Origin of the sequence: Paenarthrobacter sp. UW852 (genome assembly GCF_024608385.1) — a bacterium.
Classification (GTDB): Bacteria; Actinomycetota; Actinomycetes; order Actinomycetales; family Micrococcaceae; genus Arthrobacter.
Genome location: NZ_JAMSGY010000006.1, coordinates 166,113 through 223,586, shown reverse-complemented (window position 1 = coordinate 223,586; position 57,474 = coordinate 166,113). Strand labels below are relative to the sequence as shown.

The window sequence follows — 57,474 nt, the reverse complement described above, 5'->3', positions numbered from 1 at the left end:
GAGGGCTTCGAGCCAGTCGGCCCTGCCGGAGGATGCGCCGTCGTCCTTGTAGGTGCAGGCGAGGTTTACCAGGATGTCCAGGCCTCCGTGCTCCCTGGCAGTGTTCTCTACGAGTTCCGTGACGGCGGCGTCGTCCGTGATGTCCGTGTGGGAGTAGTGGATACTTTCGCCGAGCTCCTTGGTGACCATTCCGCCGTCGGACGCTATGTCCGCAACCACCACGGTGGCGCCGGCATCCCGCAACGCGGTAACCACTCCCTGGCCTACCTTGGTGACGCCCCCGGTGACGATTGCCGTCCTGCCCTTCAGTGCTGACATGGCTTGAGCCTTTCCTTGGTGGATTGTTGCGGAATTATGACGTGCGTCATATTTGTTCTGGTTGCGACTCTAGGTAGCGCGTGGCCGCGTGAATATCCGTTAGGCGCAGGCATCATCCGGATTACGCAGGCTCGTCCTCTTCCTCGTGCCAGCCCACCCACGCCGCTGATGTCAGCCGCGCTTCCCTTGCCAGGAGTTCCGCGGCCCACAAGTCAAAGTGGTTCACGTCCCGCTCTTCGCGACGATCGTGTACGAGCTTGATGTTCTTCACTTTCCCCACCTGCCTTTCGAGCGTTGTTTCGGTGCTGTGAGCTGGGTCATACTTGTCCTAAAAGCGACTCTAGACAGCCGCTGCACTCCGGAATATCCACATGGCGCGGGGATCATCCGAAAGGCGAAAGCTGCAAAAAACCCTGTGAAGTAGGTGGCGGATGGTGAGGATTCTTCCCCGGGACGTTCTGCGGGGACGACCGACAATGGCCACCAAGGACGTGGACGAAGCCCACGCGAAGATTGCCGAACTGTTCTGCAGCCACGAGCTGGCGCCGCGGACCAGGACATCCGCCGTGGACATGAAGTTGCGGTCCCTTCATCGGGCCGATGTTGGAATCGAGTTCCTGGACTACGGCGCGGACGTCCGAATCGACCCCGAGGGCTTGCAGGATTTCCACCTTGTGCAGATTCCGTTGGCGGGCCATGCGACCATGCAGGTGGGGTCCACCATTGTGGAGTCCAGTCCCACTATGGCCAGCGTCCCTCCGATCGATAAGCCGTTTTCCATGAGCTGGGACGGTGGCAGCCCGCACCTGATCGTCTATGTGCGCCGCCCGGCCTTGGAGCGCGTCGCCGGGCAGTTGTACGGCGATGGGGCCGTGGACCTGGGGTACGGTATGGACCTCAGCGGTGGGGCAGGTCGAGCCTTCCTGAGGGCTGTCGTCGAACTTCACGACGATATGATCAGCCGACCGGCTAGTGCCGCTCCTGTGTTTGTCCAGGGGCTCCTGGCGGACAGCATGGTGTCGCGTCTGCTGATGGCCATGGAACGCCCAGGTGACGACGTCCGCGATCCCGAAGCCGAGAGCAGGCTGGTGCGTGAGTGCCGTGAGCTACTGGAGCGCCACGCCTTCGAAGAACTCACCGTCCCGGACATTGCGGAGTGCCTGGGCGTGTCCGTCCGGACCCTGCAGACCGCGCTCAGGGCGGAGACCGGCGCCACGCCGTCGGAGTTGCTGCGGAGCATCCGGCTGGACCGGGCCCGGGAGATGCTGCTCGAGGCCGACCCGCGGGAGCAGAGCGTCACGGCGGTGGCGGAGCTCTGCGGATTCACGCACCAAGGGCGGTTCTCGGCGCTGTATCTCAAGACTTTCGGCGAGCTGCCGTCGGAGAGCCTGCGCCGCTGAGTTGCGGACGCGGAGGCTACGCCTCCAGTACGTACGTCTTCAGGTCATCCAGGGGTTGCCTTGTTCCACTCAGTTCGGGGTCGTGAAGACGTCTACGGACCAGAACAGGCCAACTGACGTGTTGCCGCCAGCACGGTTGTCCCACCCTACTGTTCAGAGTCGGCCAGTAGGGTGACCATGGTCTTTAGGTCATCGCAGACTTCCGTTGGTGTCAGATGTCCGGCAACAGCAGCAGCTGTCAGATGAAGTCCCTGCAGGATTGACTTTCCCCGGATTTCCAAGAGCGTATCGGGACAGTGATGCTTGAAATAGGAGTCGTTGATAGCCAGGGCGTGTTCCTCTTCGAGATGTTCACGAATATGTGACTCTGACTTGCCAGATGCCGCTGACATTGCTTTCGGCGCGACAAGGTAGGACTCTATGTGTCTCCGGCGCCATTTACGCATGTCGAAACCGGGACTTGCGGTTTGCCCCCTGTCTTGCAGCTCGGGACCCACCGTGTTGACTTCTTCCTCGTCGCGGTCTCGAAGACTGATGGCCGTAAGCCCAGGGATCTCCTCTTTCAGGGCCATCCAGAGCATCTTTCTTTCCTTGTGGCTACGTTCGGTTCTCCAAGGTATCCAGTCTTCAGAAAGCTGTGTGCCCACGACTTTTGCAGCTGCGCGAAGGACGGCCAAATCCGAGGTCCCCTCGTGAAAGAAGACCTTCCTGGTACGCCGCATTTGGTCCATTCGGGGTGCGTAATGCGAACCGAGCCCTTCCAAGAGCCCGACTTTGTGATGGTCTGCAGTCAGGTACCTTGGCGAGTCTTCTCTGCGAAATTCTAAAATTCGTTCTGGATACGCACTCCTGAGAATTTCGCTTGAATGGGTTGCTACGAATACTTGCTTGTTTGAGGCTTTGGTCAGCTTCTCGAGTCGATTGACCAGCTCTTTCTGCAGTTGGGGATGGAGGTGGGCATCCGGTTCGTCGAGCAGCAACACATCCACATCGGGGCTCGTGGCCAGAGCAAAGACGCTGAGCCATTGCAGAAAGCCGCTCCCCTCCACCATCAGGTCGCGTTTAGTAAAACCCTTGTGCGGAGTCAATTTATGTCCGCTCAGTGTCCCCTTGACCACAAGAACTTGTATGTAGGAGTGGTACTCCTCCTGAAATTCGGAGACCGCAAGTTCGGCTCCGAAGACCTCACGCAGCGTCTGCTGCAATATCTCCCACGGATCCGACTGACGTAGATCATCGAGGTCTTTGTCCTTGATCTTTGATTGGCCACCACGAGTCCCGGAGTTTCGAAGGACTGACCGTTTTCTGGCATTTTCTTGCTGCATGTCCAAGAGGAGATTTCTGAGAACAGCTCCAGCCAAGCCCTCACCTATTCGCCGCCGTCGAACTGCTCCACTCACTCTCTGTTCGTGCGCGGAGATTCCAGCAAAGGGCGGCAGGAAAGCAATGCGGGGGATTGCGTCGCCCGCAGCGAGATTGGACGCATCGACCCGAATGAACAAACGATCGTTGGCCAGAGATAGGCCAAATGTGAGGTGCTTGAGCCCGATAGCTGTCGTCCATTGAACGCCGATATTCAACGTATATCCATCTTGCCCGGGGTTTGTGCGTCCAGGCTTCAAGTTAGTCCATAGGTGTTTGAGGGAAGGAATATTGATCGGAGAGAACTCATCATCGCCGATGCCGAATCCCTGTACGCCCACGCGATTCGGGTGGAGTCCGGCGACTCCACCGCGCTCCATAGTTGTTGCGAGGCGACAAAACTCCCATACGGCCAGGGCATGCAGGATGGACGACTTTCCAGAATTGTTGCTTCCTGCCATCAGGGTCAGGTTGGGGTTTAGAGCCAGATCAAGGGCCTGATATTGCTTGAAGCGAGTCAGTTTGATGCTGTTGATTGGCTGGACAAGCGTCGCTCTTTCGGCCGCTTCACGTCTAGCTTCTTCAAGGAGTTCCTCAATAATTGAGTCGCCGTCGCCTTCATCATCGCGCTGAAGGGCGAGTCCGGGGGGTGATGCCACAACCTGGGTTGCGGGGTGGAAGTCGGGCGTGGTCATGATCCCCTAAGCTATTGCGCTGAACCGTCGAATTCGTTGCTGTTATCGTACCGGGCGTCACAGGTGAAAGACCTCAGTACTGCGAGGGAGCGCGAGCCTCTTTTCCTAGGGGGTGTTGAACGGCGGCCCACGAAAAGTTCCTGCCATCTTCGCCGTTCCACTTCCAAGGAGCTGGTGGCGGAGTGATACACGAATGCATAAGTATTTGGCAGGCGACGGCATTGGTGCATGCGGCACTCTACAATGGACACCGAACTGGGCAGCGGGGTGGATGGGGTACGTCATGGGTAGTCTTGGGCTCTCGGCCACTGAGATTGGGGCTGAGGTTGGAGCCACTCCGGAAGAAATCAATCGCCTACTGTTGGATCAGGGCTTCTACTATGGACGCCCTGGGGCTTACGGCCTCACATCAAAGGGCAAGACCTTCGGAGTTCAGCGCCATCATGACAATGGGTATGGTGGTGTCGCGTACCGCTCATGGGAGACTACACGTTTTGACCCCACCATCTTGGAAGCTCTTGATGTCTCGGCAGAAAAGCTCACGAAGGTGCGTACGGATATCGCCGATGATAGGCGAACCCGGCGTGACGCAAGGAATGCCGCGCGAGTCGAAGCGGATGCAAATTACCGCGCAGGCCATGCTGAAGATGCAGAAGACGAAGCCAGACCCGAAATTGACTGGGGAAAAATACTGCTTGGTGCCGCACTCTTTGGTGGTGTTATCGCCGCTTCTATCAGTGTGAAAAAGGGGATTGATCTATACAAGAGAAACAAGGCGGAGCAGGCAGCAACAGCATCCCGTGACATGAAGACTGTTTGCGGAGGTTGCCGAGCTGGGATGGCCAATGGGGTGATGACATGTCCTCATTGCGGAGCCACATCAGCGGCCGGAGATCTTGAGCTCACCGGCTCGGGGACTTTGGAAGCCGTCGTAGTGGAAGTCGGCTATTCGGAGGCTGAGCCCTGGCTCAGCAAGTGGGATGATGTGATCCGCGATTATGAGGCCGTCGAAGAGGCTTTCCTCGCTGAAGGCACTGATAATCGCGTCATCAGGCACCGGCTCTTAAGGTTTTTTGAAGACTGCTGGCACCTTGTTGAATGGATAAAGCGCGATACGCAGCTTCCGGCCGAGGTTGCAGAAAAGGTTGTGAAGGCGGCCTGGAACGCCGATCCGATGGTGCTCTGTGAGGCCATAGCGAGCACATCGAAGCACCACACGCGAGAAGGTCGCAAGGGGCAGCCGGAAAAAGTAACTGCGCGAGTGATGTCAGTAACGATGCCGCAGGGCATCGGCAAATGGTCGCCGACGGTGACGGTCACCGCCTGGAATCCGGAGGCACCTGAACCACAGGATCATGACGCGCGCACTCTTGCCTCCGACTGTATCTCTTGGTGGCGAAGCTTTATCAAGCAGAACAGGCTACCCGTTCCATGGGAGGAGAACGCCGACCCTGCTTAGGCAACTTACTTGCTGATTCGCTACGGCCTCAGCTTTGACGGTTGTGTGTCCTGAATCGGCCCATATGCGGTAGAAAACGTAATATCCGAAGCCGGACCAATTTCTGGAGAAGACTGTTCCACATTTAGAACGGGAAACTGCAGGCGCTGGACTAACTCTGCCTGGGACTGGATTCGTTTCACGCACTCCAGTGTGGTCAGTTCATCGGAACTGACCGTTTCAGTCCATCCGTTAGTCTGCATCATGTCTTCGGGACCAAGCCAAGGCGGGAGCTTGAGTTCGGCACGCCACCAATGTTTGATGGCTCCCTCGACTGCGAGAGCGTGGCTGCCGTCGGCGAAAGAATGTAGGTGGAGGACAGTCCACCCCTCCGCCTTGAATTGTTCGAGGCGGTGTGTTCCGATGTTGGTCACTCCGATCTTGAAAGAACGAAGTTCCTTGTGCTCGAGGAAATAAACGTATCCAGGTTTTCCGCGTTTGAACCCACCACCTTCAGAACAGAATGGGCACCCTTGACCATGAGAACGATTGTTTACCGTTGATTTCCATTCGTGGCCCTTGCCGCAGAGCCACCATCGCTGGCTGTTCGAGTACTGATTGACTTGCGACGGCGTAATTTCGCCATTTCTTAAAGGGTGCCACGAATGTGCCACGTCCGGACGGAGTGTCGCCAAGTCGTTGTACCCCTCGAGGGTCTTGCGTCCGGAGCAAACTGGGCACCCGACGCCTTGTCCTGTGCGGCTGGCAATGACCGCCTGCCATTCGTGGCCACAAGGGGCAAGCCACCATGCTTTCTTGCCGTTGCTGACGGTGACATCAAAGGGGGGCTCGGCATTCTTCGTTGGATGCCACTCCGCGGCAATGTCAGGCCGCACTGTGGCGAGATCGTTATATCCCTGGAGGATGCGCTGGCCAGCGCATGTCGGGCAGCCTGTGCCGCTTGAAGCGCGCGAGTTGCCGGTCGTCTCCCACTCGTGCCCGTTGTGGCACCGCCACCATATCCTTTTAGCCGTGCCGGCAACGACTGTTTCTGGGGTGAAGGGTAGGTTTCTGACCGGATGAAACTCTGCAGCCAGTAGAGGGTGCGTGGTTGCCATGTCGTTGTGGCCCTGTACAAGAGCCTGTGATACCCGGTGTGGGTCGTGGGTTCGACGGCGTACAGGTTTTCCCGCAGCTCGTCGGCGGCGTTTCTCTGCCGCAAACTCTTCACCGCGGGGGAGCTTGCAGACTGGACACCCATTGCCGTACGCCCGGTTTAGTATCTTCGCGTACCATTCGTGGCCGAGAGGACAGATCCACCAGGCCTTTGAATTGGACTTAGGGGCGACCTCGGTGGCTTTGAGGTCATTTCGGGATGGGTGCCATTGTTCTGCTAACTGGGGGAGTTTCGTGGCCAAATCGTTGAACCCTGGCAGGAGTCTCGCTCCGCTGCAGTAGGGGCAGCCGTTGCCTTTGGCTCTATCGCTTACCTTCGTTTCCCATTCATGCCCGAGCGCGTCAATCCACCAGACCTTCTTGCCCGAACTCCGTGTAACAGTGGTCGGAAGTATGTCGCCGTTGCGCGTAGGGTGCCATTCTGCCGCCAGGGCCGGGATAACAGTTGCTAGGTCGTTGAATCCGCGGAGTACGCGATTCCCAGCGCAAAAAGGGCATCCCTGGCCCAAACGCCTGTTGTAGGGGGATGCCTCCCATTCATGACCACAAGGCCCTTTCCACCACACTTTCTTAGGAGACCCGGCGCTGAGCTCGCTGAATATGGTCCCGGGATTCCGTTCCACAGCAAACTGCGAGGCCAGTTCTGGCGTCACACTGGAGAGGAGTCGACCCCTTTTTGGTGCCGTCGGTGTTGTCATATGTTTAGAGTACGGAGCGCTGGACGGCGCACACGTGCACACCAAGTTTGACACTCCAGAGCATCGTGAACTTTCAAGTGCTGCCTACCCCGCAAAAGCAAATGAGAACAAGCGCCTAGGGCATCAGCTCACCCGGGTGGGGCGCCGACATCTTAGCGGGCCGGAGACGAATGAAGACCGTTTCCCTGTAACCAGCACTGCGCTGGTCCAGCACGACAGTGTGCCGGTGCAGTGCTTCTTCGTGGGGTCTCTAAGATGCCCAGGGGTTTCTGGTTGCCGGTGGGAGCAGGTCGGTGACCAGAATCCTGGCCCTGACATATTTCACGCCGTCATAGACCTGAGGGAGGAGGGCTTGGGCGGCTTTGGTGAGCGGGACCGAGTCCGCCGTGGGTGCAGGGAGGACCCGGCAGGTCCCGGGGAGGTATTTCTCGTTCGGGTTGAAGGGCGACGTCGCCGCGAACGCTGTCAACGCTTGGGCCTGCGGTCCGTTTTTGGCCAGACGCGCGGAGGCCATCTGGGGTAGACACTCATGACCTACCGCAGCCCTGCCGCTGTGGTGATCGGGGTGGAGGGGGTGGACTCGACCATGGCAGAGCTAAGCCGAAACTCTTCGGAATAGGCGTCTGGCAAAAGCCCTGATCGCTCTCGATGTGCCTTGGTCCCGTGGCGCACGTCCCGGACGAGAGGGGTGACAGTGCGCAGGGCCTGCGGATCGTCCTGCCCCGTCCCCCGCTGGGTCCGCACACATGGAGATGCTCTGGACCCGCCTCACCAACGACCTGCAGGAACTTGAGCTGGGCTCCTTCCAGATAGGCCGCTATTCGTCCGTCGGCAGCGCCCGGGCGAACAGCTTAGCCAGCGGGGCGGTCGCGGACGGGGAAGGACCGCGTATTCACGCGGTCCTCACGCCTCCAGTACGTACGTCTTCAGGTCGTCCAGGGTCTGCTGCATGTGGGCGTCCATGGCGAGCCGGGCTTCATGCGGATCCCGGGAGGACAGGGCGGCGGCTATCTTCCGGTGGTGCCCGATTGCGTGTTCCTGGATTTCGGGGAATGCCGAGGTTTCCGTGCGTCGGGCTTCAAGGACACGGTGCAGCGGTTCGAACAGGACGGCCACAAACACGTTGCCGGAAGCATGGAGGATCACGTCATGGAAGGCGAGGTCGGCTTCCACAAATCCGGCGAGGTCGTTGACTTCGTGTGCGGATTGCATCTTTTCCACGTGCTCCCTGAGGGCCGCGAGTTCATCGTCCGAAATCCGTTCGGCGGCCAGCTCGCAAGCGCCGGTCTCGAGCATCCGACGAAGCTCGATCAGCTGGATGGCAGCCGCGGCGTCCTTGGTTCCTTCGGAAGCTGCGCGCAAGACAGCTTCGAGGGAGGCCCACTGATTCAAGGGATTCACGAACGTGCCACGGCCTCGCTCCACGCTGAGGATCCGCTGCGCTTCGAGGGTTTTCATGGCTTCGCGCACGGTCATGCGGCTCACCTCATGCTTGGCGCTGAGTTCAAGCTCGCCCGGGACCACCGTTCCGGGCGGGAATTCGCCCGCCACAATGCGGTCCAGCAACTCATCAGCTACGACGCCGACCAGCGACTTGCGTGCCATATTTCCCCGTTTCCTGTCCTTCGCTCCGCCCGGCGCCCTGTGGATTTTCCCGCGGGACCGGATGGATGTCAGACATCTTACGCTGGCGGCTGCCAGCTCGTTCTCCAAAACCCGTGCACCGCTTGGGCACATTCATCCGGCCGTTCCCAGTGCACGTTGTGACCCGCATCGGGAATGGTCTTCAGTTTTCGGTTGCGTTCTGCAGCCACGAATTCACGCATCTGGTCGATGGAACGCACCCGGTCCCCGGTTCCGGCGATGACCAGCAAGGGCGCCTGGACGCGCCCGGGTACTGACGGTTCGACGCCGGATATCGCCGCCAGCGCGCTGGCGGACAGCACCGGGAAGGGTACGTCGAAGCCTTTGCCCAGCCTTGCCATCTCTTGGTCGGTCAGTGGCCCGTACCAGGCTTTCATGAGCTTCGCCTTGGTGGCCGCGTCGAAGAATCCTTGTTCCAACTGGGACACCAACATGGCCCTGAATCCCTCATTTGGCGGGGCTGGCACCATTCCCACCAACGCAACCGTCGCCACCAGCTCCGGATAGTTGGCCGCAACCGTCAGGGCGACGCTTCCGCCCATGGAGTGCCCTACCAAATGCACCGGCTTGCCGCCGCGTTTCTTGATGGCCGCCGCAACGGATTTCGCGGCCGAGTCCAGTGTCCAGTCGAAGCCGGACAACTCCTCACCCGGGTGGTACCCGGGGAGATCCAGAATCCACGCCGACCGGCCGCCGTCGAGCAGTTTCTCCACCAGCGGTTCCCAGTACGACGAACTGGATGCCCAGCCGTGGATCAGTACTGCCGGCACGTGATCGCCGGCGTCGGCAGGCGTGCGAACGTCCACGAAGGGGAGCGGAACCGCACTGTCAGCCATGGCCCCAGCCTAGTGACGCAGGGCATCTTGCGCAGGGAAGAGCTGTGTGTCACACTGGCATTCAAATGTTAGATGTCTGACATCTTACATTCACTAAACAGCAACAGAGATTTCCCACGATGGAGTGCAAAGTGACTTTTGAAGCCGACGTTCTGGCCGCTTTCCCGGCGGAAGTTCAGATCCCCGCGCAGCTCGTGGCCGACGCCGTTGCAGCGTCCTCCGCCGTTGCCCCGAAGATCCTGGTGGTCCTCGACGACGACCCCACCGGCACGCAGTCCGTCGCAGGCCTCGCGGTCCTCACCCGCTGGGATGTCCAGGACTTCACGTGGGCCTTCACCCACATCAGTGAAAACAACACCAAGCCTGCCGTCTACGTCCTCACCAACACCCGCAGCCTGGACCCCGCCGAAGCCGCATCCCGTAACGAAGAGGTCGTGCGCAATGCATTGGCCGCGGCCGGACCGGCCGGTGTGAAGCTCGGCTTCGTCAGCCGCAGCGACTCCACCCTCCGCGGCCATTACCCGTTGGAGCCCGACGTCATCGCCGCTACCGTCGCCGCTGAAACCGGTGAAGCAACCGACGGCGTAGTCATCGTTCCTGCCTTCCCCGACGCCGGCCGGGTCACCATCGGCGGTGTGCACTACATGCGCGGCGATGCCGGATCGCTCACCCCGGTGGCGGAGACGGAATTCGCCAAGGACGCAAGCTTCGGCTTCGCCAACTCGGAGATGGCCAAGTATGTGGAGGAGAAGTCGCAGGGCCGCTTCGCTGCAGAAAGCGTGATCGTCCTGGACCTGAACATCATCCGCGCCGGTGCCTCTGCCCAGGACCCCGCCATTTCCGCGAAGGCCATCGCCGACGCCTTGGAGTCTGCCACCAACTCCACCCCGATCGTGGCCGACATCGTCACCGAGAACGACTTCCGTGCCTTGGCCTTGGGCCTGGAAGAAGCTGAACGACACGGCAAGAAGCTCCTCTACCGCGTTGGTCCGCCGTTCGTCCGTGGCCGGATTGGCCAGGAGATCCGCGCGGCCCTCACCGCCGAGGAAGCCTACGCCGGCAACACTCCCTCTACTGCAGGCGGCTTGATCGTTGTGGGCTCCCATGTGGGCGTCACCACCCGCCAACTGAACAACCTCACCGCAGAGCACAGCTCGGCGCGGACCATCGAGATCGATGTAGAGCGGCTGCTCGGTGCGGAGGCCGATGCCTACATCGGAACCGTCGTGTCCGACGTCGTCAGCGCTCTTCGCGAAGGCGATGTGATCGTCCACACCAGCCGCCTCCTCATCAAGACCGACGACGCCGCGGCGAGCCTGAAGATCGCCCGCACCGTCTCCGCCGCCGTCGTGGCCGTGGTGAACCGCACGCTCAAAACGTTCCCGCCTCGATTCGTTATTGCCAAGGGCGGCATCACGTCCTCGGACGTCGCGGCGCACGGCCTGGAAATCCGCCACGCGATTGTCCGCGGACCGATGCTGCCGGGCATCGTCTCGCTCTGGGAGCCGGTGGATGGTCCCGCGAAGGGCATCCCGTACATCGTCTTTGCCGGCAACGTCGGCGACGACCAATCCCTGACCCAGGTCACCCGCAAGCTCAGCGCCACCTTCTAAAAGCATCCGAAATTCAATGGAGAACACCATGACCAGCAGCAACTACACCGTCACCGTCCTGGGCCTTGGCGCCATGGGCCTGCCCATGGCAACCCGGCTCGCATCCGAGCTGACCGTTCACGGCTTCGACATCGCTGAGCCCCGCCTTGAACTCGCAGCGGCAGCCGGAATCAAGACCTTCGCCTCGGCCCGTGAAGCTTTCCAGGACGCCGACGCGTTGTTGTTGGCGGTCCGTAACGGCGAACAGCTCAACGATGTCCTCTTTGGCGAGAACGGCGTTGCCTCGGTACTGAAGCCGGGCGCCGTCGTGATCCTTGGCAGCACGGTTGGCACGGAAGCCATCCCGACCACCGTTGCCAAGCTCGCTGAATACGGCGTGGCCCTGGTGGATGCTCCCCTGTCCGGCGGCCCGAAGCGTGCCAGTGAAGGCGACCTGCTGATCGTTGTGGGCGCCGAGCCTGAAGCGCTCGAGAAGGCCCGCCCGGCCCTGGAACTCCTGGCCTCCACGCTGAGCATCGTGGGCGACAAGCCCGGCGACGGACAGGCACTCAAGACCGTCAACCAGCTCCTCTGCGGCGTGCACATCGCCGCCGCGGCTGAAGCCATGGCCCTTGCCGACGCACTGGGACTGGACCAGGCAAAGACCCTCGCCGCCCTTGAAGCCGGCGCTGCCGGTTCCTTCATGCTCTCCAACCGCGGCCCACGCATCCTCGAGGCCTACACGGAGGATGGCGCCGAGGTCCTCAGCCGCCTGGACATCTTCGTCAAGGACATGGGCATCGTGGGCAAGGCAACACGGGCCGCCGGCCTTGCCGCACCCGTAGCCGCCGCCGCTGAACAGCTCTATCTGCTCGGCCAGGCCCAGGGCCTCGCTGCCGCCGACGACTCCGCCGTCATCAAGGTTGTTGCGCCCACGAAGCGCACCGCCTAACCACCCCCATCACAGAACCCGCGACGACGGCGGTCCCCCCTCCGCCGTCGTCGCACCTCCAATCGGCCTTCTTAGGGCTGGTATGTCAAAGGAGACACCCCCAATGAACCCCCTCGTCAACTCGCTGATGGTTCGGGCGGCCGACGCCCCCGCCATCAAACCCGCTGTGGAGCTGGGAACACCCCTCCTGCTGACCATCGCGGCAGCAGGCATCGCACTGCTCCTGGTGCTGATCATCCGCTTCAAGATCCAGGCCTTCGTCGCCCTCCTTGCGGTGAGCATCCTGGTAGCTGTTGCCGCGCAGATTCCGTTGAAGGACATCTTCACCGTGGTCACCAACGGTGTGGGCAGCACCATGGGCAAGGTCGCATTGCTGATTGCCTTGGGCGCCATCCTTGGCCGGATGATCGAAGTCTCTGGCGGCGTGCAGTCTCTGGCAACCCACTTCACTGAGAAGCTCGGGGCCAAACGCGTTGCGGTGGCGTTGACCGCCGTCGGCTTCCTGGTTGCCATCCCGGTCTTCTTCGAAGTGGGCGTGATCGTCCTGGTGCCCATTGTTTACGCCTTCGCGAAGATCGCCAAGGTCCACCCCGTCAAGTTCGGCCTCCCGATGGCCGGCATCATGCTCTCCATTCACGTGGCAGTCCCGCCGCACCCGGGCATCGTTGCGGGCGCGGGTGTCTTCGGAGCCGACATCGGCCTCATCACCATGATTTCCTTGATCATCTGCGTGCCGCTCGGTTTCCTGTCCTACTGGGTTGCCAGCATCATGAACCGCAAGGACTACGAGCTCCTTCCCGGCGTCAAAGCCCAAGTTGAAGAATTCGGCTCCGATTCACTGGTCCGCGTCGGCCGCGTCGGCCACGACGGCCCCGGCGCCCGCGCCATCGCTCCGCCGCGCCCCGGACTGATCATGTTCCTGATCGCCGCCCCGATTGTGCAGATCCTCCTCGGTACCGTTGGCACCCTCACCATCGCCAAGGACAACTACTGGTACGGGGTGGCCTCGTTCATCGGCAACCCGTTCTTCGCGCTCCTCGTGGCCGTGGCCCTTTCCTTCTTCCTGCTGGCTGTTCGCCGCAACTGGTCGCTCAAGGAAACCGGTGAGATCTTCGAAGGCGCGCTGCCTCCCATCGCCTCCATCCTCATGGTGGTTGCAGCCGGTGGCGTGTTCGGTGAAGTCCTCCGCACCTCGGGTATCGGTGCCGCGCTGTCCCATACGCTGGACAGCCTTGGCCTGCCGGTGATTGTGCTCGGCTTCATCATCTCCCTGGCGCTTCGCGCCGCCCAGGGTTCGGCAACCGTAGCTATTGTGACCACCACCGGCCTGCTCACGTCCGCCGTCATGGAAGGCGGCTACACGCCCGCCCAGATCGCAGTGATCGTGATCGCCATCGGCTTCGGCGCACTGGGCCTGTCACACGTGACCGACGCAGGCTTCTGGACAGTCATCCGCTACTACGGCCTCACAGTGTCCGACGGCCTGAAGACCTGGACCGTCCTCACCACCATCCTTGGCTTGGCCGGCTTTGTCCTCACCTACGTGGCCTGGATCCTGGTGGGAGGCTTGGGCCACTGATGCGCGCTTCCCTGGACTCAATGGTCGCCTCTGCACTGGCCTCCCGCTCCGCAGTTCCGGCCTTCACGTGCTACGACTTCACCACCGCCCTGGCCGTGGTTTCGGCTGCCGAGGAAGCGCGGCTGGGCGTCATCCTGCTGGTTGCGCCCAAGACGGCTTCCACTCCCAACGGACTCCGCCTGATCAAAGCCCTCCGCGGCCTGGCGGACTCCGCAAGCGTCCCGGTGTCCGTCCAGCTGGACCACGCTTCGGATCTCAAGGTCATCCGCGATTCCGTGGCCGCCGGTGCGGACGCCGTCCTGGCCGATGGTTCGTCGTTGCCGTTCGAGGACAACATTGCCCTGGTCCGCAAAGTCCGTGCCGCGCTGGACGCTTCCGGACGCACCGACGTCGTGATCGAAGCGGAACTGGGCGGGCTGGCCGGCGATGAGGACAGGGCATTCGATACCGCCCGTGAAACGCACGACGCCGGTACTCCGGTTGAGGGGCTCACCAACCCCGCGCAGGTGGCCGACTTCGTGGAGCGGACGGGTGCGCAGTTGCTGGCCATCGCGGTGGGAAATGTGCACGGCAAGTACAAGGGTGAGCCCAATATTCGTTGGGATGTACTGCAGGACGTTGCCTCGAAGACCGGCGTCCCGTTGGTACTGCACGGCGCTTCGGGCATCCCGGCGGACGAGCTCGCCAAAGCTCCCTCGCTGCGGGTCGGCAAGGTGAACTTCAACACTGAACTACGCACCGGCATCCTGTCTACCCTTGAGGCGGAAACCGCGGCATACCGGGCAGATGGCGAGAATCTCCAGGGTTTGTTGGCGCGTTGGAACGGCACTGCGGGCGCATTCGCGGGCGCCACGCTGGAGCTGCTGAGCGCCTGACGGCCCGGTCCCAACAACACGGGAGGCTAGGATCAGACCATGATACTGGCCTCCCTGATTTTCGCCCTGATTGCGGCTTTGCTTCACGTATTTATCTTCACCATGGAGTCCATCACCTGGACCAAGCCATCCACGTGGAAACGCTTCAGCCTCACCTCGCAGGCCGACGCCGAGACCACCAAGCCGCTCGCCTACAACCAGGGGTTCTACAACCTCTTCCTGGCCATAGGCGCGTTGATCGGCATCATCGCAGTCTGGGCCGGGGCTCCACAGGTAGGTTGGACCCTCGTGTTCAGCAGCTGCGGGTCGATGCTCCTGGCAGCGATGGTCCTCGCGGCCAGCGGGAAAAAGTACCTCCGCGCAGCCACCACCCAAGGCATTACGCCGCTGCTCGCCGTCGTCCTGGGCGTTTTGGCCGTGACGCTCGGCTAGAACACGTTGGTGGCCCGCTGTTCCGCTGTTGGGCAACGACGGAACAGCGGTGCCGCGACGTGAGTGTTGAAATTAGTGCTCCGGGGGACCGGCCTGGGCTGCGGCGTCATCCATCCACAGCACCTCCCAGTGGTGGCCATCGAGGTCGCGGAAGGCCCTGCTGTACATGAATCCGAGATCCTGGGCGTCATACGTCTCTGATCCGCCGGCCTCGAGGGCCTTGTTCGCCAAAGCATCTACATCTTCGCGGCTCTCGGCGGAAATGGCGACAATGGCCGCCGTCGAATTCTTGGTGTCCGCGATGGGCTGCTTGGTGAACTCGCTGAACTTGGCGTGCGTCAGGAGCATGGCGTAAATGGTGTTGCTGAAGACAACGCAGGCAGCAGTGTCATCTGTGAAGTTGGGGTTGATGGAATAGCCAAGTGCTGTGTAGAAGGACTTGGAAGCCTCGAGGTCGCTGACAGGCAAATTCACGAAAATAGAGGTAGTCATGGCTATGATCCTGCCGGTGTTTCCGTAGCCCGTCCAGACCCTTCTCTCCAGAGCGGCAGCGGCACAACCCTGAGGCTTCGCCCGGATTCGTCGAGGACATGGCCAAGGCGCTTGTATGTCCGGACTACCGCTTGCCGGGAGATCACCGTGCTGCCTGGTGCCCGCTCGGCCAATTCGCGCTCAAATGCCTGTGCCTCCAGGTAGTCCCGGACCCACAACGTGACCACCAGGTTGTGGGAACCGAGCACCTGGGCGCTGAGCCTGCAGTTCGTCTGTGCAGCGAAGTAGCGGCCAACGTCCTCCACGTACTGTGCCGGAACATTGAGCATAAGCGTCACTTCCCGCAGGCCCCGGTTCGCCGCAGTGGACGCATCGCACCTCAGCGTGATGTAGCCGGACGCCAGAAAGCGTTCCACGCGGCGTCGGGCAGTTTGCGGCGAGACGTTGCAGGCTTCTCCCAGTTCAGCCCATGAGGCACGTCCGTCGTTGGCCAGTTCCTCAAGCAACGAGGCGTCCAGGTGATCCGGCGAGTAGCTTGCCGGTGCTGTCTTGGCTTCAGCTGAGACCAGCCGCGCGCGTGCGGGTTCAAGTGTTCCACTGCGCCATTCCGAGGCCTGCCGGTAAAGCTTGGTGACGAAGACGACCTCCCGGTGGGTGAGGCCAGGCAGCACAGGAAAGGCTCCGGTCACGATGTCCATGAGTTCCTCGTGGCTGGACGCAAAGCAATCCATGAAGACATCGTGGGAGCCTGTGACCATGGAAACGGTGCCGAACGCCGGCACCTCACACAGCCTCTGTATCAGGGCTTCGCTTTCGCCGGGCAGAGACGAGAGCTGGATGAAAGCGGACCATCCGGCACTGAGGTAGCGCTGTCCCGGAGACGGCGTGATCCATGCCAGTCCTTGTTCGGCCAGCGCGTTCCAACGCCTCGCCACAGTAGGGCCGGACAGGCCCAGGGCATCCGCAATCCGGCTCCATTCCGCCCGCGGATTGATCTGGAGGGCATTCACGATTTCGAGGTCCAGCTCGGAAACTATGGCCGATTCGTTCAATGCGCACTTCCTCGTGTGGGTTTCAAACAATTTGAACGTCAGCATAACTGACAGCCATAGCGTTGTGACTCGCATCACCACCGGCGAATCCGCCCAGGACTCTAGGAAGCTCATGGCAAGCAAGACAGCACCACCGGCAGCGGCCACTACGCGCAAAACCATCGCAGGCATGATCCTGGCGATGGCTCTCATTGAATCGCTCAGCGGTGTCACCCAGGGGTATCTGAACCCCATCCTGCCCGCACTGGGACCGGTCTTCGAGATTGATGATCCCACCATCAACGGCATCTTCCTCATCTCAAATGTGAGCTTTGCCGTCCTCACGCCCATCATTTCAAGGCTCGGCGACAGCTACGGCTACCGACTCATACTCCGCTGGTCCACGGGTGTAGTGACGGTCGGTGTTTTGCAGATGGCGTTGTGGCCGACGCTATGGACGGTGACCTTAGGTGTAGTGATGTTGACCTGCGTGGTGGGCTTCATCCCGCTCATGATGGGTATCCTTCGAGTCACCAGCCCCGCCCACATACGCACTGGCGTCAGTGTCATGATCGGCATGCTCATGATCATGGTGGGAGCCGGCGGACTGCTGGCCGGAATCGTTGGTGTCACCAACCCAACACTCGGATTCTGGGTGGCGGTGCCATTCGCGGTCATCGCCTTTGTTTGCTCGTTCCTGCTGCCCGACGCCGGAGTCCCGACCCGTGAGGGAATGGCCCTTGCGCCGTTGCTGGCTTGCGCAATGGGGCTGATCGGCTTCGTGGTGGCGCTCTCCATGGCGCCTGAATGGGGTTGGCTGGACGCCCGCACCCTTGGGGCTGGCTTGTTGGGGCTTATCCTGCTGGCCTTCTGGGTCAAGCGAGACTACGGCAGTGCCGCCGGTGGGCGGTTCATGGACCTCCGAATGCTGGCCACGCCGCGGATCCGCGCCATTTCCGTGGCAACGTTCTTCTTCGGCTTCGCTTCTATCAGCTACTTCGGCACTAACGGCATCTTCCTGCACTCCAACCCGGACAAAACAGGGTACGGGTTCGCTCTCAGTCCGCTGATGATCGCGATTGTCCTTGCCCTGGCATCCGTACTTTCCTTGGTTGCGTCCCTTTTGACGGCACGGGCGCTGCGGAAGTTCGGAGAGCGGCCCACGTTGGTCTTTGCCGGCGTTCTGCTGGCTGGAGGGTTCCTGGTCATGATGTTCGCGCACGACTCGTTCGCCGGATACTGCGTCGGCTTTGCCATGTTCAACCTCAGCCTGGGCATGTACCAAGCGGGCACCCGCTCGCTGTCCGTGGAAGGAGTGCCCTTGGAAGAAACGTCAACAGCCGCCGGACTCAACGAGTTGGCGTTGTCAGTCGGCATCGCCGTGGGCGCAGCAGTGGTCAAGCTGTTGTCGTCCGCCTCTGTGGCCAACGGACGGATCACCGAAACCGGTTTGCTGACCATCTGGGGAGCCCTCGCCGTGGCGGCACTGATCGCCGCAGGGGCCAGTGCCCGGTACCCGAAGCGACAGGCCGCCGAGGTGACGGCATGACCGCCGGGCTGGACAGCGAAACTGCACGGTCCGCCGTCGTGCCCGCCTCCCTGGCCGACGTCCAGGCTTTAGTGGAGCGCGAAGTCCAGCGATGGAAACCGGACATTCTGGACCTTAGCCACGCCATCCACGCCGACCCGGAACTGGGTGGCCAGGAATTCCGCGCGGTCAAACGGGTCAAGCGGGTGCTTCGAAAGGCCGGGTTCACCTTCGACGAACAACAGCCGGAACAGCCCACCGCGTTCAGCGCGCGCTTAGGATGCGGTCAACTGGTGGTAGCACTCTGCGTTGAATACGACGCGTTGCCCGATATTGGGCACGCCTGTGGTCACAACGTCAACGCTGCCAGCGCGGTGGGCGCAGCGTTGGCTCTGGCCGCTGTGGCCAAAGAGCTGGACATCACCGTCAAGGTCCTGGGAACTCCGGCGGAAGAGACCACCGGGGGAAAGGTGGACCTGATCGAGGCGGGCTTCCTCGACGACGTCTCACTGGCCATGATGGTCCACGCCGGCGCAGCGGATGTGGTGGGCGGCTCGTCATTGGCCATGTCCATGTGGGACGTCGTCTTCGAAGGTCGCCCGGCGCACGCCGCAGCAGCGCCGTCCGAGGGCGTCAACGCGTTGGACGCGCTGGTGGTGGCGCAGTTGGCCATTGCCTTGGCCCGGCAGCAGCTGCCCGTTGGCTCGATCGTGTCGCTGATCGTCACCGAGGGTGGCAGCGCCGTCAACGTCATTCCGGAGCGCTCCCGGGCAAGTGTGGAAATGCGGGCACCCGGTATTGAGCAATTGCGCCTCATCCAGGACAAGGTCCGGCGCTGCCTCGAAGCCGGTGCGCACGCGAGCGGCTGCACCCTGCAACTGAACTCCCAAGGCAACGACTACGCAGAACTGCAACAGGATCCGTTCCTGTCCGGGGCGTACCAGGAAGCAATGAAGGCCACGGGAAGGGACGTAGTGTTCAACACCGACCCTGTAGCTTCCACAGACATGGGCAACGTCTCCCAAAGGGTGCCATCCATTCACCCCATAGTGGGCTACGACGTCCGGGGCGCTGTGCACCACACGGCCGAGTTCGCAGCATTCGGCGCCTCTGCGGGCGCCGACAAGGCGGTCCTTGATGGATCGTTCGGCATGGCCGCTGCGGCGTGCGCTGCGGCCATGGACGCGGAGCAGCGGAAGCGCCTGCTGCATCAGACGCCCGGGTAAGGCTCATACGGCACGCCTGCTGGCCCCCTGTCCTAAGCGGGCGGACAATGGAGGCAGCGCGCGGTGCGCTCGTAGGGAGAGCCATGGATAGAGCCAGGCAAACACACCCTGCCACCGGCCTGGATGAGGCGGTGCGGCGGGATCCGGCGATCGACCTTGTCCGTTTCACCTGCCTGCTCTTGGTTGTTGCCGCGCACTGCATGATGGTCAGTCCTGTCCTGCACAAAGACGGCACGGTTGAGACACAAAACGTCCTCATGGACCAAAGCTGGTTCACGCCAGTGCTCTGGCTCCTCATGATTGTTCCGTTGTTCTTCGTGATGGGCGGGGTGACCGGGCTTCAGTCGTGGCGGCGGCTTGCGGCCCGCGGGGGGACGGGCTTCGATTTCGCGCAGCTCCGGCTCCTGCGCCTGGTGCGCCCCGCCATGGCCTTGCTTGCACTGATGTGGGGCGGTCTATGGGTGGCGTTACTCATGGGGGTACATCCCCAGGTCATTCAGCTCATGACCGCTGGTGCCGCGATGCCTCTGTGGTTCCTTGCGGCATTCCTGACCGCGCAACTGAGCATTCCGCTGATGGCCCGGTTGCATCAAAAGTCGCCGTTCGTTGTTTTCGGTGTCCTGGTGGCAGCGATTATCACTGTGGATTCCCTCCGCGGAGCCATTCCCGTGCTCGCGTTCACCAACATGATTTTCGTTTGGTGCGCCGTCCAGCAATTGGGTTTCCTGATGGCCGACGGCTTCTTTGAGCGACGCAGCCGCACGTGGCTCGTGGGCGCAGTCGTGACCAGCAACCTCCTGCTGGGTCTCGTCACCGGCGTGGCTGTTTATCCGGGAAACATGGTGGTGAACATCAACCCACCCAACCTCTGTTTGCTTCTTTTGGGCATCTCCCAAACAGCAACGCTCCAGCTGCTCCAGCCGGCCGTGCGGTGGGTCGCCAGTGCCCGATGGGTCCAAACCGTAATGGCGCTCGCCGGCCGCAGATCCATGACCATCTACTTGTGGCATCTTCCGCTGCTGGTGGGATTCTCGGGCCTGCTGTTGCTGACGGACCTGCCGATACCCGACGCCAGCACTTCCGACTGGTGGTGGGCGCGGATTCCCGTCTTCGCCGCGGTCGTCACGTTGCTCGTCCCGGTCGTGTGGCTTTTCGGTCGGCTTGAGGAACGTCCGACGGCGGCCAACCACGCGCGCGGTCCCTCACGTGTCGCTGTGGTGACGGCCGCCGTCGTGGTTTTCGTGCCGGTCGCTGATGCCGCTTTCAACGGCCTGACGCTTTCCCTCCTGGGTGGGGGAGCAGCCTGCTTCGCGCTCGCTGTCCTGCTGCTGGGCAGGGTTCCGACGCCGCAGCAGGCCGAGCCGGAAGCAAACGCTACGGAAAGGAGTGAGGCCCAGGCGCCCACGTTGCCAGCGCCTGATTTAAGTGCCAATCTCGAACCATGACCGAGTACACGGATTCACTGGCAGAGTCGTTCCGCGCTGGCGTCACTACGGTGCGCAACGACAAATTTCACCGCTATGAGCTTCACGTAGACGGCGAGCTGGCGGTGATCTCCCAGTTCCTCGACAGGCCCGGCCACATCGATTTCATTCACACCGAAACCAAGCCCGGCTTCAACGGACAGGGCTTGGCCAAAGTGCTCGCCCACTTTGCCTTGGACGACGTAGTGGCGTCCGGCAAACGCATCATTCCGCACTGCCCCTATATCGCGGCCTACCTGAAGAAACACGAAGGTTACGAACAGGATGTCGATTGGCCTGCAGAGCCGCCCACCGGCGAGCCCGACAACGAGTAGCGGGTTATCCGGACGCCCTGATGTAAGTGAGCTTCACACGGGCACAGCATTGGTCGGTGACTTCGGCGTTGCTTCCGGTGCTCGTGGCCCTGACGGAAAGGCGGCTCACAAGTTCCCCTCCGCTGCGGGCCTCATGCTCGGAGACTTTGTGGCTGAACGAGATGGAGCTCATGCCGCCCGCGGGGAGGTCGCCCATGTCGAAAGGTGACGTGATGGCGGCGAAGATGACGGCACCTACCTCAGTTGTGGCCTCGAGGGGGCGTGCCGGAAGCAGGCTGGTATCCAGCAGCGTCTCTACGTCATCGTTAAGGATGTTCGCGGTGAAAGTTACCACTTGGCCCGCGCACGCCTCCAGGACATCCGGCGTGTAGACCAAGGTCAGACTTGGGAGGGTGTCGGGAGTTGCAGCCTGCGGCGGCGGGGCGTCGGCGCTGGCGGCAAAGTCAGACGCCAGGTTCCCGAGCCGTGACAGCCAAAGCGAAACAGTGGCAATCGGAAGCCCCAGTAGCTCGGCCATTTCCTCAGGACAATACCCATCACCCAGGGCCACCATGAATTGGTCATAGATGGTCCGGCGTGCAATCGTCTCCGGCACGCGGAATTCCCCCTGCTTACTGCTTTTTGAATGCCTCCTGCCCTAGCCACGGTATAGCTCGGAGCTAGGCCCCGGCAAGGTGGGCCTGGGGTTGGTATCCGGAGGTCCGGGCGGGGGCTTGGTATCCTGTGGGCCCAAAAGGCCAGTCCTTTCGCGTCCCGCTGAGGGAGACGATGGCATCGTGCTCATCGAGCACTGCGAGGCCGCGGCACGTACCGCGCACCTGCATGGCACTGATGATGCTGCCGCCGTGAACGTGATCGGATTCCGTCACCAAATAGGAAAAACTGCGCATGACTGACTGGCCCGGGGCCAGGAGTCCGATGCGAAGGTCCCGTTCCACCGGCTCCGACGTGTATGCCAGCATCTCCATCCCCTCATTTGTGAAGGACCTTGGCACCAGTGTGATATCCCGGACGTGACTTGTGGAGTCGTTGGTGATCCAAGCCGTAAAGATGACGGTATCGCCGGGTATGGCCACTGGCCGGTCCGCTCCGTAGACGAGGGCGACATGCCCCGCGTTCTTCTTCCGGGCCAACGGCCCTGAACGATTGGTGGGCAAAGACCGGACAATCTCGTTCTGTTGTTCGAGCAGGTTTTTGTGGGTGGCACGCATTAATTTCAGGAAAGGGCGTGGGCGCCTGACGACCATGGATCCTCGCTTGGCTTCTGGGGATGGGAAGTTCTCGCCTAACAAGTAATGCGAGGGCCCGGATCGTGATGCGAAAAACCAAGTTCTCTACAGGGCAGCGGTCGCGGATTCAAGTCACACAGCTTGTGATGGCACACTATTGTTTATGGATCAAGTATTAGCGGGTGGGGCCGGAGGGGCGTCCCTGACTTCCGCAGAGGCCTCAGGCAGTGATCCCCAGATCATCTCGTTGGTGCGGCAAGGCGTCACGGAGGCCTTCGATGTGCTCTATCAACGGCACCTGAAAGTTGCCCAGTACGTTGCCCGTGCACAGACTGACAACCCAAGTGACGCCGATGACGTTGTTGCCGAGTCATTCGCCGCCATCTTCCAGCTGTTGAAGGAAGGCAAGGGCCCAAAGGAGTTCTTCCGTTCGTACCTCCTGACCGTGGTGCGGCGCACTGCCCACGACAGGAATCGCAAGGCCCGCCGGATGCCAACCGCGGCGGATGACGCCATTCTCGATTCTCCGGTGCTGGATGATGACCCCGTCATCGGCGCTCTCGAGTCCACCATCATGGCCAAGGCGTTCAAATCGCTGCCTGAGCGCTGGCAGGCCGTGCTGTGGCACTTGGATATCGAGGGGTTGAAACCCTCGCAGGCCGCGCCCTTCGTCGGGCTCACGCCAAATGGCGTTTCGTCCTTGGCTATCCGGGCCAGGGAGGGCCTTCGGCAGGCCTACTTGCAGCACCACATCAGCCAGACAGTTGACCGGGCCTGTGATGAGTACGCCAGCCAGCTGGGTAAGTATGCCCGGAATGCGCTGAAGCGCACTTCGCAGGAAAAGGTCGCGGCCCACCTGGATAGTTGTGCCAAGTGCACCGCCCTGCTGATTGAACTCAACGATGTCCAAGGCGGCATGCGTGCCATCCTGTTCCCGCTGTTCACTGGGCTGGCCTTCACACCTGGTGCCATTGCCGCTATCGGAGCCGGAGCAATGTCCGGGACTGCATCTTCGGGTGCCGGCAGCACCGCAGTGCCGGGCAATGCTTCCACGGCGGGACTCCGTGGGATCAGCAAAGCATGGCAGCTGACGGCGTCGATTGTCTTGGGAGCAGTCGCGCTGGCCGGACTCCTTGTCTGGTTGTTGCAGATGAATACCGGTTCACAATCGACAGTTGAAAACCAGGCAGTTGCCACTGTTCCTCCAGGACAGGAGTCGGCAGCTCCGCTTGAGTCGGCAAGGCCGTCTGTTGAGCCCAGCGCCGCAGCGGAGGACCCAGAACCGGTTCCCGAATCGGACCTGCCCGTGGCAGCAGCGCCGGAACCACCCGCCGTCGGGGTTCCCTCGGCGGCGACACCCTCGCGGGGTGCCGTTGTGGTGGGCTCCGGTACGGTGTTTTCGACGACGGCGCCTGCAGCAACCGCTCCGGCGGCGGCTCCGAGCCAAACGGTTGATGCGACGTTCAGTGCCGTTGTTGGTTCCACCCCAACAGACAGGGAGCTTCGGGTGGCGTTCTCCCTCCAGGGCGACGGAACTCCGACGTCGGCCGAGGCTGTCTTTGCGTTGCCGGATCAGTCGACGTTCGTGGCCGGCAGTACGTTGGCTCCGGCGGGATGGACATGCGCCGCCACCGATACCACGATGCGTCGGATCCGATGCACCACTGACTCCCTTGACCGCGGGAGTCTCGCGTTCAAGCTGGGAGTGTCCATGCCTGCGAAGGCCAACAGCGGAACACTGAACTACCTTTTTGGCGGGCAGAATATCGTCACCAAGACGTTTGCGAACCAGTACGGATAAGCGTCCCTGGCCGAGCATCTGAGCGGTTCAAAAAACTTACTAAAAATTCTCTTGTTTTTCGCGTCACGAACTGACGGCAACCTCCACTAGGCGTTTGGGTCACCGCGTATCGGGGTCCCCGCTGAACAGCCTGGGCTTTCAGCGACACGAATCGTCTGTTGCGCGTACTGGACTACTGGTGAGTAGCCCAAACGGGACGTCGAAGCCCTCCTAGGGCCGGCGCCCCGTGTGACCGAAAGAAAACAAGAGAACCCATGAAACACACACGTCCACAGAAACTGCTGGCGGCTGTCGTCGCTACAGCAGTGATGTCATTGGGGGTAGGTGGCGCTTTGGCCCCGCCCTCCTTGGCGACTGTCCCGGGGTCGCCGGGAATTACCCAACCAGGAACTCCGGTCTACACGGAGGACTTCTCCAACCAAGACGCCACCGGCGGCGCCATCAGCCTCCTCAATTACACGGGCGGGGCGAAGGCGGCCAATGAAACGTACACGGCTGATACCCCGTACACGCCAGCTGGCGGGCAGTGCGACGGGTGGATCCTGAATTCATCCACCCCACTGCCCACGTCGGACGCTGGCTGTGTCAATAACCAGCCTGATGGCTGGGGACAGATTCGTGACATGGCCGTCAAACTGGGCCTTGCGCAGGGAATGACAGCAGCACAGGCCGCCAAAAACCAGGTCCTGTCTGAGTACACCAACGCAAGCAACGGCAGGATCACGGCTGGAACAGAATTCCGCACGAAGTCCAACACGATCCCGGCCATTGCGGGCCATTACTACGCTGTTTCGGCCTACTTTGCGCAGGTCAACTGTCACGCCGCCCACGCCAAGGAGACATTCAGCCTCCTCGTCAACGGCACACCACTTGTCCTGGGTACCGGGCTGGATCCCTGTGGAACCAACACCACCAACGGTGGAGTCACCGAAATCACCAAACTGCAGTCCGGGGCCTACCAGGTCCCGCAAGGCACGACTCCTTCGCTGGGCCTGGAAGTGCGCAACGAAGCCACCAGTGGCTCGGGCAACGACGTCGCTTTCGACCTTCCCCAGATCGTGGACGTTACCCCGCAACTGGACAAGTCGTTCTCTCCCGCGCTCATTGGGCCCGGTGGAACCTCCACGTTGACGCTCACGGTCACCAACACCGATGACGTCAAGGCAAAGACCGACTGGTCCGTCACGGATACCCTTCCTGCCGGGCTGAAAATCGCAAACGCGCCGAACATTGGCGGCACTTGTGTCCAGGCCGCGGGAACCAACCCGTTTATTCGGACCGCCGTTGCAGGCAGTGACATCCTCGCCGTAACCGGCGGCGACCTGGCTGACGCCATGGCTTCGTGCACCATCACCGTGGACGTCACGGCTGCGGCCGAGGGAACCTACGTCAATGGTCCGGCCAACATCGTCACCAACCTGAACCCTCCGGCAGATGCCACCCTGGTGGTCAAGGCCCCGCGCCTGCAACTGAGCAAGGCGCTGGACGCCACCCGCCTGATGGATTCGGACCAGTTCACCACTGAAATCCGTACCGGATCCGCGACGGGACCTGTTGTCAGCAACACTGCCAATGCGACGACGTCGGGTACGGGATCCACTGTTACTGCGGGTACGGGTGTTACCGGAAAATACGTCGCTGACGCAGGTGCAACGTACTACCTGACGGAGTCCGGAACCAACCTGTCCGGCTACAGCAAGGTGATCAGTTGTGTTGACGCCAACGGACTCCAGGCAGGCTTGCCCACCGGCGCCGTCGTAAATGGCGCTTACTCCCTGGTGCCGGTTGCTGGCGCCGACATCAGTTGTGTTCTCACCAATACGGCCGTACCGGCACCGGAACTGGCATTGACCAAGTCCGCTGACGCTTCGGCTATCAACTCACCGGCGGTTGTTGGCGACAAGATCACCTATACCTTCACATCGAAGAACACGGGCAACGTACCGCTGACGGGTGTCACCATCAACGACCCCCTGGCTGGACTGTCCCCGCTCGCCTACACGTGGCCGGGAACTCCTGGCACCTTGCTGCCGGGTGAAACCGTGACCGCAATGGCTACATATGCCATCACGCAGGCCGACATCGATGCCGGACACGTAGCCAACCTTGCCACCACCACGGGTAATCCTCCGACAGGTCCTCCTGTTACCCCGCCGCCTGCAGGTACCGATACCCCGCTGACCCCGGCTCCGGCCATGGAGTTCAGCAAGTCCGCTGACGCTTCGGCTATCCAGTCGCCGTCGGTTGTGGGTGACAAGATCACCTACACCTTTACCGCGAAGAACAGCGGCAATGTGTCCCTGAGCAACGTTTCCATCAACGACCCGTTGGCTGGCTTGTCTGCTTTGACGTACACCTGGCCGGGTGTCGCAGGAACCCTCCTGCCCGGACAGACCGTCACAGCTACGGCAACGTACGCCATCACGCAGTCCGACATCAATGCCGGCCATGTCGCCAACACGGCGACTACCACTGGTACTCCGCCCACGGGCCCGGCGGTAACCCCGCCCCCGGCTGGTACGGACACCCCGCTGACTCCGGCTCCGGCCATGGAGTTCAGCAAGACTGCTGACGCTTCGGCTATCCAGTCGCCGTCGGTTGTTGGTGACAAGATCACCTACACCTTCACCTCGAAGAACACCGGCAACGTTCCACTGACCAACGTCTCCATCAACGATCCGTTGCCTGGGCTGTCGGCTCTGACCTACACCTGGCCCGGCACTCCCGGCGAGTTGCTTCCCGGCCAGACCGTAACGGCCACGGCAACGTACGCCATCACGCAGGCCGACATTACGGCCGGCCACGTCGCAAACTCTGCAACGACCACGGGCACGCCGCCCACCGGCCCTCCGGTCACTCCTCCTCCTGGAACCACCGATACGCCGCTGACGTCAACTCCGGCCATGCAGTTCAGCAAGTCCGCTGATGCTTCGGCTATCCAGGATCCGTCTGTTGTTGGCGACCTGATCACCTACACTTTCACCTCGAAGAACAGCGGCAATGTCCCGTTGACCAACGTGTCCATCAACGACCCCTTGGTTGGGCTTTCGCCGCTGGTTTACACCTGGCCCGGCACCCCGGGCGAGCTGCTTCCCGGCCAAACCGTGACCGCTACGGCAACGTACGCCATCACCCAGGCCGATATCGACGCCGGTCACGTCGCCAATGCGGCAACCACAACCGGCACACCGCCATCAGGACCGTCCGTAACGCCTCCTCCGGGAACCACGGATACGCCGTTGACCCCGGCTCCGGCCATGAAGTTCAGCAAGTCCGCTGACGCGTCCGCAATCCAGAACCCGTCCGTTGTGGGTGACAAGATCACCTACACGTTCACGTCCACGAACACGGGCAACGTTAAGCTCACCGGCGTCGTCATTGATGACCCGCTGGCGGGTCTGTCGGCTTTGACCTACACCTGGCCGGGTGCTGCGGGCGAACTGCTTCCGGGCCAGTCGGTGACGGCTACGGCAACGTATGCCATCACGCAAGCTGATATTGACGCCGGTCACGTAGCGAACGTTGCTACGACCACTGGTACTCCGCCCACCGGTCCCGCGGTAACCCCGCCCCCGGCTGGTACGGACACTCCGTTGACGGCCGGTCCGGCCATGGAGTTGACCAAGTCTGCTGATGCTTCGGCTATCCAGTCGCCGTCGGTTGTTGGTGACAAGATCACTTACACCTTCACCTCGAAGAACACGGGTAACGTGAAGCTCACCGGTGTGGTCATCAACGATCCCTTGGCGGGTCTGTCGGCATTGACCTACACCTGGCCAGGCACGCCCGGCGAGTTGCTTCCGGGCCAATCGGTGACGGCTACGGCAACGTACGCCATCACGCAGGCTGATATCGACGCCGGTCACGTAGCAAACGTTGCTACCACCACTGGTACTCCGCCCACCGGTCCCGCGGTAACCCCGCCTCCGGCCGGTACGGACACTCCGTTGACTCCTGGCCCTGCCTTGACGTTCACCAAGTCCGCCGACGCTTCGGCAATCCAGGATCCTTCGCAGGTTGGTGACGTCATTACGTACACATTCACCTCGAAGAACACGGGCAATGTGAAGCTCACCGGTGTGGTCATCAACGACCCCCTTCCGGGCCTCTCGGCTTTGGCATACATCTGGCCCGGTACCCCGGGCGAGTTGCTGCCCGGTCAGACGGTGACGGCTACGGCAACATACGCGGTAACACAGGCTGATATCGACGCAGGTCACGTGGCCAACAGTGCTACGACAACCGGAACGCCTCCCACTGGCCCTCCGGTGACGCCTCCTCCGGGAACGACGGATACCCCGTTGATCCCGGCTCCGGCGATGAAGTTCACCAAGTCTGCTGATGCTTCGGCTATTCAGTCGCCGTCGGTTGTGGGTGACCAGATCACCTACACGTTTACGTCCAGGAACATAGGCAACGTCAAGCTCACCGGTGTGGTGATTGATGATCCACTGGCTGGCCTGTCTGCACTGACGTACAACTGGCCCGGAACTCCAGGGGAGCTGCTGCCCGGCGAGACTGTGACGGCTACGGCAACGTACGCAGTGACACAGGCTGATATCGACGCCGGTCACGTCGCCAATGGCGCGACCACCACAGGCACTCCGCCGGTTGGTCCGCCTGTCACGCCTCCTCCGGGAACCACGGATACTCCGTTGACCCCGGCTCCGGCCATGGAGTTCAGCAAGACTGCTGACGCTTCAGCCATCCAGGATCCGTCTGTTGTGGGTGACCAGATCACCTACACGTTCACCTCGAAGAACACGGGCAATGTGAAGCTCACTGGTGTGGTCATCAACGACCCGCTTCCAGGCCTTTCGCCATTGACCTACAGCTGGCCGGGCACGCCCGGCGAGTTGCTTCCGGGCCAGACGGTCAGCGCTACGGCAACGTACGCGATCACGCAGGCTGACATCGATGCAGGCCACGTTGCCAACACCGCAACCACCACGGGAACCCCGCCAACGGGGCCCGCAGTGACGCCTCCTCCGGCTGGCACGGATACTCCGTTGACCCCGGCTCCGGCCATGGAGTTCAGTAAGACCGCTGATGCCTCGGCTGTCCAGGATCCTTCCAAGGTTGGTGACGTCATTACGTACACCTTCACTTCGAAGAACTCCGGCAATGTGAAGCTCACCGGTGTGGTCATCAACGACCCGCTTCCGGGCCTCTCGGCATTGACCTACACCTGGCCGGGTACCCCGGGCGAGTTGCTGCCCGGTCAGACGGTGACGGCTAGGGCAACGTATTCCATCACCCAAGCTGATATCGACGCAGGCCACGTTGCCAACGCGGCGACCACCACGGGAACCCCGCCCACGGGGCCCGCAGTGACGCCTCCTCCGGGAACCACGGATACTCCGTTGACCCCGGCTCCGGCCATGGAGTTCAGCAAGACGGCTGATGCTTCGGCTGTTCAGGATCCTTCAAAGGTTGGTGACGTCATTACGTACACCTTCACTTCGAAGAACTCCGGCAACGTGAAGCTCACCAACGTTTCCATCACGGATCCGCTGGCCGGTCTGTCGGCTTTGGCATACACCTGGCCCGGTACCCCGGGCGAGTTGCTGCCCGGTCAGACGGTCACGGCTACGGCGACGTACGCGATTACGCAGGCTGATATCGACGCCGGACATGTTGCGAACAGCGCCACGACCACCGGTACGCCTCCCACGGGGACGCCTGTCACGCCTCCTCCGGGAACCACGGATACCCCGTTGACCCCGGCTCCGGCCATGGAGTTCACCAAGACAGCAGACGCTTCCGGTATTCAGAACCCGTCGGTTGTAGGGGATCGCATCGTCTATACCTTCAGGGCCAAGAACACGGGAAACGTCACGCTGACTAATGTGTCGGTCACCGACCCGCTGGCTGGTCTCTCGGCTCTGACGTACACCTGGCCTGGAGCGGCAGGAACACTCCTGCCCGGTCAGACGGTGACGGCCACGGCAACGTACGCGATCACGCAGGCCGATATCGACGCCGGACATGTTGCGAACAGCGCCACGACCACCGGTACTCCGCCGGTTGGACCGCCCGTGACGCCTCCTCCGGGAACGACGGATACTCCGTTGACCCCGGCTCCGGCGATGCAGTTCACCAAGAGCTCGGATGCCTCCGCCGTTCAGAACCCTGCAGTTGTTGGCGATACCATCACCTACAACTTCACGGCCAAGAACACGGGCAATGTGAAGCTCACCAACGTTTCCATCACGGATCCGCTGGCTGGTCTCTCGGCCCTGACGTACATCTGGCCGGGTACTCCGGGCGAGTTGCAGCCAGGCCAAACGGTGACGGCTACGGCAACCTACGCGATTACCCAAGCTGACATCAACGCAGGCCACGTGGTTAACGCTGCGACCACTACAGGCACTCCGCCGGTTGGTCCGCCTGTCACGCCTCCTCCGGGAACCACGGACACCCCGTTGACCCCGGCTCCGGCGATGCAGTTCACCAAGACGGCTGATGCCTCAGCCGTTCAGGACCCGTCTGTTGCAGGCGACAAAATCACCTACACGTTCACGGCCAAGAACTCCGGCAATGTGAAGCTCACCAACGTTTCCATCACGGATCCGCTGGCTGGTCTTTCGGCGCTGGACTACACCTGGCCGGGTACTCCGGGCGAGTTGCAGCCAGGCCAGACGGTGACGGCCACGGCAACGTACGCGATCACGCAGGCTGATATCGACGCCGGTCACGTCGCCAATGCGGCGACCACCACAGGCACTCCGCCCACCGGTCCGCCGGTGACGCCTCCTCCGGGAACCACGGACACCCCGTTGACCCCGAAGCCGGCCATGGAGTTCAGCAAGACTGCTGATGCCTCAGCTGTCCAGGATCCTTCCAAGGTTGGCGACGTCATCTCGTATGCCTTCTCCGCGAAGAATACCGGCAACGTCACGCTGAAGGACGTCGCCATCACTGATCCGATGGCTGGCCTCTCGGCACTGACGTACACCTGGCCGGGCACTCCTGGTGAGCTTCTTCCCGGCCAGACCGTGACGGCTACGGCAACGTACGCGATCACGCAGGTTGATATCGACGCCGGTCACGTGGCGAACGCTGCGACCACCACAGGCACTCCGCCCACCGGTCCGCCGGTGACGCCTCCGCCGGGAACGACGGATACCCCGTTGACCCCGGCTCCGGCCATGGAGTTCACCAAGTCTGCCGATGCCTCGGCTGTCCAGGACCCGTCCGTTGCAGGTGACAAGATCACCTACACCTTCACGGCCAAGAACACCGGCAACGTCACGCTGAAGAATGTCTCCATCACGGATCCGCTGGCTGGTCTTTCGGCGCTGGATTACACCTGGCCCGGTACTCCGGGCGAGTTGCAGCCAGGCCAGACGGTGACGGCTACGGCAACGTACTCCATCACCCAGGCTGATATCGACGCCGGTCACGTGGCGAACGCTGCGACCACCACAGGCACCCCGCCTGTTGGGCCGCCGGTGACGCCTCCTCCAGGAACGACGGATACCCCGTTGACCCCGGCTCCGGCCATGGAGTTCACCAAGTCGGCGGACAGCTCGGCTGTTCAGGACCCGACTGTTGCAGGTGACAAGATCACCTACAACTTCACGGCGAAGAATACGGGCAACGTCACGCTGAAGAACGTCTCCATCACGGATCCGATGTCAGGGTTGTCTGCCCTGGCGTACACCTGGCCGGGCACTCCTGGCGAGTTGCTTCCGGGCCAGTCGGTGACGGCGACGGCGACGTACAGCATCACGCTGGCTGATATCGACGCCGGTCACGTGGCGAACGCTGCGACCACAACAGGTACTCCGCCCACCGGTCCGCCGGTAACGCCTCCTCCGGGAACAACGGACACCCCGCTGACCCCGGCTCCGGCCATGGAGTTCACCAAGTCGGCGGACAGCTCGGCGGTTCAGAACCCGACTGTTACAGGCGACAAGATCACCTACAACTTCACGGCGAAGAACACCGGCAACGTGACCCTGACCAACGTATCCATCACGGATCCGCTGGCTGGCCTCTCGGCACTGACCTACACCTGGCCCGGCGTTGCAGGAACACTGCTTCCCGGAGAGACCGTGACGGCTACGGCAACGTATGCCATCACCCAGGCTGATATCGACGCTGGGCATGTCGCGAACAACGCCACGACCACCGGTACTCCGCCGGTCGGACCCCCTGTGACGCCTCCTCCGGGCGAGACGGACACCCCGTTGACCCCGGCTCCGGCGATGACCTTCACGAAGACGGCAGACGCTTCGGCGGTTCAGTCGCCGTCGAAGGTTGGGGATCGGATCACCTACAACTTCACGGCCAAGAACACCGGCAACGTGAAGCTCACCAAGGTATCCATCACGGATCCGTTGGCTGGTCTCTCGGCTCTGACGTACACCTGGCCAGGTACTCCGGGCGAGTTGCTGCCCGGACAAACGGTGACGGCTACGGCGACGTATGCAATTACCCAGGCCGACATCAACGCTGGCCATGTTGCGAACAGCGCCACCACCACCGGTACGCCTCCGACGGGAACGCCCGTTACTCCTCCTCCGGGAGAGACGGACACACCGCTAACGCCAAACTCGGGCTTGGAGTTCTCTAAGACGGCCGACGCTTCAGGGGTGGGGGACCCCACCCACGTTGGAGACGTGATCATCTACAAGTTCACGATCAAGAACACCGGGAATGTGCCGTTGACGGGTGTCGCTGTCAACGATCCCATGGTGGGCCTCTCAGCATTGACCTACGCCTGGCCAGGGGTGGCAGGAACACTGCTTCCCGGGGAAACGGTGACGGCTACGGCGACGTACGCGATCACCCAGGCCGACATCAACGCCGGTGAAGTTGCCAACACGGCAACCGCATCGGGTAGGCCCCCGGTGGGACCCCCTGTCACCACACCACCTGCAAGTGTTGTTGTGACCTTCCCGCCGGTGGTTCCGAGCCAACCCGGAGGTTCGCTGGCCAGCACGGGAGTTGTCCTCACCGTGTTGCCCATCAGCCTGCTGGTTGTTGGCGCGGGGCTGTTCCTGTTCCTTGTTGGACGCCGCAGGCGTTCCGAGGCATAGGACAAAAAGTGCGCGGCAATCGGGGCCCCAACCCCGGTTGCCGCGCATTTCATGAACGAATAAAACCCAGAAGAACCAGGAAGCCAGACCATGAAGAAGACAGTCGCATGCATTGCGGGTTTGCTGGTTTCGGCGGCCGCACTCGCTGGTTGCTCGTCGTCCCCGAGCAACGAAGCGGGCACATCGCCGTCGTCAACCACAACCCAAGCCGCCACCACAGGTGAGGCAAAACCTGCCAACCCGGGTGTCGGGATTATCGAGGCCACCACAATGACGTCCTGCGATACCGCGCCAGGAAAGGTGACAGCCAAAGGGACGGTTACACCTCCAGAGGGCACCAAGGGCGCGGTGAAGATCACCGTTAGCTGGGTGGATCCGTCCACCTCGGCGGTTCTGGCGCGCGGCGAGCAGACCTTCAAGGACGCGCAGCCAGGCAAGGCCCTCGACTGGGTAACCAACAGCGAAGTGACCAAGCCTGCCACCGCGATCAAGTGTGTTTTGGGCGCCACAGTGGTGTAGTTGGCCCCATTTATTGGGGGGCGGCCGATCAGGTACTTGTTACCTGGTCGGCCGTTTCTTTTGCCACTGCGCCGCGTGCCAGAACAGGAGGGCGGCAGTGAGCAGGACCGCAGCCAGCAGCGCATACGGCGCGTTGGACAGCATCAGGAAGTTCAGTTGGGCGGACTCGGGCTCCTGGCTGGGTGTCGGGCTGATGATCGCTGAGGTGGCCGTGGTCAACGCCCACGCTCCGAACCACGCCAGGCCTACATTCAGAACCCACAGCGCAACGACGAATGGATTGATGGATGGGCGGGACCTCTCCGGGTCAACAGGCTCGGGTGCGTGCGGGCTGATCGCCGTGACGGCGTTGCCGTTCTCGTCAATCTCGCGGAAGCCGATGCGCTCGTGAATGTGGTCCTTCATGGATCCCCCAGCCCGTGGCCGTTGATGTTCTCTGCACTCTACCCCGTCTGGTCGCACTCAGGGTGGTGATCCCTCCGCGCTTCCACGTCAACAAAATCGGCCAACATTGTGCACTTCGGGCGGTGCCAAACAAAGTCAATGACGTACCCGCACGACAAAAAACCGCAAGAAACCTCTAGAAACAGCCTTCCAAGCGAAATAGGTCACAAAAGTTTGACGGAAAGGCTTACCTAAGTAAGGCTTACCTTGCTAACAAGCGCCCCAAAGCAATGGAAGGAAGCTGACGTGACGTCACCAAGTGTCGAAGAGCGGATCGCTCAGGAGCAGGATTTTGGCTCCAAAGTGGAACTGGCCCTCGCCGCCACCAACCAGCTGTTCAACGCAAGAAATTCGCCCAGTTACGTCGCGCAGGTTCTGCAAGGAGTCAACGCTGTCTCCACCAAAGTGCAGCGGACCGCCAAGCCGTTCACCGGCGTCGGGCATGCTGAGCTGAAAGCGAAGGTTGGCGCCGTCGACCTCGAACGCCCACTGCCTGATACGGCAGCGGCCCTTGAGGAACTCGACGAGCTGTACCTCAAGGACGCCATCTACTTCCACGACGCCCGCTATGCGGCCCACCTTAACTGCCCGGTCGTCATCCCGGCGCTGGTTGGTGAGGCTGTTCTCTCGGCAGTGAACTCCTCCATGGACACCTGGGACCAGAGTGCGGGTGCCACCATGATCGAGCGCCGCCTGATCGACTGGACCGCTGAGCGCATCGGCTTCACCGCCGACGCCGATGGCGTGTTCACCTCGGGTGGCAGCCAGTCCAACTTCCAGGCGCTGCTGATGGCGCGCAACCACGCGGTGGCCACGCTGCGTGTCCGTAACTCCGAGGCCCGTCTGCCGCACTTGCTTGACCGCCTCCGGATCTTCACCTCTGCCGACAGCCACTTCAGCATTCAGAAGTCCGCGTCCATGCTGGGGCTCGGCTTCGACGCCGTTGTTGCCATACCCACTGCCGAAGACCACCGCATGGACCCCACCGCCCTTGCGGCTGCTTTGGCTGAAGCGCACGACGCCGGGCTGGTGCCGATGGCGGTTGTGGCCACCGCCGGGACCACGGACTTCGGTTCGGTTGATCCGCTTACCGAGCTCGCCGCATTGGTACGGGCTTACGATTCGTGGCTGCACGTTGACGCCGCCTATGGGGGAGGGCTCATTGTTTCGGGTCGCCACCGGCACCTCCTGGACGGGATCCACCTGGCCGACTCCGTCACGGTGGACTTCCACAAGACGTTCTTCCAGCCGGTCAGCTCAAGCGCGGTGCTGGTCCGCAATGGCTCCATGCTGGGACACGTCACCTACTACGCGGACTACCTCAATCCTGAGAGCGCCGCCAAGGCCGAGATCCCCAACCAAGTGGACAAGAGCATCCAGACCACGCGACGCTTCGACGCCCTCAAGCTGTGGCTGACCTTGCGGATCATGGGTGCCGACGCAATCGGAGCGCTTTTCGATGAAGCGATCGACCTCACCGCCCGGGTAGGTACGTTGCTGGCCAACGACAACGAATTCGAGCTCGCTGCCCCACCACAGTTAAGCACCCTGGTATTCCGTTACCGCCCGGTGGTTGACGGTCTTGTCATCGATGAAGACGCAGCCGATGCCATCAATCCCGCGATCCGCGCAGCGATTTTCGCCTCGGGTGACGCTGTGGTGGCGGGCACCAAGGTGGCTGGTCGCCACTACCTTAAATTCACCCTCCTCAACGCTGAGGCCTCCCTGCAGGACATCCAGGAAATCATCGAACTCATTCGCAGGACGGGCGCCAGCCTCCTCGCAAACACCACGGAGGCCGCCGCATGAGCACCCCAAACAACGGCAGGATTTACGACGTCGCAGGTATCGGCGTCGGGCCCTTCAACCTGGGCCTGGCGGCACTTAGCGAGCCGGTGGCGGATCTCGATTGCGTGTTCCTGGACCGCCGCGATTCCTTCGACTGGCACCCGGGCATGATGCTGGAGCCGGCACACCTGCAGGTTCCCTTCATGGCGGACCTCGTGACCCTCGCCGATCCGACGTCGCCTTTCTCTTTCCTGAATTTCCTGAAGCAGACCGGACGCTTGTACCGCTTCTATATCCGTGAGAACTTCTACCCCCTGCGCGCGGAGTACAACCAGTACTGCCAGTGGGTGGCGGGTCAGCTGGAGTCTGTCCGTTTTAGCACAGATGTGCTGGATGTGACCTACGACGACGGCGTGTACCACCTTTCGGTGCAGGGCCCCGAGGGCGTTGAGGTGCTTCGCGCCCGGAAACTGGTCCTTGGCACAGGCACATCGCCCTATGTACCGGACGCCTGTGCAGGAATAGTAGACGCCGGGGGACTGGTCCTCCACAACGCCGACTACCTGTCGAGGAAGAGTGAGCTGCAGTCCAAGCGCAGCATCACGATCGTGGGCAGCGGCCAGAGTGCGGCCGAGCTGTACTACGAACTCCTTCAGGAAATTGATGTCTACGGCTACCAGCTCAACTGGGTAACCCGTTCCGGCCGCTTCTTCCCGCTCGAATACACCAAACTCACGCTGGAGATGACCTCGCCGGAGTACGTGGACTACTTCCATTCGCTCCCCGGCGAGCAGCGCGACCACCTGATCAAGAACCAGAAGAACCTGTACAAGGGCATCAACTCGGACCTGATTGACGACATCTACGATCTCCTCTACACCAAGAGTCTCTCCGGCATGGTGGACACCCAGCTGCACACGCACTCGTCGTTGACTGCAGCCGAGTGGGACGGCTCCACCGGCACCCACACACTCCAGCTTCACCATGAAGAACACGGGCGGGACTACCCCCTGGAGTCTGAAGCCGTAGTGCTCGCCACCGGCTACAGCTACAAGGAACCCGCCTTCCTGGCAGGGATCCAGGATCGAATCCGCCGCGACTCCAAAGGCCGTTTCGACGTCGAGCGCAACTACGGAACCGGCGTCGAACCCGGCGAAATCTTCGTCCAGAACGCCGAGCTCCACACGCACGGTTTCGTCACCCCGGACCTGGGCATGGCCGCCTACCGCAACTCCTGCATTCTGCGCGAAATCACGGGTCGCGAGGTCTACCCAATCGAGCGCAGCATCGCATTCCAGCAATTTGGCGCACCGGCTCCCGTGGTGGCCAGCCTGCCGGAAACAACTGGAGTAACCGTATGAGTTTCACATTTCGGCCCGTGGATCCCGTGGCCGATGCACCTGTCCTCCACAGCTGGGTCAGCCAGGAGTACGCCCGCTTTTGGGGCATGGTGTCGGCCACCGAACGGGACGTAGTGGAGGAGTACTCGCGAATAGCCGGATCGGACCACCACCAGGCGTTCTTAGGGCTCGACGACGGCGTCCCCGCCTTCCTGATGGAACGGTACCGCCCGGAATCGTCGCCTTTGGCGGACGTCTACGAAGTCCAAGCCGGCGACGTCGGAATGCACCTGCTCGTGTCCCCACCCAGCCGGGAACCGCTGCCGGGCTACACCACCGCCGTTATGCAGTCCGTCATGACGGAACTGTTCGATGACCCTGCAACCCAGCGCGTCGTCGTCGAGCCTGACGCCCGGAACCACAAGATCCACGTGCTCAACGAAAAGGTGGGCTTCAGGCCACACGGCGTGGTGACGCTGCCCGCCGTCGATCCTGCCGAAGACCACAAAATGGGGCTCCTGAGCTTCTGCACCCGCGAGGATTTCCTCGCAACCCTGACCCCGATCCTGGCCGCGACTGCCGCGCCAACCAGAGGAGAATCCCTGTGACCACCACTGCCGATAACGTGACCACCGCGGCCGCTGCCTCGGTGTCCCACCTGACGCCTGAGCGTTGGGCCATTGCCAACCGGCACGTGGTACGGAAGGCGATTGCCGAGTTTTCACACGAACGGATCCTGGTCCCGGAGTTGATCCGGGAGGAAGGCGCCGGCGTCGGCCTGTACAAGGTGGTGAGCGACGACGACACCGTCGAGTACCGCTTCCGGGCGCGCGTCCTGCAACTGGAGCACTGGTCTGTTGTCGCGGACTCCATCGTTCGGTTGCGGGATGGCCAGGAGCTTCCGGTGGACGCCTTGGATTTCATTGCCGAATTCCACGAAGCACTGGCCATCCGCCAGGAAATGCTGCCCGTGTACCTCGAGGAAATCAGCAGCACGCTGGCCAGCCACGCGTACAAGCAAGGCAAGCCGTTCTCCTCCGCGCAACTGGCGGCAGGCGTCAGCGGAGGCGCGGATCGTGCCCTTGACTTCCAAGCCATCGAGCACAGCATGACGGAGGGGCACCCCTGCTTCGTGGCCAACAATGGCCGGCTGGGATTCGGGATCGCGGACTACCATGCGTTCGCGCCGGAAACCGGCGCCATTGTGAAGCTGCAGTGGATCGCCGTGCATCGCAGCAAGGCAGTATTTACCTCGAGCGCCGGGCTGGATTACCGCACGCACTTCGAAGCTGAACTCGGGCCGGCCACGTTGGCTTGGTTCAACGCGGAGCTTTCCGCGTCAGGGCTGGATCCGGAGGACTACCTCCTCATGCCCGTCCACCCATGGCAGTGGGACAACAAGCTCACCGTGACGTTCGCGGCAGAAATCGCCCAGCGCCACATCGTGAACCTTGGCACCGGTGAGGATTCCTACCAGGCACAGCAGTCCATCCGGACGTTCTTCAATACCGACCACCCAGAGAAGGCGTACGTCAAAACGGCGATGTCCGTGCTGAACATGGGCTTCATGCGTGGGCTCTCGCCGCAGTACATGAAGGCAACGCCGGCCATCAACGATTGGTTGCAGGAATTGATCGGCAATGACCAGGAGCTCCAGAACCGGGGCCTGGCCATGATCCGTGAAACAGCGGCCATCGGCTATCACAACCACTATTACGAGGCTGCTTCGGCCAAGGGTTCGCCCTACCGCAAGATGCTCTCGGCCCTGTGGAGGGAAAGTCCATTGCCGTTGCTCAAGGACGGACAGCAGCTGGCCACCATGGCGTCGCTGCTGCACGTTGATGGCACCGGCCAGTCCATGGTTTCCGCCCTCATTGCGCGATCTGGGCTGGCTCCCACCGAGTGGCTGCGCCGCTACTTCGAGGCGTATCTTGTGCCGCTGCTTCACTGCCTCTACCAGTACGAACTCGCGTTCATGCCGCACGGCGAAAACGTCATCCTGATCCTTGAGGACGGTGTGCCGGTACGGGCGATCATGAAGGACATTGCCGAGGAAATCGTGGTGATGGGGGACCGGCTGGAACTGCCGGAAGAGGTTTCGCGCATCAAGGCCGAAATCCCGGCCGAGGAAATGGTCCTGGCCATATTCACCGATGTTTTCGACTGCATCTTCCGCTTCCTGGGAGCAATCCTTGTGGAGGACGGGACGCTGGGCGAGGACGGGTTCTGGGGCACTGCCGCAACTGTTGTGAAGGAGTACCAGCAGCGTCACCCGGAGCTCGCGGATCAGTTCGCCATGCATGATTTGTTCGCTCCGGACTTCGAACTCTCCTGCCTCAACCGGCTCCAACTGCGGAACAACCAGCAAATGCTGGACATCTCGGATCCATCGGGCGGGCTGCAGATGGCGGGGCGCCTGGCCAACCCCTTGGCGAAGTTCGTCTGACACCCCGCGAGGGGTTAGGTCTCGGCACCCTCGGCGTGGGCAAGGGGGTGGGAGCTAACCCCTCGGCGTGGGGGCAGCTAGTCTTGGCCCATGACGACTCGAGCCAATGAACTCACCGCCCTGGTCACCGGTGCGACGGCGGGGATCGGTGCTGAATTCGCCCGCCAACTCGCCGAATCGGGGCACCACCTGGTGCTGGTGGCCCGTGACGAGCAGCGCCTGAAGGACAAAGCCGCGGAGCTCGAACGCGACTTCAGTATCTCGGCGGAGGTCCTGCCCGCAGACCTGACAACCGACGTCGGCGTTTCGGCAGTAGCGGACCGTCTCAGGGATGCCGAAAGGCCCGTGGACGTGCTGGTGAACAACGCCGGACTGGGGCTCCTGAAGTCGTTCGAGCGCAACGATTTGGAGGAAGAACGCCGGCATCTGAGACTGCATGTCCAGACGCCCATGGAGTTGTGCCACGCTGCCCTGGAGGTGATGTTGCCACGCGGAAGGGGCAGGATCATCAACGTTGCCAGCGTTGCCGCGTTCGCTAACCGGGGCACGTACTCGGCCGCCAAGGCATGGCAGGTGACTTTCAGTCGCTGGGCCAACCTCAGCTATGCGAAGTCCGGAGTCCAGGTCACTGCCGTGTGTCCGGGTTTTACTCATACCGAATTCCACGACCGCATGGGCATGGACAAATCCGTGGCTCCACGGTTCTTGTGGCTGACCGCAGAACGCGTGGTCCGTGTGGGGCTGGAAGACAACGCAAAGGGCAAAGGCGTTTCCATCCCCACCAAACGCTACAAAGTGGTCAGCTTCTTCGCGCGCATCTTGCCGGCAAGGCTGACGTCCGGGCCGCCGCGGAAGCCGCTGGAGCCCTAACTTTCACGCGTGAAGGCTTCAACGAGCCGCGCGAGCGGGTCGGGCGCTTGCCCCGCAGGTAAAGCGTCCACCAGTAACGGCGCGTAGCGGATCTTGTTGCCGCTCCGGCCGCCGAAGAACCGGCGCAACTGTGCAGGTTCCGGTTGCCCGCGCTGCGATGGTTGGCGTTGGAGGAGCCGGAACGACGCAAGCTCGCCCTGGGCGTCAATGACGTCCAGCACGGCGTCGACGCCGAGGCTGCGAATGAGTTCATCCTCCAGATCAGCCCGGCAAACATGGAACCCGAGCTCGTCCAGTGGCCCGGATCCGATCCCGGCCTTTTCCAGCGCGCGGGCGATGCCCCACGATTCACGTTCGTCACACAGGCCCAAGAGCCGGTGGTTCGCCCCACGCGGACCGTAACGGTCCAGGAAGTGGACGATGCTGGTGGCGCCTCCCATGGGAACCACCGTGACCCGCTCTGAGGCCAGGTCATGTCCGCAGCGACGAGCGAGTGACTCGACCGCGAGCCGGTCACTTTCGCCTTCGACCAACACCGTTGTCGCCTGCATGGAACCAGTATGTCTTATGGCCCCTGCGCGGCGGGCTTGGCCTGGGGCGCCCGCACAAGGACGGCGACGGCGATGCCCACCACGGCCCCGACGAACGTTTCGATGGCACGCTCCATCACCAGGACGCCGGGATCCATGGGCGACGCGAGTTGGGCGATCAGCAGGATCACCGGGGTGAAGAACACCATCGCCCAGCCATAGTGCCGGGCCATGAACAGCTCCGTGGGGAACTGGCACAGGACCACCACCGCCGCCAGGACCACGGTGGCGTGGCCGGGAAAGTACTGCAGGGGCGACAGCGGACTGGGGAAAAGAACGACGGCGACCACCACCAAACCGAGGAACGTCCCCACGATGCGGTGGATGCCCCGGTGGACGCGGCTGGGGAGATCGGCCCCGGCAAGCGGCACCGCCGCCGCAGCCATGGCCCAGTGGGGGTGGCCACTCACGCTCACCACACCGATGGCCCCAGCCACGCCAACCGCCAGCATGTAGCGGGTGGCGTGCACGAGTGCCGCTTGGCGCAGGGGCCCACTGAGCATTGGAACGTCGCGCGTAGCGCCGGCCACCCAGGCCCGGTGCCGGAACCAGCCGGCAAAGCCGACCACCAGGGAGAAGGCGGCGGACGCGGCTCCGATGAGTATCGCCGTCGTGAACGGGACGCTGGTTGGCACCGAAGCGCAGGCGCCCAAGGCGAGGATGCCAAAGAACGGACCAATTGGCTTCAGCCGCACGGCATCGGCATACAACGAGCCGAACCCTGCGAAGAGGGTAGCCACGAGCACCAACCACCACGAGTGGATGTGGTTCACGGACAGGACGACGCCGATGCTCAGCCCGCCCACCAGGATCAGCGCAGCCTGTGCTTGGTGCTTGAGCCGTAGCTGGTGGGTTTCGTTGCGGCCGTACATTCCGGTCAGCGCACCGAAGACTGCGTACATCATGAGGTCGGGACGTCCGATGAGGACCAGGACCAGCGCAGGCACGGCAACGCTGAGCGCAACGCGAACGGCTGAGAGGCGATCGTTGTTGGCCGGGCCAAGGCGGTGGAGTTCACGGGCGTGCGTCAAAAATGCGGGCACAGGGGAACACCACCAATCTTCCACGGTTTGCTTTCGAAATTATCAGGGCGGGCAAGCGTACCGCTATAAGCGCGGTCACAACACGTGGTGAGCTGGCGCGCTCTGAGGCGGAAAGGTCTGGGAAGATCAACGTATGCCTGTTGCTTTCGTTTGCCGCACCCGATCCACCATGCCGCCGCAGGAGCTGTTCGATCTTTCGCGGAACATCGACGCCCACGTGGAGTCGATGACCAAGAGCCGCGAGAAGGCCGTTGCAGGCGTCACGACGGGTCTGATCTCGGAAGGCCAGACCGTCACGTGGCAGGCATGGCACCTCGGAGTCCGGTTCCGCATGACCAGCCGTATTGTGCGGATGGAGGCCCCGGCGTCGTTCTCTGACGAACAGGTGAAAGGCCCCTTTAAGTACCTCCGCCACACCCACGAGTTCCGCCCCGACGGTAGTGGAACACTGATGGTGGACACGATCGAATTCGCGGCGCCTTTCGGCCCGTTGGGCCGCTTGGCGGAAAAGCTGATCCTCGCCCGGTACATGCAGAATCTCATTGAAAAGCGCAACGAATTCCTGGTGGCACAGGCACCGCCCGCGCTGGACGCACGGCAATGATCCGGCTCGCCCACGCCGATGACCTGCAGCTGATGCAGGATATTGAGCGCGCCGCGGGGGAAGTTTTCCGGCAGCTTGGCATGGACCCGATAGCGGACGATGAGCCGTTTCCCGTGGAGGTATTGGGCGCCTACGCCGCTGCCGGGCGGGCGTGGGTGTACGTCGACGGGCTCGATTACCCGGTGGCGTATCTCCTGGCTGATGTCGTGGACGGCGAGGGCCATGTTGAACAGGTCAGCGTCCACCCCGACCAAGCCCACCAGGGCATTGGCCGCGAGCTCCTCCACGCCGCCCGCGTCTGGGCCAGGGGCCACGGAATGCATCGGCAGACCCTCAGTACGTTCCGGGATGTGCCCTGGAACGCTCCGTATTACCGGCGGCTCGGTTTTGAAATGCTCGACGCCGGTAGCTGGGGTCCGGAGCTCACCCGCCTTATGGAACACGAGGCGGAGTTGGGCCTGACCCGCTGGCCGCGGGTGGCTATGTGGCGCCCGGTGGTCCCGCCCACCTAGCCGGCAGTGCACCTAGTCGGCGGCCACCAGCTCAACTTCGTAGCTGTCGGTGTTGATCAGGTAAGCGGCGTAGTGGTCCGGGCCGCCGGCGTGCGGGTACTTGGATTCGAACATTTCGTACCAACCCGCGTCCGCTCCGAGCTCGCGGATGCGGTCCACGTTTTCCCGCGTGCCAGCGTGGAAGGCAACGTGGTTCACCCCCGGATCGGTGCGGCGGTGAGCGGTGCCGGTGATGGCATCGGAGCACTCCACCACGACGTAGGTCCCACCAAGTTTCCAGCTGCAACCAGTGGGCCACTCCTGGAACGGCTCATAACCGAGCTCGCCCAGCAGCCACCCCCACTCTGCCCGTGCACGGTCCAGGAACGGCACCCAGATTTCGAGATGGTGAACGGCCCCCACGGACCCAGCTGCAACCTCACGCATGCGCCGAGTCTACGAGGTCCGGGCCCTTTCCACATCGGCGGCGCTCGCAGAATCTCCACGGGCCCGAAGCCCGGCGACGACGCCATCCACGTCGTCGGCCGAACGGTTTTGGCTGAGTTTCGTTTTAGCCTCCACCCGGCTGATGACAAGTTCGACGCCGACAATCGCCCGCAGTTGCCCGGCAATGAACCGCTCGGGGGCTTCGTCCACTGTCCAGGGTTTGGGCATGCCGGCCTCGTTCCGGTCGGACAGGTGACGGACGTGCGTTGCCAGCCAGTCGGCGTCGTCATGGATGATCAACTGGCCGTAAACATGCGCAGTGGAGTAGTTCCAGGTGGGTACCACCCGGCCGTGTTCGGCCTTGGAGGCGTACCAGGACGGCGAGATGTAGGCGTCGGCGCCCTGCACGATCATCAGGGCCTCACCGGTGACCGGCAAGGACCACTGCGGATTGTTCCTGGCCATATGGGCTTGCAGCGCACCATGCTCCCCGACTGAGGGGTCGTACACAAAAGGCAGGAGGGTTGCCTGCAGTCCCTCCGGGGACATGGTGACCAGGTTGGCGGCGCTGGTCTGCGTGAGCAACGAGTCAAGTGCTTCCGGTGAGGCGGCGAAATGTGCGGGGGTATACATGCGAGGTGTCCTTTCGGGGTGGCAGGTCTTAAGAGGCCGACGGCGGGTTGAGCCTGACGCGGACTGCGGCGCCTGCACAGAGAATCACCGCAAGGCCGCCCACCACGGTGGTCCAGTTCAGGGATTCGCCCAATAACAGCGCAGCCCATGCGATGCTCATGACCGGTTGGACCAGTTGGATTTGGCTGACCTGGGCCATGGGGCCGATCGCGAGCCCCCGGTACCAGGCGAAGAAGCCGAGGAACATGCTCACAACGCCAAGGTACGCGAAGCCCAGCCATTGAACGGGCGTGGCTGAGGGCAGTCCTGATCCCACGGACAGGGCCGTCAGCAGGATCATCACGGGCGATGCCACAACCAAAGCCCAGGAGATGGTCTGCCAGGCTCCGAGTTCGCGGGCCAACAAGCCGCCCTCCGCGTAGCCCACAGCCGCGGCCAGCACTGCGCCAAGAAGCAGCAGGTCGGCCCAGTGCAGTGAACCGAAACCGCCGGACTGGACCAGCGCGAAAGCGAGGGCCGCGATCACGCCTACTGCGGTGAGGACCCAGAACAGGAGGCGGGGCCGCTCCCGTCCCCGAATGACCGCTACCGTGGCGGTGGCTGCCGGAAGGAGTGCAATGACCACCGCTCCATGGCTGGCGGACGTGCTGGTAAGGGCGAAAGTGGTGAGCAACGGGAACCCCGCAACGATGCCTCCGGCTACTACGGCCAACCTGAACCATTGCCGGCCCCGGGGAAAGCGCTGCCGGGTCACGGCCAAGGCCAGTGCCGCCAGAAGGGCTGCCACTACGGCCCGGCCGGCACCAATGAACAGGGGCGAAAGTCCCTCAACGGCCACGCGGGTGAAGGGGACGGTAAAGGAGAAAGCGACGACTCCCAGGAGGCCCCACCATATGCCGGTTGAGGTCTTGGGGGATATCACTGGCCGCGAAAGATTAGTAGCGCTACTATGTTGACTCATGAATAACGATAGCAGTTCCCGCATCGCTGTGGGACTGAAAGAGTGGATTTCGGAAGCCGCTCCGGGATCGAAGCTGCCATCAACCCGCCACCTCGTGGCCGAATACCAAGCCAGTCCGGTCACGGTCCAGAAGGCCTTGAGAACGCTGACTTCCCAAGGCTTGATCGAGAGTCGTCCGGGCGTGGGAACATTCGTCCGGGCGTACCGCACGGCGAGGCCATCGGACTACGGCTGGCAGACCGCTGCCCTCAGGTCGGCCCAGGCCCCGCGGCCCCTGAACTCTGCTGCCATGCGCAGCGCTTCCAACAATGCCATCGCTTTTCATTCCGGATATCCCGACCGCGAGCTTCTCCCGGAGCGGCTGGTCCGCGCCGCCCTCACGCGGGCTGCCAGGGGAGAAGCCGCCCTCTCAAGGCCGCCGGCGCAGGGCATCCCTGAGCTGCAATCATGGTTCGCGCAGGAACTGGGCGCCTCCACGCCGGTTGGCGTCACGCCGCCCCAGCCGAGCGACGTCGTCGTTCTTCCCGGGAGCCAAAGCGGACTCAGCTCCATTTTTCGCGGACTTGTGGGCCACGGCCAACCACTGCTGGTGGAATCGCCCAGCTACTGGGGCGCGTTGCTGGCCGCGGGTCAGGCCGGCGTGAACATCATCCCCGTACCGAGCGGCCCCGAAGGTCCCGATCCCGACGAGCTGGACAGGGCCTTCGAGGAATCCGGGGCCCGGCTCTTCTACGCGCAGCCAAACTTCGCCAACCCCACGGGAGCTCAGTGGTCGGCCAAGCGTGGGGAAGAGGTGCTGCGGATCGTGCAGCACCATGGCGCTTTCCTTGTGGAGGATGACTGGGCCCACGATTTCGGGATCACGGCGCCTTCCGCGCCGATAGCTGCCAAGGACGATTCCGGCCACGTGGTCTACATCCGCTCGTTGACCAAAAGCGTGTCGCCGGCCGTTCGGGTTGCGGCGATTATTGCCCGCGGACCCGCCCGGGAACGGATCATGGGCGCACAGGCCGCCGAGTCGATGTACGTTAGCGGATTGCTGCAGGCGGCAGCGCTCGACGTCGTCACTCAGCCCGGGTGGCAAACCCACCTTCGCGGGCTCAGCCATCAGCTGCAGTCGCGCCGCGATCTTCTGGTCTCCAGCCTCGCGGAACACGTCCCCGAAGCCCACCTCAGCAACCTGCCCAAAGGCGGCTTGAACCTGTGGCTGCGGATGCCGGACGGGTTCGACGTCGAGCAGCTCACCAAGGATTGCGAAGCGGCGGGGGTGCTCATTGCAGCAGGGACCGAGTGGTTCCCAGCAGAGCCGGAAGGGCCGCACATCAGGCTCAACTACGCTGGACCCAACCCCGGAGCGTTCCCGGAGGGCGCGCGGATTATTGGGGAAGCGGTGCGGAAGTTGCTGTCGTCCTAAGGGCCCGTTGCAGGCCCGCAGTTCCGTCGTTGGCCAACAACGAAACAGCGGGTGAGCAACGTGCAGGTGGTGCCTTAACGACCGTAGCCACCAACCTCAAGGAGAGCGCCTTGGGGTTGGTGGCTACGTTGGGCGGCGCTTGGCCGCGAACTATCCGTGTCGCTTGCAGTGTTAATTACTGCTCAGAAGTTGCAGGCAAAGAGTTCCTAAGCGGGGGTCAGGTCCTTGTTGCCTTTGCCGAACACTGCGTCATCAATGGGCTGGCCGTCGAACGGCATCTCGTCCAGGTTGATGAGCGGGTTGGTGTCCTGCGTTGCGACGAGCTCGCGCGCTTCAGCCTGGGTGTCTACGCTGGGCATGGAGCCCGGCAGCGGACGCTGGGCGGATTCACGCAGGAAGAAGATGGCAATCGCACCGATGATGGACGTGGCCATCAGGTAGTACGCCGGCATCATGTCATCGCCGGTGCCCTCGATCAGGCCCTGCACGATGAACGGCGTGGTTCCGCCGAAGATGGCCACCGAGAAGTTGTAGGCAATACCCATTCCGCCATAACGGCTGGACGTCGGGAACAACGCGGGGAGGGCCGAGGCCAGGTTGGCGATGTAGAACGTCACTGGGAAAGCGATCAGTGCCAGGCCAGCCAGCGTGGACCAGATCTCACCGATGCCGATCAACATGAAGGCCGGAACCGAGAAGACAATGGTGCTGCCTGCACCAATCCACAGGACGGGGCGGCGGCCAATGCGGTCCGAGAGCTTACCGGTCAGCGGGATGCACACGGCCATGATCACCAGGACCGGGATGGTCAGCAGGGTGCCGTGGACGGGGTCGTAGCCCTTGGAATCCGTGAGGTACGTGGGCATGTAGGACGTCAGGGCGTAGCCGACGGTGTTGGCTGCGGCTGCGAGGATCATGGCCAGGATGATTTGGCGCCAGTATGCCTTGATGATGCCAACGGGACCCTTGGCAACAGCTGCGTCCTGCGAGGCTGCGTTCTTGGCCGTGGCTTCCTGGGCGTCCAGTGTTGCCTGGAACTGGGGGGATTCTTCGATCTTGCTGCGGAAGTAAACAGCGATCAGGCCCAGCGGCCCGGCGATCAGGAACGGAATCCGCCAACCCCACTCCTCCATGGCAGCCTGTCCGAGCGTGAGCTGCAGGATGGAAACCAGGGCGGCGCCGAGGGCGAAGCCAATGTAGCTGCCCATATCCAGGAAGCTGGCGAAGTAGCCACGGCGCTTGTCCGGCGCGTACTCGCTGACGAAGGTGGTGGCACCGGCGTACTCGCCACCGGTGGAGAAGCCCTGGATCAGCTTCAGGATCACCAGCAATGCGGCGGCCCAGATGCCGATCTGCGCATAGCCGGGAAGGAGGCCGACGGCGAACGTGCTTGCCGCCATGATCATCAGTGTTGCTGCAAGTACCTTCTGGCGGCCCACCTTGTCGCCGAGCCAACCGAACACGACGCCGCCGAGGGGGCGCGCGATGAAGGTTGCAGCGAAGGTGCCCAGCAGGAAGAGTGTCTGGACGGACTTGTCCGCTTCAGGGAGGAATACAGGTCCCATGGTGGTGATGAGGTAGCCGAAAACGCCAACGTCGTACCATTCCATGGTGTTGCCGACGATGGTGCCGCCGAGTGCTTTCCTCAGCATGGGCTTGTCCACCACGTTGACGTCGGACTCCTTGAGCCGACGCTTCGGGCGAAGCTTTGTCTTCTTCGCCGCGTTCTTTACTGCGTTCATTGCGTTTGCTGCGTTTGCGGCGGCCGGGTTGCGGCCTGCCGATACCTGCTGTCCGGTGGCGTTCCTTGCGCCATCCGGAGAGACGGTGTTGCTTTGGTCTGTGGGCATTTGGGCTTCTCCTAGGGAGGTCATTTGCTTGCGACTTCTGCTGCCCCGCTCTGGGCAGGCCTTCAATTTTACGCGGTTTTGGCCCAAAACCCGAGTTGAGATCCGATTTTTGGACCGTCTGGGGGTGCAAATTGCCTAGTTGTGTTGCATCTCATTGCCCGCTCTTGCCCCGCAAACACGCGGATTTCGGCCCGGTTTTGCCCACAAAGCACGTTGTTACCAAATTGTTTAGCCAAGCCCACCAAAAGGGGCGGAAACGGAGTCAAAAACTGACGGATTGCTTGGTCATCGTGGTGCTCATCGCGTGGCGGAACGGTGCGTCCAAGCGTGGTCGGTAGAAGGTGCCGGTACGGAAGCACGATCCGACCTGGCAAGTTCCGATCTTCCGATCATCTGATCGTTCGGACTTCCGCGCAGGCACCTACGGGTACGGAGGGGTGGCCGAAGAGGACGAAGTGGGTTCCATCTTTTTCTTTCACTGCTACATTGCTGGGCTGGTAGAGCTGAACTGCGGACTCGCAAATTGCTATGGCAGTCTTCGCTGCATCACTGTCCGCTGCTCCGCGTGGGTCAATGAGTGTGGTGTCGATGCTGAGCCTGCCTGGTTCCGTCTCGGTCACGGCGGTGATGCTACCTGCCCAAGCCGCAGAGGCGTTTGCCGTCTTAAAGTCTGCAGTCTTGTCGACCTCGCCAGATGCGGTCGGGACAGCCTCAGTGGCTACTGCCGGCTGGCTGGCCTCCGTCTTTGTTACAGGCGCGCTGGGCGCGGATCCGGCTTGGGTCGCGGCTGATGAACATCCCGCGAGCAGAAAGCCGGCAACGGCGAGTGGGATGAGTTTCTTGTTCATTGTTGTCCAATGTCCGAAGGCCCCAGGTGAAGTGAACCCAGCACCACGGTTGCCCCGAGCGACTCATCCGAAACCACTGTGGCCGCGAGCCCCGCACCCACCATGATCGCGGCCGTTTCGGATGCCTGTGCCGTGGAGGTCTCGATCAGCAGGGCACCACCCGGTGCCAGCCACTCAAGTGCCCCGGACGCCACTCGACGCTGCACCGCAAAACCGTCAGCTCCGCCGTCGAGCGCCACCATCGGCTCGTGGAGCCGGGCCTCCGGCGGCATCATCCCGATGGACCCGGTGGGCACGTAGGGTGCGTTGGCCAGGAGCACATTGACTTGCCCCCGGAGCCTGCGGGGGAGTGCCTGGTAGAGGTCACCTTGGTGGACGTGGCCGCCGCGGGGTTCCACATTGCGCCGGGCACACTGGACCGCGGCCGGATCGATGTCGGCAGCGTGCAGCTCGAGCCCACCCATCAGTTCAGATAAAGCTGCGCCTATCGCGCCGGAGCCACAGCAGAGGTCGACGACGACGGCGCGGCGCCCCTCGGTTGACGGCCGGACGATGGCCGCTGCCTGCCGGACCAGGAACTCCGTACGACGCCGCGGAACGAATACGCCGGGTCCCACAGCCATCCGCTGCCCGCAGAAATCGACCCACCCCACGATGTGTTCGAGCGGGAGTCCGCGCACCCTGTGATCAACCATTCGGGCCAGCTCGTCCGGGGTACTGGCCGCGCGGATCAGGAGCTGGGCTTCGTCTTCGGCGAAGACGCAGCCCGCAGCCCGCAAGGTGGTGACGATCGAAGCGATGCTGGTCACGGGAGCCATGCTAGCTGAGGGGTTCACAAACGTGGCGGAACTTGGTTAGGGTATGACGCATGGGAACACTGATTTTTGAGTAGACCGGCAGTGCCCGCCATGGTGCACCTGCTGCGTTTCAGAAGACAAAAATCCACGCCTGTTGAGGCTTGCCTCCATGCCGTTCCCGTTGTCGACGCCCTTTTCTTGAACCGCAACACACGGGATACGTGTCTCTTCAGGACTCACACACTTTAGGAGTCCATATGACCGCCAACCCTTCAGACCACAAGAACCAAGCCGCATCGGGCGGTATCAAATCCAAGCTCACGGACGCCCAGCGGGCGATGCTCGCCAGCAAGTCCGGTGGCGGAGCGCCAGCAGGATGGCAGAGCACCGGCAAAGGCCACAAGCCCACGTCCGCCAGCGGTAAGCAAGCCAAGACCGAGAAGAAGGTCCGCTGGTAAATCCATCGGACAGGCACACTGAAAGGGAAGAACCATGACTGCGAAGCATTCAGCAGAAAACATCAATCCTGAGGTTGCGAGCCACTTGGTGGAGTCCATGGACATGGCCCCGATGCCCGAACCTGCTGCCATAGCGTTGGCGCTGGGCGCGGATCAAAGCCAGCAGTGGCCGGACGGTAACGGCAAGCGCCGTCACCCGAAGGACCGCGACCAAGCCCACGGGCGCATGGGCCAGGGGGCCGCAGTGTCTGCGATCCACCGGACCAGCCGTCCGCAGATGCCACACTCCTCCTAGCCGCACTACTCCGACGCGGAAGCCAGCCCAACTGCCATTCAGTTGGGCTGGCTCACGTCCGAGGGGGACTTATCCGGGCGCCAACCACGCCACACCGGATGGCGCAGCCGGCCAGGGCCGGTCCAGTTGCCGAAAGTTACCTCAGCCACCAGGTCCGGGCGCACCCAGTGGGCGCCGGCCGCGTCCTCACGAGGGATGTCCGCGAACGGGGATTCGCTGGTGGCCCGTGATTCCAGTTGCCCGATAATGTCCCGCAGTTGCCAATCCTTGAACCCGGTCCCCACCCTGCCCACATAGTGCAGCTGGTCCCCGTCGGGGATGCCCAAGAGCAGCGCCCCGAAGGTTCCGCTCCGCGCGCCGGCCCCTGGCCGCCAACCGCCCACCACGACTTCCTGGCTTTGCTCCAGTTTGAGCTTGAGCCAGGCCCTGCTGCGGCGTCCCACGGCGTACCGGCTGTCCGCCTTCTTGGCCATGACCCCTTCCAGGCCCAACTCGGCGGCGCTGGACATGAGGTCTTCGACATCGTGGTCCAGTACGGCCGACAGATGCAGCGGACATCCTGCCTTCAGGCGTCCGGCGAACGCCGACAGCCTTTCGCGGCGCTCAACGTAAGGCAGCCCGATGAGGTCCGTGCCGTCGTCGTACATCAGGTCGAAAAGCATGAGCTGGACCGGAACCGAGGCCCTGGCGCGTTCGATATCGGCAGCCTTGGCCAGGTTCATCCGGAGTTGCAGCCGCCCGAAGTCGGGCCGGGAGCCCTTGCCTAGTGCCACGATTTCCCCGTCGGCAACAAAGTCGCCTTCCGGCCAGCAGGAGCGGTCGGTGAGCTCCGGATAAGTGGCCGTGAGGTCGTTGCCGTTGCGGCTCATGAGCCGGATCTTGCCCTCGGTTCCGGTGATGACGGCCCGGATGCCATCCCATTTGAGCTCGTACAGCCAGTCATTCCCGCTAAGGTCCGCCGTGGTCCCGGATGTGGCCAGCATGGGGGCGTAATCGCGGAGGGGCTGCTTGGCCGGGGGAGCGGCGGCCTTCGGGTCCTTCACGGGCGGAGTTCGGCGCGCTCCCGGCTGCTCCTTCATCAGGTGGATCAGCCAACGGTCGCCCGTATTGATTAACGCGAAACGCTTGGTGCCGCCCAGTCCACCTCCCGGTTGGCCGGTCAGGGTGGCAATGACTTCCTTGCCGTCGCGCCATTTCTCGCAGGTGTACTCGCCGCGGTCCCAAATGGTCATGGTTCCCGCCCCGTACTCGCCCTTCGGAATGATCCCGGCGAACGTTGCGTACTCCATGGGGTGGTCTTCGGTATGGACGGCCAGATTGTTCCGCTCGGGTGTTTCCGGAACACCACGGGGCAATGCCCAGGACGCCAGGACACCGTTGTGCTCCAAACGCAGGTCCAGGTGGTAGCGCCGTGCATGATGCTCCTGGATGACGAAGATGCCGCCGGGCGGCGGAGGGTCGCCCGGTTTTGGCTGTTCGGAGGATGTCGCGCTGGTCGCCGCCGCGGCAGCGGCCGACGACGACGGAAACGGCTCCGGGGTTTTCTCCGGATCGCGCATCCCAACATATTTAGCGAGACGGTTCTCCACCGTCACCACCCTGCCGCGCGAACCGCCCGAAGCAGCATCGCCGTCGTCGGTGTCTTCGCCGTGCGGCGGCAGGTGCCGGTCCGAGATGGGGGCGAAATGGTCCTTGCCGGTCCGGACCCGTTCCATCACGGCGGTGTAGTCCAGATGGTCGAGCGTCGGGGAATCCAGTTCCCGCCAGGTGCGGGGCGCGGCAACCGTGGGGTGGGCTTTGCCGCGCAGGGAGTACGGCACGATGGTGGTCTTGTTGCCGCTGTTCTGGCTCCAATCCACCAGTACCTTGCCTGCGCGCAGGGACTTCTTCATGTCGCTGACCACCAGCCCCGGGTGGTCGGACTCCAAAGCGCGGGCAAGTTCATGGGCGAAGGCCGCAACCTGCTCCGACTTGAGGGTCCCGTCCAAACCTGTGTAAAGGTGGATGCCCTTGCTTCCACTGGTGACGGGGACGGGGTCCATGCCCATGTCCTGGAGGATGGAGCGGGCCAGCCTGGCCACCTCGACGCATTCAGGCAGCCCCGCGCCCGGGCCGGGATCGAGGTCCAGCACAAAACGGTCGGGGCGGAGCGGGTTGCCTGCGGCGTCAACCTGCCACTGTGGAACGTGGATCTCCAGCGAGGCGATCTGGGCCATCCACGTGAGCGTGGCCAGGTTGTTCACCATGGGGTAGTCGTTGGTGTGGTCCGAATGGTGGATGGTGGCGCGCGGTATCCATTTGGGCGCGGAGTCCTCCAGGTTCTTCTGGAAGAAAACCTGGCCCGGATGCTCGGCAGTGCCCACTCCGTTGACCCAGCGTTTGCGGGTGACGGGCCTGTTGGCCGCCGCGGGGATGAGGAACGGCGCCACGGCAGCGTAGTACTCCAGCACCTCGGCCTTGGTGGTGCCGGTTTCGGGGTAGATGATTTTGCCCAGGTTGGTGAGGGTGAGCTCGTGGCCCTCCACCACGACACGCTCCTTCTGCTTGCCTGCCACCTCTTCTCCTCTGCGTGCTTGTGCTGTTGACTGGGTTCATGAGGGCCATATGGAAGGGATCTATCGCGTTCGGTCTGGTCAACGTACCAGTGAAGCTCTACAGTGCCACGGAGGATCACGATATAAGCCTTCACCAGGTCCACAATAAGGACGGCGGCCGCATCAGGTACCAGCGGAAATGTGAAGTCTGCGGTGAAGTGGTGGCGTATGAGGACATTGATAAGGCCTACGAAGAGGAAGGCCAGACTGTAGTCCTGACGGCGGCCGAGTTGAAGTCCCTCCCGGAAGAGAGCAGCCGGGAAATCGAGGTAGTGGAGTTCATCCCTGCCGAGCAACTGGACCCCATCATGTACGAGCGCAGCTATTTCCTTGAACCTGACTCCAAGTCACCCAAGGCCTACATGTTGCTGCGACAGACCCTGGAAGACACGGACAGGATTGCCATAGTCCAGTACGCCCTGCGCCAAAAAACCCGTTTGGGGGCGCTCCGGGTGCGCGGGGACGTGCTCCTGCTGCAGGCGTTGTTGTGGGGGGACGAGGTCCGGGAAGCTAAGTTCCCGTCCCTGGAGACCGACGTCAAGATTTCGGACAAGGAACTCGAAATGTCCTCAGCCCTGGTGGACTCCATGGCGCACGACTTCGATCCCGAGGAATATACCGACGACTACCAGGCACAGCTGAAGACGCTGATCGAGGCCAAGCTGGAGAAGGGCGAGGCCCTGGACACGGAGGCCACCTTCGGCGTCGTGGAAGGCGAAGGCGAAGGTGGCGACGTCATCGACCTCATGGAAGCGCTCAAGCGCAGCCTCGACAAGAAACGCGGCAAGGAAAAGGCGTCCGACGACGACGCTGCCGCGACCAAGACTGCCAGCAAGCCTAAGGCGCGGGCCAAGAAAAAGGCGTGACCCGGCGTCGTCGTTCCGCACAAAAGCGGAGGCTGCCCCGCCAGGTGGCCACCGCTTTTTGTTTGCGCCTCTGAACTAGTGGTTCCGCAACATGGAGATGAGTTCAGCCTTCTTTTTTCCGGAATAGCCTTTGATGCCCAGTTCCTTGGCGCGGGCTTTCAATTTGTCCACGGTCCAATCGTCATAGTCGCCCGACTTTCCACCTTTACGGCCCACGGCCTTGCGCCCCTGCGCAGCAGCGGCGTTTGAGATGCGGGCGGCCTTTTCCTTGGATGCGCCATCCTCGCGAAGTTCTTTATACAGTTCGGGATCTTTGATGCTGGGATTCTTCTTTTCCGGCATGGTTCGTTTCCTTTCCCTGGTTAGGCGCCTGTCTTGTAGTGGGGTTCGGCAACGGACTTGCCGCGTTCGCTGAGGTACACGGAGGCTCAGCCCTCCTTTGAAGTGCCGTTGGTTGTCCCGGCCTGTTGTTGCAGCCACAGCGGCATGCCCACCACAAAAACCAGCAGGACCAGGATGATGCCGCCGCCGGCCACCAACCCCGCAGTCCTGCCGGCTGTCACGTCGAAGACCAGGGAGGCGGAGCCGGTAATCAGAAGGGCAACTCCTGCCAGGGCAAATTTGGTGATGACGTCAGCGCTGGAGACAAGGGTGGCTTTGAGCCCCCGCCGGAACAGCCGGCGGTGCACGCTCACCGGGACGACGATGAGCACAGTCGTCAAAGCTGCGGTCATGACGTTGAAGAGGTAAAGGTTCTGCTGCCAGTCGTCCAGTTCACTGAATCGGGCCTGGAAAGGGAGTGTCAGCAGGAAGCCCCCCAGGATCTGGACTCCCGTTTGGAGCACGCGCAGCTCCTGGATCAATTCCATCCAGTTCCGGTCCATCCGCTCTTCGGTGGACTCGTTACGTCCTACCCGCGGAATGTGATCCGGCTCCGTCATTGATGCACCTCGCAACTCTTGCTGGCCAATAGAAGCGACCGAGGACTGCTCCGACGCGCAGTTCCGCGCAGCGGGGCAGTCCTCGGCGGGGAACCTGGCTTCAGACCGTATGACCCCGGCGCCCTGACATGAAGCTCAGGAGCCAGCCAATGGCCGCCACTACGAGGAGGACGATTCCCACCCACAGCAGCCAGCTAAGGGCCTGGGAGAAGCCGCCCACAAGGAGAAGGACAATTGCTACTACACCAGCAATGATCAGAAGCGTATTCATGGTCAGCACATTCCTTTCTGGGGGAATCAACGGATTCCCAACTATGCATTCCGGTTTACTTCGATTTAGTTATGCCGGTACTTAGGGGCGTTCCGCCGCCCTCAAGTGCCTATCCGCTATCCCCAACAGGTCTTCACCGTAGGATGAAGTTCGCCAGTTGTGAACAGCAACACTCCTCATTGTACTACTAAGCAACCTTATGAAAGGCTTGTTGAAGTCGTCACTTGATGATTGGGCGGTGCCGCGATAAACAGGTGGCACGTATTGGCTCGGATGAACGTCCACGAGAGGAACACATGAAAGCGTCACAGCAGCTTGCAGACAACCTTCAGATCGTCCTGACAGACCTTATCGAGCTGCAGCTCCAGGGCAAGCAGGCCCACTGGAACATTGTGGGGCCCAACTTCCGGGACCTTCACCTTCAGCTGGATGAGCTGGTGGTGGCAACGCGCGAATTCGCCGACGACACCGCGGAGCGGATGAGGGCCCTTCACGCACTCCCCGATGGCCGCAGCGCCACCGTCGCCAAGGGCACGCGGCTTGAGGAATTCCCCGCCGGCCTGGTCAACACCAAGAACGCCGTCAAGCTGGTGACCGACCGCGTGGAGCGCGCAGTCCAGACCATGCGCGACGTCCATGATGAAGTGGATGAGGAAGATCCCACGACGGCGGACCTCCTGCACGCATTCATCTCCAGGCTCGAGCAGCTGGTGTGGATGATCAACGCCGAAATCATGAACGCAGGCGCATCTGTCACGGACCCGGACGAGGCCTAGCAAGCGCTCGGACCTGGCTGATCGCGGACAGGCAGCCCGGCGTGCCACGGCTTAAGCGAAGCGACCTTTCCAAGCCCGGCATCGTCCGCCGCAAGGTGGGCAAGGGCTTTAGCTACCGCCACCCGGACGGGAGCCTGGTCAGCAAGGAGGATCGCCAGCGCATCAACGCGCTGGCGATCCCGCCTGCCTGGACTGAGGTGTGGATCTGTCCCTTCGAAAACGGACACATCCAAGCCACCGGCGTGGACGCGGCCGGCCGCAGCCAGTACATGTACCACCCCCGCTGGCGTGAACGTAAGGACACCGAGAAGTTCCAGCGCGCGGCGGAGTTGGGCTCCGTGTTCCCTGCGGTGCGCCGGGCCGTCACGCTCCACCTCAAGGACACCTCCTCACCCAAGCAGCAGACCATCGCAGCAGCGGTGCGGTTGATGGACCTCGGTGCTTTGCGCGTAGGCTCCGAAAGTTACATGCGCCAGAACGGCTCCTATGGGCTCACTACCCTCCGCTGCCGGCATGCCCGGGTCAAGGGCGATGCCGTGGCGCTGAAGTTCCCCGGCAAGAGTGGGCAGCTGTGGGACACCTCCATTAATGACCCCGCCCTGGCTGCGTTCCTGGAGCCTCTGGCCCGACGACCGGGCAAGGAACGCCTGCTGGCCTACAAGGTGGATGGTTCCTGGGTCTCCCTGGATGCCTCCATGATCAACGAGTACCTTCGCACCATTGCCGGGGCGGCTTACACGTCCAAGGATTTCCGGACTTGGAAGGGTACCGCGGCTGCCGCCCTCAGCCTGTTGAGCTCCGACGGCACCATGACGCGACCCCAGGCGCTGGTAAAAGCCATGAAGGATGCGGCGGCCCTCCTGGGCAACACTCCAACAGTGGCGCGTACATCGTATGTTGACCCTCGGATCGTGGAGGCCTACTTGTCCGGGGAACTGCAGGAAGTCAAAGCCACGGAACCTTCCATTGCTGCATTCCTGATCGAAAAACAGAGCTAGCGCAACCGCGGCGGGCGGCTCCCGTTTCGTCGTCGCATTTT

At 62.4% G+C, this 57,474-nt stretch carries 51 protein-coding genes and 1 pseudogene (1 of these 52 cut by a window edge); 27 read left to right on the top strand and 25 right to left on the bottom strand.

Features of this window, described 5'->3' with window-relative positions; translation table 11 throughout:
• Positions 1–318 carry the 5' end (the start) of an SDR family oxidoreductase gene (locus NEK97_RS12730; protein ID WP_257370269.1) on the bottom strand. It extends 471 nt beyond the left edge of the window, so the window shows 318 of its 789 coding nt (coding positions 1–318); it begins with the start codon at positions 316–318; its stop codon lies off the left edge, out of view.
• Positions 319–439: 121 nt separating this feature from the next.
• Complete coding sequence (locus NEK97_RS12725) at positions 440–589, bottom strand: hypothetical protein (protein ID WP_257370268.1); 150 nt, start codon at positions 587–589, stop codon at positions 440–442.
• 205 nt (positions 590–794) lie between these two features.
• Between NEK97_RS12725 and NEK97_RS12720 the strand changes: the two genes are divergently transcribed.
• Positions 795–1,718 carry an AraC family transcriptional regulator gene (locus NEK97_RS12720; protein ID WP_257370267.1) on the top strand — a complete coding sequence of 308 codons (924 nt, stop codon included), beginning with the start codon at positions 795–797 and terminating at the stop codon, positions 1,716–1,718.
• Between the two features lie 146 nt (positions 1,719–1,864).
• Here the strand turns inward: NEK97_RS12720 and NEK97_RS12715 are convergent, their stop codons facing one another.
• Positions 1,865–3,775 carry an ATP-binding protein gene (locus NEK97_RS12715; protein ID WP_257370266.1) on the bottom strand — a complete coding sequence of 637 codons (1,911 nt, stop codon included), beginning with the start codon at positions 3,773–3,775 and terminating at the stop codon, positions 1,865–1,867.
• Between the two features lie 193 nt (positions 3,776–3,968).
• Here NEK97_RS12715 and NEK97_RS12710 point away from each other — a divergent pair, with 193 nt between their 5' ends.
• Positions 3,969–5,234 (top strand): hypothetical protein, encoded by a 1,266-nt coding sequence (locus NEK97_RS12710; RefSeq protein ID WP_257370265.1) that lies wholly within the window; start codon positions 3,969–3,971, stop codon positions 5,232–5,234.
• Between the two features lie 20 nt (positions 5,235–5,254).
• On the opposite strand, the gene NEK97_RS12705 is transcribed toward NEK97_RS12710, so the two are convergent.
• The 5 genes and pseudogenes from NEK97_RS12705 to NEK97_RS12690 form a co-directional block, all read right to left on the bottom strand.
• Complete coding sequence (locus tag NEK97_RS12705; RefSeq protein WP_257370264.1) at positions 5,255–6,331, bottom strand: zinc-ribbon domain-containing protein; 1,077 nt, start codon at positions 6,329–6,331, stop codon at positions 5,255–5,257.
• A 138-nt stretch (positions 6,332–6,469) separates the two neighbouring features.
• A pseudogene (locus tag NEK97_RS19960) lies at positions 6,470–7,087 on the bottom strand (zinc-ribbon domain-containing protein); the annotation flags it as partial.
• Between the two features lie 250 nt (positions 7,088–7,337).
• Positions 7,338–7,601: a hypothetical protein gene (locus NEK97_RS12700; protein ID WP_257370263.1), complete on the bottom strand. Its 264-nt coding sequence runs from the start codon at positions 7,599–7,601 to the stop codon at positions 7,338–7,340.
• A 389-nt stretch (positions 7,602–7,990) separates the two neighbouring features.
• Positions 7,991–8,692, bottom strand: a complete 702-nt coding sequence (locus tag NEK97_RS12695; RefSeq protein ID WP_257370262.1) for a FadR/GntR family transcriptional regulator — start codon at positions 8,690–8,692, stop codon at positions 7,991–7,993.
• 77 nt (positions 8,693–8,769) lie between these two features.
• Entirely contained in the window at positions 8,770–9,567 is a 798-nt protein-coding gene (locus NEK97_RS12690; protein WP_257370261.1) for an alpha/beta fold hydrolase, read from the bottom strand.
• 131 nt (positions 9,568–9,698) lie between these two features.
• Here NEK97_RS12690 and NEK97_RS12685 point away from each other — a divergent pair, with 131 nt between their 5' ends.
• The 5 genes from NEK97_RS12685 (at position 9,699) to NEK97_RS12665 (ending at position 14,997) form a co-directional block, all read left to right on the top strand.
• Positions 9,699–11,180: a four-carbon acid sugar kinase family protein gene (locus tag NEK97_RS12685; RefSeq protein ID WP_257370260.1), complete on the top strand. Its 1,482-nt coding sequence runs from the start codon at positions 9,699–9,701 to the stop codon at positions 11,178–11,180.
• 28 nt (positions 11,181–11,208) lie between these two features.
• A complete protein-coding gene (locus NEK97_RS12680) occupies positions 11,209–12,111 on the top strand; it encodes an NAD(P)-dependent oxidoreductase (RefSeq protein ID WP_257370259.1) in 903 nt (300 codons plus the stop codon).
• A 103-nt stretch (positions 12,112–12,214) separates the two neighbouring features.
• A complete protein-coding gene (locus NEK97_RS12675; RefSeq protein WP_257370258.1) occupies positions 12,215–13,690 on the top strand; it encodes a GntP family transporter in 1,476 nt (491 codons plus the stop codon).
• On the top strand, positions 13,690–14,565 hold the full coding sequence (locus tag NEK97_RS12670; RefSeq protein ID WP_257370257.1) for a class II fructose-bisphosphate aldolase: 876 nt from the start codon (positions 13,690–13,692) through the stop codon (positions 14,563–14,565). The genes NEK97_RS12675 and NEK97_RS12670 overlap by 1 nt, the downstream gene beginning before the upstream one ends.
• A gap of 39 nt (positions 14,566–14,604) precedes the next feature.
• The gene (locus tag NEK97_RS12665; protein WP_257370256.1) at positions 14,605–14,997 is read left to right on the top strand and encodes a DUF1304 domain-containing protein; all 393 of its coding nucleotides are present in this window, start codon (positions 14,605–14,607) and stop codon (positions 14,995–14,997) included.
• A gap of 72 nt (positions 14,998–15,069) precedes the next feature.
• On the opposite strand, the gene NEK97_RS12660 is transcribed toward NEK97_RS12665, so the two are convergent.
• Both NEK97_RS12660 and NEK97_RS12655 read right to left on the bottom strand, forming a co-directional pair.
• On the bottom strand, positions 15,070–15,489 hold the full coding sequence (locus NEK97_RS12660; RefSeq protein WP_257370255.1) for a VOC family protein: 420 nt from the start codon (positions 15,487–15,489) through the stop codon (positions 15,070–15,072).
• Between the two features lie 2 nt (positions 15,490–15,491).
• Entirely contained in the window at positions 15,492–16,541 is a 1,050-nt protein-coding gene (locus tag NEK97_RS12655; protein ID WP_257370254.1) for an Lrp/AsnC family transcriptional regulator, read from the bottom strand.
• 112 nt (positions 16,542–16,653) lie between these two features.
• Here NEK97_RS12655 and NEK97_RS12650 point away from each other — a divergent pair, with 112 nt between their 5' ends.
• From NEK97_RS12650 to NEK97_RS12635, 4 genes are all read left to right on the top strand, one after another.
• Positions 16,654–18,069: an MFS transporter gene (locus tag NEK97_RS12650; protein ID WP_257370253.1), complete on the top strand. Its 1,416-nt coding sequence runs from the start codon at positions 16,654–16,656 to the stop codon at positions 18,067–18,069.
• A complete protein-coding gene (locus NEK97_RS12645) occupies positions 18,066–19,274 on the top strand; it encodes an amidohydrolase (protein WP_257370252.1) in 1,209 nt (402 codons plus the stop codon). Before NEK97_RS12650 ends, NEK97_RS12645 begins: the two co-directional genes overlap by 4 nt.
• A gap of 83 nt (positions 19,275–19,357) precedes the next feature.
• Complete coding sequence (locus NEK97_RS12640) at positions 19,358–20,719, top strand: acyltransferase (protein WP_257370251.1); 1,362 nt, start codon at positions 19,358–19,360, stop codon at positions 20,717–20,719.
• Entirely contained in the window at positions 20,716–21,072 is a 357-nt protein-coding gene (locus NEK97_RS12635; RefSeq protein ID WP_235520283.1) for a GNAT family N-acetyltransferase, read from the top strand. Before NEK97_RS12640 ends, NEK97_RS12635 begins: the two co-directional genes overlap by 4 nt.
• A 4-nt stretch (positions 21,073–21,076) precedes the next feature.
• Here NEK97_RS12635 and NEK97_RS12630 read toward each other — a convergent pair whose 3' ends face one another.
• Together NEK97_RS12630 and NEK97_RS12625 are read right to left on the bottom strand one after the other, a co-directional pair.
• Positions 21,077–21,667, bottom strand: a complete 591-nt coding sequence (locus tag NEK97_RS12630) for a hypothetical protein (RefSeq protein ID WP_257370250.1) — start codon at positions 21,665–21,667, stop codon at positions 21,077–21,079.
• Positions 21,668–21,731: 64 nt separating this feature from the next.
• Entirely contained in the window at positions 21,732–22,283 is a 552-nt protein-coding gene (locus tag NEK97_RS12625; RefSeq protein ID WP_235520281.1) for a hypothetical protein, read from the bottom strand.
• Positions 22,284–22,464: 181 nt separating this feature from the next.
• Between NEK97_RS12625 and NEK97_RS12620 the strand changes: the two genes are divergently transcribed.
• From NEK97_RS12620 to NEK97_RS12610, 3 genes are all read left to right on the top strand, one after another.
• Positions 22,465–24,102, top strand: a complete 1,638-nt coding sequence (locus tag NEK97_RS12620) for a sigma-70 family RNA polymerase sigma factor (RefSeq protein WP_257370249.1) — start codon at positions 22,465–22,467, stop codon at positions 24,100–24,102.
• Positions 24,103–24,356: 254 nt separating this feature from the next.
• On the top strand, positions 24,357–33,149 hold the full coding sequence (locus NEK97_RS12615; protein ID WP_257370248.1) for a DUF11 domain-containing protein: 8,793 nt from the start codon (positions 24,357–24,359) through the stop codon (positions 33,147–33,149).
• A gap of 90 nt (positions 33,150–33,239) precedes the next feature.
• On the top strand, positions 33,240–33,668 hold the full coding sequence (locus NEK97_RS12610) for a hypothetical protein (protein ID WP_257370247.1): 429 nt from the start codon (positions 33,240–33,242) through the stop codon (positions 33,666–33,668).
• A 39-nt stretch (positions 33,669–33,707) separates the two neighbouring features.
• Here the strand turns inward: NEK97_RS12610 and NEK97_RS12605 are convergent, their stop codons facing one another.
• On the bottom strand, positions 33,708–34,073 hold the full coding sequence (locus NEK97_RS12605; RefSeq protein WP_257370246.1) for a hypothetical protein: 366 nt from the start codon (positions 34,071–34,073) through the stop codon (positions 33,708–33,710).
• Positions 34,074–34,358: 285 nt separating this feature from the next.
• On the opposite strand from NEK97_RS12605, the gene NEK97_RS12600 reads away from it, so the two are divergent.
• The 5 genes from NEK97_RS12600 (at position 34,359) to NEK97_RS12580 (ending at position 40,556) form a co-directional block, all read left to right on the top strand.
• Positions 34,359–35,921 carry an aspartate aminotransferase family protein gene (locus NEK97_RS12600; RefSeq protein ID WP_308292482.1) on the top strand — a complete coding sequence of 521 codons (1,563 nt, stop codon included), beginning with the start codon at positions 34,359–34,361 and terminating at the stop codon, positions 35,919–35,921.
• Entirely contained in the window at positions 35,918–37,261 is a 1,344-nt protein-coding gene (locus NEK97_RS12595) for a lysine N(6)-hydroxylase/L-ornithine N(5)-oxygenase family protein (RefSeq protein WP_257370245.1), read from the top strand. Before NEK97_RS12600 ends, NEK97_RS12595 begins: the two co-directional genes overlap by 4 nt.
• Positions 37,258–37,848: a GNAT family N-acetyltransferase gene (locus NEK97_RS12590; protein WP_257370244.1), complete on the top strand. Its 591-nt coding sequence runs from the start codon at positions 37,258–37,260 to the stop codon at positions 37,846–37,848. Before NEK97_RS12595 ends, NEK97_RS12590 begins: the two co-directional genes overlap by 4 nt.
• A complete protein-coding gene (locus NEK97_RS12585) occupies positions 37,845–39,686 on the top strand; it encodes an IucA/IucC family siderophore biosynthesis protein (protein ID WP_257370243.1) in 1,842 nt (613 codons plus the stop codon). Before NEK97_RS12590 ends, NEK97_RS12585 begins: the two co-directional genes overlap by 4 nt.
• Positions 39,687–39,776: 90 nt before the next feature.
• Complete coding sequence (locus NEK97_RS12580) at positions 39,777–40,556, top strand: SDR family oxidoreductase (protein ID WP_257370242.1); 780 nt, start codon at positions 39,777–39,779, stop codon at positions 40,554–40,556.
• On the opposite strand, the gene NEK97_RS12575 is transcribed toward NEK97_RS12580, so the two are convergent.
• Positions 40,553–41,107 (bottom strand): TOPRIM nucleotidyl transferase/hydrolase domain-containing protein, encoded by a 555-nt coding sequence (locus NEK97_RS12575; RefSeq protein ID WP_257370241.1) that lies wholly within the window; start codon positions 41,105–41,107, stop codon positions 40,553–40,555. The two genes, NEK97_RS12580 and NEK97_RS12575, sit on opposite strands and share 4 nt — an antisense overlap.
• 14 nt (positions 41,108–41,121) lie before the next feature.
• Entirely contained in the window at positions 41,122–42,189 is a 1,068-nt protein-coding gene (locus NEK97_RS12570) for an FUSC family protein (RefSeq protein WP_257370240.1), read from the bottom strand.
• Positions 42,190–42,322: 133 nt separating this feature from the next.
• Here NEK97_RS12570 and NEK97_RS12565 point away from each other — a divergent pair, with 133 nt between their 5' ends.
• Together NEK97_RS12565 and NEK97_RS12560 are read left to right on the top strand one after the other, a co-directional pair.
• Positions 42,323–42,793, top strand: coding sequence for an SRPBCC family protein (locus tag NEK97_RS12565; RefSeq protein WP_257370239.1), 471 nt, complete (start codon positions 42,323–42,325; stop codon positions 42,791–42,793).
• Positions 42,790–43,305, top strand: a complete 516-nt coding sequence (locus NEK97_RS12560) for a GNAT family N-acetyltransferase (protein WP_257370238.1) — start codon at positions 42,790–42,792, stop codon at positions 43,303–43,305. Before NEK97_RS12565 ends, NEK97_RS12560 begins: the two co-directional genes overlap by 4 nt.
• 12 nt (positions 43,306–43,317) lie before the next feature.
• Here the strand turns inward: NEK97_RS12560 and NEK97_RS12555 are convergent, their stop codons facing one another.
• From NEK97_RS12555 to NEK97_RS12545, 3 genes are read right to left on the bottom strand one after another with little or no spacing between them, the layout of a single operon-like run.
• Positions 43,318–43,731, bottom strand: coding sequence for a VOC family protein (locus NEK97_RS12555; protein ID WP_257370237.1), 414 nt, complete (start codon positions 43,729–43,731; stop codon positions 43,318–43,320).
• 9 nt (positions 43,732–43,740) lie between these two features.
• Complete coding sequence (locus NEK97_RS12550; RefSeq protein ID WP_257370236.1) at positions 43,741–44,364, bottom strand: FMN-binding negative transcriptional regulator; 624 nt, start codon at positions 44,362–44,364, stop codon at positions 43,741–43,743.
• Positions 44,365–44,392: 28 nt separating this feature from the next.
• Positions 44,393–45,325, bottom strand: a complete 933-nt coding sequence (locus NEK97_RS12545; RefSeq protein WP_257370235.1) for a DMT family transporter — start codon at positions 45,323–45,325, stop codon at positions 44,393–44,395.
• Here NEK97_RS12545 and NEK97_RS12540 point away from each other — a divergent pair.
• Complete coding sequence (locus tag NEK97_RS12540; protein ID WP_257370234.1) at positions 45,324–46,739, top strand: PLP-dependent aminotransferase family protein; 1,416 nt, start codon at positions 45,324–45,326, stop codon at positions 46,737–46,739. The genes NEK97_RS12545 and NEK97_RS12540 overlap by 2 nt on opposite strands.
• A 206-nt stretch (positions 46,740–46,945) precedes the next feature.
• Here NEK97_RS12540 and NEK97_RS12535 read toward each other — a convergent pair whose 3' ends face one another.
• The 3 genes from NEK97_RS12535 to NEK97_RS12525 form a co-directional block, all read right to left on the bottom strand.
• Positions 46,946–48,589, bottom strand: a complete 1,644-nt coding sequence (locus tag NEK97_RS12535) for an MFS transporter (RefSeq protein WP_257370233.1) — start codon at positions 48,587–48,589, stop codon at positions 46,946–46,948.
• 389 nt (positions 48,590–48,978) lie between these two features.
• Positions 48,979–49,437, bottom strand: a complete 459-nt coding sequence (locus NEK97_RS12530) for a hypothetical protein (protein ID WP_235520260.1) — start codon at positions 49,435–49,437, stop codon at positions 48,979–48,981.
• On the bottom strand, positions 49,434–50,255 hold the full coding sequence (locus NEK97_RS12525; RefSeq protein ID WP_257370232.1) for a putative protein N(5)-glutamine methyltransferase: 822 nt from the start codon (positions 50,253–50,255) through the stop codon (positions 49,434–49,436). Before NEK97_RS12525 ends, NEK97_RS12530 begins: the two co-directional genes overlap by 4 nt.
• Positions 50,256–50,491: 236 nt before the next feature.
• On the opposite strand from NEK97_RS12525, the gene NEK97_RS12520 reads away from it, so the two are divergent.
• On the top strand, positions 50,492–50,692 hold the full coding sequence (locus NEK97_RS12520) for a hypothetical protein (protein WP_257370231.1): 201 nt from the start codon (positions 50,492–50,494) through the stop codon (positions 50,690–50,692).
• Positions 50,693–50,726: 34 nt separating this feature from the next.
• Complete coding sequence (locus NEK97_RS12515; protein WP_257370230.1) at positions 50,727–50,987, top strand: hypothetical protein; 261 nt, start codon at positions 50,727–50,729, stop codon at positions 50,985–50,987.
• Positions 50,988–51,025: 38 nt separating this feature from the next.
• Here the strand turns inward: NEK97_RS12515 and NEK97_RS12510 are convergent, their stop codons facing one another.
• Positions 51,026–53,542: an ATP-dependent DNA ligase gene (locus NEK97_RS12510; protein WP_257370229.1), complete on the bottom strand. Its 2,517-nt coding sequence runs from the start codon at positions 53,540–53,542 to the stop codon at positions 51,026–51,028.
• A gap of 38 nt (positions 53,543–53,580) precedes the next feature.
• On the opposite strand from NEK97_RS12510, the gene NEK97_RS12505 reads away from it, so the two are divergent.
• On the top strand, positions 53,581–54,447 hold the full coding sequence (locus NEK97_RS12505) for a Ku protein (protein ID WP_257370228.1): 867 nt from the start codon (positions 53,581–53,583) through the stop codon (positions 54,445–54,447).
• 75 nt (positions 54,448–54,522) lie between these two features.
• On the opposite strand, the gene NEK97_RS12500 is transcribed toward NEK97_RS12505, so the two are convergent.
• The 3 genes from NEK97_RS12500 to NEK97_RS12490 all read right to left on the bottom strand — a co-directional run bounded on the left by NEK97_RS12500 (position 54,523) and on the right by NEK97_RS12490 (position 55,659).
• Positions 54,523–54,789, bottom strand: a complete 267-nt coding sequence (locus NEK97_RS12500; RefSeq protein WP_257370227.1) for a Rho termination factor N-terminal domain-containing protein — start codon at positions 54,787–54,789, stop codon at positions 54,523–54,525.
• An 86-nt stretch (positions 54,790–54,875) separates the two neighbouring features.
• Positions 54,876–55,388, bottom strand: a complete 513-nt coding sequence (locus NEK97_RS12495; RefSeq protein ID WP_257370226.1) for a DUF6328 family protein — start codon at positions 55,386–55,388, stop codon at positions 54,876–54,878.
• 100 nt (positions 55,389–55,488) lie between these two features.
• On the bottom strand, positions 55,489–55,659 hold the full coding sequence (locus NEK97_RS12490; protein WP_235520254.1) for a hypothetical protein: 171 nt from the start codon (positions 55,657–55,659) through the stop codon (positions 55,489–55,491).
• Positions 55,660–55,955: 296 nt separating this feature from the next.
• On the opposite strand from NEK97_RS12490, the gene NEK97_RS12485 reads away from it, so the two are divergent.
• Together NEK97_RS12485 and NEK97_RS12480 are read left to right on the top strand one after the other, a co-directional pair.
• Entirely contained in the window at positions 55,956–56,435 is a 480-nt protein-coding gene (locus NEK97_RS12485; RefSeq protein ID WP_257370225.1) for a Dps family protein, read from the top strand.
• 41 nt (positions 56,436–56,476) lie between these two features.
• A complete protein-coding gene (locus tag NEK97_RS12480; protein WP_257370224.1) occupies positions 56,477–57,433 on the top strand; it encodes a DNA topoisomerase IB in 957 nt (318 codons plus the stop codon).
• The last annotated feature ends 41 nt before the right edge of the window (positions 57,434–57,474 follow it).

Coding starts and splice junctions, on each gene's coding strand:
- NEK97_RS12720 (WP_257370267.1), top strand. CDS start 795: ATGGCCACCAAGGACGTGGACGAAGCCCACGCGAAGATTGCCGAACTG.
- NEK97_RS12715 (WP_257370266.1), bottom strand. CDS start 3,775: ATGACCACGCCCGACTTCCACCCCGCAACCCAGGTTGTGGCATCACCC.
- NEK97_RS12710 (WP_257370265.1), top strand. CDS start 3,969: ATGCATAAGTATTTGGCAGGCGACGGCATTGGTGCATGCGGCACTCTA.
- NEK97_RS12705 (WP_257370264.1), bottom strand. CDS start 6,331: ATGGCAACCACGCACCCTCTACTGGCTGCAGAGTTTCATCCGGTCAGA.
- NEK97_RS12700 (WP_257370263.1), bottom strand. CDS start 7,601: ATGGCCTCCGCGCGTCTGGCCAAAAACGGACCGCAGGCCCAAGCGTTG.
- NEK97_RS12695 (WP_257370262.1), bottom strand. CDS start 8,692: ATGGCACGCAAGTCGCTGGTCGGCGTCGTAGCTGATGAGTTGCTGGAC.
- NEK97_RS12690 (WP_257370261.1), bottom strand. CDS start 9,567: ATGGCTGACAGTGCGGTTCCGCTCCCCTTCGTGGACGTTCGCACGCCT.
- NEK97_RS12680 (WP_257370259.1), top strand. CDS start 11,209: ATGACCAGCAGCAACTACACCGTCACCGTCCTGGGCCTTGGCGCCATG.
- NEK97_RS12675 (WP_257370258.1), top strand. CDS start 12,215: ATGAACCCCCTCGTCAACTCGCTGATGGTTCGGGCGGCCGACGCCCCC.
- NEK97_RS12670 (WP_257370257.1), top strand. CDS start 13,690: ATGCGCGCTTCCCTGGACTCAATGGTCGCCTCTGCACTGGCCTCCCGC.
- NEK97_RS12665 (WP_257370256.1), top strand. CDS start 14,605: ATGATACTGGCCTCCCTGATTTTCGCCCTGATTGCGGCTTTGCTTCAC.
- NEK97_RS12660 (WP_257370255.1), bottom strand. CDS start 15,489: ATGACTACCTCTATTTTCGTGAATTTGCCTGTCAGCGACCTCGAGGCT.
- NEK97_RS12650 (WP_257370253.1), top strand. CDS start 16,654: ATGGCAAGCAAGACAGCACCACCGGCAGCGGCCACTACGCGCAAAACC.
- NEK97_RS12645 (WP_257370252.1), top strand. CDS start 18,066: ATGACCGCCGGGCTGGACAGCGAAACTGCACGGTCCGCCGTCGTGCCC.
- NEK97_RS12640 (WP_257370251.1), top strand. CDS start 19,358: ATGGATAGAGCCAGGCAAACACACCCTGCCACCGGCCTGGATGAGGCG.
- NEK97_RS12635 (WP_235520283.1), top strand. CDS start 20,716: ATGACCGAGTACACGGATTCACTGGCAGAGTCGTTCCGCGCTGGCGTC.
- NEK97_RS12625 (WP_235520281.1), bottom strand. CDS start 22,283: ATGCGTGCCACCCACAAAAACCTGCTCGAACAACAGAACGAGATTGTC.
- NEK97_RS12620 (WP_257370249.1), top strand. CDS start 22,465: ATGGATCAAGTATTAGCGGGTGGGGCCGGAGGGGCGTCCCTGACTTCC.
- NEK97_RS12615 (WP_257370248.1), top strand. CDS start 24,357: ATGAAACACACACGTCCACAGAAACTGCTGGCGGCTGTCGTCGCTACA.
- NEK97_RS12610 (WP_257370247.1), top strand. CDS start 33,240: ATGAAGAAGACAGTCGCATGCATTGCGGGTTTGCTGGTTTCGGCGGCC.
- NEK97_RS12605 (WP_257370246.1), bottom strand. CDS start 34,073: ATGAAGGACCACATTCACGAGCGCATCGGCTTCCGCGAGATTGACGAG.
- NEK97_RS12595 (WP_257370245.1), top strand. CDS start 35,918: ATGAGCACCCCAAACAACGGCAGGATTTACGACGTCGCAGGTATCGGC.
- NEK97_RS12590 (WP_257370244.1), top strand. CDS start 37,258: ATGAGTTTCACATTTCGGCCCGTGGATCCCGTGGCCGATGCACCTGTC.
- NEK97_RS12580 (WP_257370242.1), top strand. CDS start 39,777: ATGACGACTCGAGCCAATGAACTCACCGCCCTGGTCACCGGTGCGACG.
- NEK97_RS12575 (WP_257370241.1), bottom strand. CDS start 41,107: ATGCAGGCGACAACGGTGTTGGTCGAAGGCGAAAGTGACCGGCTCGCG.
- NEK97_RS12565 (WP_257370239.1), top strand. CDS start 42,323: ATGCCTGTTGCTTTCGTTTGCCGCACCCGATCCACCATGCCGCCGCAG.
- NEK97_RS12560 (WP_257370238.1), top strand. CDS start 42,790: ATGATCCGGCTCGCCCACGCCGATGACCTGCAGCTGATGCAGGATATT.
- NEK97_RS12555 (WP_257370237.1), bottom strand. CDS start 43,731: ATGCGTGAGGTTGCAGCTGGGTCCGTGGGGGCCGTTCACCATCTCGAA.
- NEK97_RS12550 (WP_257370236.1), bottom strand. CDS start 44,364: ATGTATACCCCCGCACATTTCGCCGCCTCACCGGAAGCACTTGACTCG.
- NEK97_RS12540 (WP_257370234.1), top strand. CDS start 45,324: ATGAATAACGATAGCAGTTCCCGCATCGCTGTGGGACTGAAAGAGTGG.
- NEK97_RS12545 (WP_257370235.1), bottom strand. CDS start 45,325: ATGAGTCAACATAGTAGCGCTACTAATCTTTCGCGGCCAGTGATATCC.
- NEK97_RS12535 (WP_257370233.1), bottom strand. CDS start 48,589: ATGCCCACAGACCAAAGCAACACCGTCTCTCCGGATGGCGCAAGGAAC.
- NEK97_RS12530 (WP_235520260.1), bottom strand. CDS start 49,437: ATGAACAAGAAACTCATCCCACTCGCCGTTGCCGGCTTTCTGCTCGCG.
- NEK97_RS12525 (WP_257370232.1), bottom strand. CDS start 50,255: ATGGCTCCCGTGACCAGCATCGCTTCGATCGTCACCACCTTGCGGGCT.
- NEK97_RS12520 (WP_257370231.1), top strand. CDS start 50,492: ATGACCGCCAACCCTTCAGACCACAAGAACCAAGCCGCATCGGGCGGT.
- NEK97_RS12515 (WP_257370230.1), top strand. CDS start 50,727: ATGACTGCGAAGCATTCAGCAGAAAACATCAATCCTGAGGTTGCGAGC.
- NEK97_RS12505 (WP_257370228.1), top strand. CDS start 53,581: ATGAGGGCCATATGGAAGGGATCTATCGCGTTCGGTCTGGTCAACGTA.
- NEK97_RS12500 (WP_257370227.1), bottom strand. CDS start 54,789: ATGCCGGAAAAGAAGAATCCCAGCATCAAAGATCCCGAACTGTATAAA.
- NEK97_RS12495 (WP_257370226.1), bottom strand. CDS start 55,388: ATGACGGAGCCGGATCACATTCCGCGGGTAGGACGTAACGAGTCCACC.
- NEK97_RS12490 (WP_235520254.1), bottom strand. CDS start 55,659: ATGAATACGCTTCTGATCATTGCTGGTGTAGTAGCAATTGTCCTTCTC.
- NEK97_RS12485 (WP_257370225.1), top strand. CDS start 55,956: ATGAAAGCGTCACAGCAGCTTGCAGACAACCTTCAGATCGTCCTGACA.